At 37.6% G+C, this 57671-nt stretch carries 52 protein-coding genes (2 of these 52 cut by a window edge); 24 read left to right on the top strand and 28 right to left on the bottom strand.

Annotation, left to right across the window (positions count from 1 at the left end):
• The 4 genes from L4F93_RS00495 to L4F93_RS00480 form a co-directional block, all read left to right on the top strand.
• Positions 1–333 carry the end of a hypothetical protein gene (locus L4F93_RS00495; protein ID WP_250350610.1) on the top strand. Its footprint begins 492 nt before the window's first position, so only the last 333 of its 825 coding nucleotides appear in the window; its start codon lies beyond the left edge, outside the window; the stop codon is at positions 331–333.
• A 33-nt stretch (positions 334–366) separates the two neighbouring features.
• Positions 367–615 carry a hypothetical protein gene (locus tag L4F93_RS00490; RefSeq protein ID WP_250350609.1) on the top strand — a complete coding sequence of 83 codons (249 nt, stop codon included), beginning with the start codon at positions 367–369 and terminating at the stop codon, positions 613–615.
• The gene (locus L4F93_RS00485) at positions 557–2059 is read left to right on the top strand and encodes a VENN motif pre-toxin domain-containing protein (RefSeq protein WP_250350608.1); all 1503 of its coding nucleotides are present in this window, start codon (positions 557–559) and stop codon (positions 2057–2059) included. The genes L4F93_RS00490 and L4F93_RS00485 overlap by 59 nt, the downstream gene beginning before the upstream one ends.
• A gap of 313 nt (positions 2060–2372) precedes the next feature.
• Positions 2373–3245 (top strand): hemagglutinin repeat-containing protein, encoded by an 873-nt coding sequence (locus L4F93_RS00480; RefSeq protein ID WP_250350607.1) that lies wholly within the window; start codon positions 2373–2375, stop codon positions 3243–3245.
• A gap of 183 nt (positions 3246–3428) precedes the next feature.
• On the opposite strand, the gene L4F93_RS00475 is transcribed toward L4F93_RS00480, so the two are convergent.
• Positions 3429–3758 (bottom strand): zinc ribbon domain-containing protein YjdM, encoded by a 330-nt coding sequence (locus L4F93_RS00475; RefSeq protein ID WP_250350606.1) that lies wholly within the window; start codon positions 3756–3758, stop codon positions 3429–3431.
• A gap of 168 nt (positions 3759–3926) precedes the next feature.
• Between L4F93_RS00475 and L4F93_RS00470 the strand changes: the two genes are divergently transcribed.
• Positions 3927–4481 (top strand): YtfJ family protein, encoded by a 555-nt coding sequence (locus tag L4F93_RS00470; RefSeq protein WP_250350605.1) that lies wholly within the window; start codon positions 3927–3929, stop codon positions 4479–4481.
• Positions 4482–4557: 76 nt separating this feature from the next.
• Here the strand turns inward: L4F93_RS00470 and L4F93_RS00465 are convergent, their stop codons facing one another.
• The 6 genes from L4F93_RS00465 to L4F93_RS00440 all read right to left on the bottom strand — a co-directional run bounded on the left by L4F93_RS00465 (position 4558) and on the right by L4F93_RS00440 (position 12500).
• Positions 4558–5811, bottom strand: coding sequence for a DUF2254 domain-containing protein (locus L4F93_RS00465; RefSeq protein ID WP_250350604.1), 1254 nt, complete (start codon positions 5809–5811; stop codon positions 4558–4560).
• A gap of 94 nt (positions 5812–5905) precedes the next feature.
• On the bottom strand, positions 5906–7921 hold the full coding sequence (locus L4F93_RS00460; protein ID WP_250350603.1) for a TonB-dependent siderophore receptor: 2016 nt from the start codon (positions 7919–7921) through the stop codon (positions 5906–5908).
• Positions 7922–7969: 48 nt separating this feature from the next.
• The gene (locus L4F93_RS00455) at positions 7970–8764 is read right to left on the bottom strand and encodes a DUF4198 domain-containing protein (protein WP_250350602.1); all 795 of its coding nucleotides are present in this window, start codon (positions 8762–8764) and stop codon (positions 7970–7972) included.
• Positions 8765–8949: 185 nt separating this feature from the next.
• Positions 8950–10863 (bottom strand): Fe(3+)-hydroxamate ABC transporter permease FhuB, encoded by a 1914-nt coding sequence (gene fhuB, locus L4F93_RS00450; RefSeq protein WP_250350601.1) that lies wholly within the window; start codon positions 10861–10863, stop codon positions 8950–8952.
• The gene (locus tag L4F93_RS00445; protein WP_326938199.1) at positions 10857–11726 is read right to left on the bottom strand and encodes an ABC transporter substrate-binding protein; all 870 of its coding nucleotides are present in this window, start codon (positions 11724–11726) and stop codon (positions 10857–10859) included. The genes fhuB and L4F93_RS00445 overlap by 7 nt, the downstream gene beginning before the upstream one ends.
• A gap of 9 nt (positions 11727–11735) precedes the next feature.
• Complete coding sequence (locus L4F93_RS00440) at positions 11736–12500, bottom strand: ABC transporter ATP-binding protein (RefSeq protein WP_250350600.1); 765 nt, start codon at positions 12498–12500, stop codon at positions 11736–11738.
• Positions 12501–12693: 193 nt separating this feature from the next.
• Here L4F93_RS00440 and L4F93_RS00435 point away from each other — a divergent pair, with 193 nt between their 5' ends.
• On the top strand, positions 12694–13638 hold the full coding sequence (locus tag L4F93_RS00435; protein WP_250350599.1) for a sigma 54-interacting transcriptional regulator: 945 nt from the start codon (positions 12694–12696) through the stop codon (positions 13636–13638).
• 25 nt (positions 13639–13663) lie between these two features.
• On the opposite strand, the gene hflX is transcribed toward L4F93_RS00435, so the two are convergent.
• From hflX to L4F93_RS00385, 10 genes are all read right to left on the bottom strand, one after another.
• Positions 13664–15025, bottom strand: a complete 1362-nt coding sequence (gene hflX, locus L4F93_RS00430; protein WP_250350598.1) for a ribosome rescue GTPase HflX — start codon at positions 15023–15025, stop codon at positions 13664–13666.
• Between the two features lie 2 nt (positions 15026–15027).
• Positions 15028–15321, bottom strand: coding sequence for an RNA chaperone Hfq (gene hfq, locus L4F93_RS00425; protein WP_250350597.1), 294 nt, complete (start codon positions 15319–15321; stop codon positions 15028–15030).
• Positions 15322–15429: 108 nt separating this feature from the next.
• Positions 15430–16356: a tRNA (adenosine(37)-N6)-dimethylallyltransferase MiaA gene (miaA, locus tag L4F93_RS00420; RefSeq protein ID WP_250350596.1), complete on the bottom strand. Its 927-nt coding sequence runs from the start codon at positions 16354–16356 to the stop codon at positions 15430–15432.
• Positions 16356–18263, bottom strand: coding sequence for a DNA mismatch repair endonuclease MutL (mutL, locus tag L4F93_RS00415; protein WP_250350595.1), 1908 nt, complete (start codon positions 18261–18263; stop codon positions 16356–16358). Before mutL ends, miaA begins: the two co-directional genes overlap by 1 nt.
• Positions 18264–18271: 8 nt before the next feature.
• On the bottom strand, positions 18272–19534 hold the full coding sequence (locus tag L4F93_RS00410) for an N-acetylmuramoyl-L-alanine amidase (protein WP_250351711.1): 1263 nt from the start codon (positions 19532–19534) through the stop codon (positions 18272–18274).
• A gap of 9 nt (positions 19535–19543) precedes the next feature.
• The gene (gene tsaE / locus L4F93_RS00405) at positions 19544–20038 is read right to left on the bottom strand and encodes a tRNA (adenosine(37)-N6)-threonylcarbamoyltransferase complex ATPase subunit type 1 TsaE (protein ID WP_250350594.1); all 495 of its coding nucleotides are present in this window, start codon (positions 20036–20038) and stop codon (positions 19544–19546) included.
• 108 nt (positions 20039–20146) lie between these two features.
• Entirely contained in the window at positions 20147–21598 is a 1452-nt protein-coding gene (locus L4F93_RS00400) for a glycoside hydrolase family 32 protein (RefSeq protein WP_250350593.1), read from the bottom strand.
• A gap of 11 nt (positions 21599–21609) precedes the next feature.
• Entirely contained in the window at positions 21610–22539 is a 930-nt protein-coding gene (locus L4F93_RS00395; RefSeq protein ID WP_250350592.1) for an aminoimidazole riboside kinase, read from the bottom strand.
• Between the two features lie 223 nt (positions 22540–22762).
• Entirely contained in the window at positions 22763–23950 is a 1188-nt protein-coding gene (tyrS, locus tag L4F93_RS00390) for a tyrosine--tRNA ligase (protein ID WP_250350591.1), read from the bottom strand.
• 180 nt (positions 23951–24130) lie between these two features.
• Positions 24131–24496: an MmcQ/YjbR family DNA-binding protein gene (locus tag L4F93_RS00385; RefSeq protein WP_250350590.1), complete on the bottom strand. Its 366-nt coding sequence runs from the start codon at positions 24494–24496 to the stop codon at positions 24131–24133.
• 95 nt (positions 24497–24591) lie between these two features.
• On the opposite strand from L4F93_RS00385, the gene L4F93_RS00380 reads away from it, so the two are divergent.
• Both L4F93_RS00380 and L4F93_RS00375 read left to right on the top strand, forming a co-directional pair.
• Positions 24592–25287 (top strand): GNAT family N-acetyltransferase, encoded by a 696-nt coding sequence (locus tag L4F93_RS00380; RefSeq protein WP_250350589.1) that lies wholly within the window; start codon positions 24592–24594, stop codon positions 25285–25287.
• 154 nt (positions 25288–25441) lie between these two features.
• A complete protein-coding gene (locus L4F93_RS00375; protein WP_250350588.1) occupies positions 25442–26128 on the top strand; it encodes an alpha/beta hydrolase in 687 nt (228 codons plus the stop codon).
• A 169-nt stretch (positions 26129–26297) separates the two neighbouring features.
• On the opposite strand, the gene sfsA is transcribed toward L4F93_RS00375, so the two are convergent.
• Positions 26298–27014 carry a DNA/RNA nuclease SfsA gene (sfsA, locus tag L4F93_RS00370; RefSeq protein ID WP_250350587.1) on the bottom strand — a complete coding sequence of 239 codons (717 nt, stop codon included), beginning with the start codon at positions 27012–27014 and terminating at the stop codon, positions 26298–26300.
• 285 nt (positions 27015–27299) lie between these two features.
• Between sfsA and pntA the strand changes: the two genes are divergently transcribed.
• Both pntA and pntB read left to right on the top strand, forming a co-directional pair.
• Complete coding sequence (gene pntA / locus L4F93_RS00365; RefSeq protein WP_250350586.1) at positions 27300–28829, top strand: Re/Si-specific NAD(P)(+) transhydrogenase subunit alpha; 1530 nt, start codon at positions 27300–27302, stop codon at positions 28827–28829.
• A 12-nt stretch (positions 28830–28841) separates the two neighbouring features.
• Positions 28842–30293 carry a Re/Si-specific NAD(P)(+) transhydrogenase subunit beta gene (pntB, locus tag L4F93_RS00360; protein ID WP_250350585.1) on the top strand — a complete coding sequence of 484 codons (1452 nt, stop codon included), beginning with the start codon at positions 28842–28844 and terminating at the stop codon, positions 30291–30293.
• Positions 30294–31413: 1120 nt separating this feature from the next.
• Here the strand turns inward: pntB and L4F93_RS00355 are convergent.
• From L4F93_RS00355 to L4F93_RS00315, 9 genes are all read right to left on the bottom strand, one after another.
• The gene (locus L4F93_RS00355) at positions 31414–31647 is read right to left on the bottom strand and encodes a hypothetical protein (protein WP_250350584.1); all 234 of its coding nucleotides are present in this window, start codon (positions 31645–31647) and stop codon (positions 31414–31416) included.
• Positions 31648–31702: 55 nt separating this feature from the next.
• Positions 31703–32683, bottom strand: coding sequence for an IS30 family transposase (locus L4F93_RS00350; RefSeq protein WP_250350143.1), 981 nt, complete (start codon positions 32681–32683; stop codon positions 31703–31705).
• A gap of 92 nt (positions 32684–32775) precedes the next feature.
• Positions 32776–33564: a Stealth CR1 domain-containing protein gene (locus L4F93_RS00345; protein WP_250350583.1), complete on the bottom strand. Its 789-nt coding sequence runs from the start codon at positions 33562–33564 to the stop codon at positions 32776–32778.
• On the bottom strand, positions 33554–34954 hold the full coding sequence (wzy, locus tag L4F93_RS00340) for an O-antigen polysaccharide polymerase Wzy (protein WP_250350582.1): 1401 nt from the start codon (positions 34952–34954) through the stop codon (positions 33554–33556). The genes L4F93_RS00345 and wzy overlap by 11 nt, the downstream gene beginning before the upstream one ends.
• The gene (locus L4F93_RS00335) at positions 34938–36191 is read right to left on the bottom strand and encodes an oligosaccharide flippase family protein (RefSeq protein WP_250350581.1); all 1254 of its coding nucleotides are present in this window, start codon (positions 36189–36191) and stop codon (positions 34938–34940) included. The genes wzy and L4F93_RS00335 overlap by 17 nt, the downstream gene beginning before the upstream one ends.
• 148 nt (positions 36192–36339) lie before the next feature.
• Entirely contained in the window at positions 36340–37167 is an 828-nt protein-coding gene (locus L4F93_RS00330) for a glycosyltransferase (protein ID WP_250350580.1), read from the bottom strand.
• Positions 37168–37297: 130 nt separating this feature from the next.
• Complete coding sequence (locus L4F93_RS00325) at positions 37298–37984, bottom strand: sugar transferase (protein WP_250351710.1); 687 nt, start codon at positions 37982–37984, stop codon at positions 37298–37300.
• A 1-nt stretch (position 37985) separates the two neighbouring features.
• On the bottom strand, positions 37986–39182 hold the full coding sequence (locus tag L4F93_RS00320) for a DegT/DnrJ/EryC1/StrS family aminotransferase (RefSeq protein WP_250350579.1): 1197 nt from the start codon (positions 39180–39182) through the stop codon (positions 37986–37988).
• Positions 39183–39212: 30 nt separating this feature from the next.
• Positions 39213–41090, bottom strand: a complete 1878-nt coding sequence (locus L4F93_RS00315; RefSeq protein WP_250350578.1) for a polysaccharide biosynthesis protein — start codon at positions 41088–41090, stop codon at positions 39213–39215.
• Positions 41091–41329: 239 nt separating this feature from the next.
• On the opposite strand from L4F93_RS00315, the gene L4F93_RS00310 reads away from it, so the two are divergent.
• Both L4F93_RS00310 and L4F93_RS00305 read left to right on the top strand, forming a co-directional pair.
• Positions 41330–42568, top strand: a complete 1239-nt coding sequence (locus L4F93_RS00310; protein ID WP_250351709.1) for an O-antigen ligase family protein — start codon at positions 41330–41332, stop codon at positions 42566–42568.
• Positions 42565–43308, top strand: a complete 744-nt coding sequence (locus tag L4F93_RS00305) for a glycosyltransferase family 25 protein (protein ID WP_250350577.1) — start codon at positions 42565–42567, stop codon at positions 43306–43308. Before L4F93_RS00310 ends, L4F93_RS00305 begins: the two co-directional genes overlap by 4 nt.
• 200 nt (positions 43309–43508) lie before the next feature.
• Here the strand turns inward: L4F93_RS00305 and uriH are convergent, their stop codons facing one another.
• Entirely contained in the window at positions 43509–44447 is a 939-nt protein-coding gene (gene uriH, locus L4F93_RS00300; protein ID WP_250350576.1) for a uridine-preferring nucleoside hydrolase UriH, read from the bottom strand.
• A gap of 164 nt (positions 44448–44611) precedes the next feature.
• On the opposite strand from uriH, the gene rbsD reads away from it, so the two are divergent.
• The 12 genes from rbsD to L4F93_RS00240 all read left to right on the top strand — a co-directional run.
• The gene (gene rbsD / locus L4F93_RS00295; protein ID WP_250350575.1) at positions 44612–45031 is read left to right on the top strand and encodes a D-ribose pyranase; all 420 of its coding nucleotides are present in this window, start codon (positions 44612–44614) and stop codon (positions 45029–45031) included.
• Positions 45032–45040: 9 nt separating this feature from the next.
• On the top strand, positions 45041–46528 hold the full coding sequence (gene rbsA / locus L4F93_RS00290) for a ribose ABC transporter ATP-binding protein RbsA (RefSeq protein WP_250350574.1): 1488 nt from the start codon (positions 45041–45043) through the stop codon (positions 46526–46528).
• 11 nt (positions 46529–46539) lie between these two features.
• Positions 46540–47496, top strand: coding sequence for a ribose ABC transporter permease (gene rbsC, locus L4F93_RS00285; protein WP_250350573.1), 957 nt, complete (start codon positions 46540–46542; stop codon positions 47494–47496).
• Positions 47497–47526: 30 nt separating this feature from the next.
• Positions 47527–48405, top strand: coding sequence for a ribose ABC transporter substrate-binding protein RbsB (rbsB, locus tag L4F93_RS00280; protein WP_250350572.1), 879 nt, complete (start codon positions 47527–47529; stop codon positions 48403–48405).
• Positions 48406–48616: 211 nt separating this feature from the next.
• Positions 48617–49543: a ribokinase gene (gene rbsK / locus L4F93_RS00275; RefSeq protein ID WP_250350571.1), complete on the top strand. Its 927-nt coding sequence runs from the start codon at positions 48617–48619 to the stop codon at positions 49541–49543.
• A gap of 37 nt (positions 49544–49580) precedes the next feature.
• Positions 49581–50576 carry a substrate-binding domain-containing protein gene (locus L4F93_RS00270; RefSeq protein ID WP_250350570.1) on the top strand — a complete coding sequence of 332 codons (996 nt, stop codon included), beginning with the start codon at positions 49581–49583 and terminating at the stop codon, positions 50574–50576.
• 173 nt (positions 50577–50749) lie between these two features.
• On the top strand, positions 50750–52402 hold the full coding sequence (locus L4F93_RS00265) for an LTA synthase family protein (protein ID WP_250350569.1): 1653 nt from the start codon (positions 50750–50752) through the stop codon (positions 52400–52402).
• A gap of 9 nt (positions 52403–52411) precedes the next feature.
• Complete coding sequence (locus L4F93_RS00260; RefSeq protein ID WP_250350568.1) at positions 52412–52999, top strand: DNA glycosylase; 588 nt, start codon at positions 52412–52414, stop codon at positions 52997–52999.
• A 159-nt stretch (positions 53000–53158) separates the two neighbouring features.
• Positions 53159–53566 carry a DoxX family protein gene (locus L4F93_RS00255; protein WP_250350567.1) on the top strand — a complete coding sequence of 136 codons (408 nt, stop codon included), beginning with the start codon at positions 53159–53161 and terminating at the stop codon, positions 53564–53566.
• Positions 53567–53784: 218 nt separating this feature from the next.
• Positions 53785–55389, top strand: a complete 1605-nt coding sequence (gene purH, locus L4F93_RS00250; protein ID WP_250350566.1) for a bifunctional phosphoribosylaminoimidazolecarboxamide formyltransferase/IMP cyclohydrolase — start codon at positions 53785–53787, stop codon at positions 55387–55389.
• Positions 55390–55410: 21 nt separating this feature from the next.
• Entirely contained in the window at positions 55411–56712 is a 1302-nt protein-coding gene (purD, locus tag L4F93_RS00245; protein WP_250350565.1) for a phosphoribosylamine--glycine ligase, read from the top strand.
• Positions 56713–56740: 28 nt separating this feature from the next.
• Positions 56741–57671, top strand: the 5' portion of a protein-coding gene (locus tag L4F93_RS00240) for a DUF711 family protein (protein ID WP_250350564.1). Its footprint extends 287 nt past the window's final position; the window shows 931 of its 1218 coding nt (coding positions 1–931); the start codon lies at positions 56741–56743; its stop codon lies beyond the right edge, outside the window.

Raw genomic sequence — 57671 nt, 5'->3', positions numbered from 1 at the left:
CTTAAATTAAATAATAATATGAGTGGTTATCGGATTGCCTATGCCTATTGCCTGCATTTTCACGAGAATAAATTTACAGTAGCGCAATTGGAAAACGCAGCGAAATCATTTTTAGAAAAACATTTACCGCTACTTTATACTAAAGGTCGTCCAACAGAAATGCTTTATTGGTTAAAAATGGTTTGTGATGCAAGAGAGAAAGAATATACGCCAGAGGAAGTGATTTATACTTTTTATGAGTATATCCCAGAGGAAGAATACCCTGAGTTTGTTAAGGCGTTATTGAAAGGTAAAGCAAAGGAGAAAAAGTCATTTTTTTCTAGTTTTTTTTAATGGTAGCAATAAAGATGTTACAAAGCATCGGTGGTGGAAGTTGGTTGCTTAGAACAAGAGCTAGCGCAAGCGCAAAGCAAACCACAGGCAACGCAAGATAAACAAAAAATTGCAGAAAAAACCACCGCACTTGCTAATACGTTAGAAAGACAAGAAAAGTGGAGCGAGAAAGGCGAATACAAACGCAACCTTGATAACCTCACCACTATCGCAGGGGGGGATATTGGCAGGGCAAAGCGGCACACAGATTGCCACGACCCTTGCCTCACCGACTTTAAATGAAAAAATCAAGGCACTCACCACCGACAGCAATGGCGAGGTGAACGTGCTGACCAACACCCTTGCCCACGCCATGCTTGGTGCGGTAGAAGCGGCGGCTGCTAAGGGCAATATCACCGCAGGCGCAGTTGCCGCTTCCGCCAGTGAACTTGCCGCGCCAGCCATCACTAAGCTACTGGGTAAAGACAACCCGAACCAACTTAGTGCAGAAGAACGCCAAACCGTTACCGCCTTAAGCACCCTTGCAGGCAGCCTTGTGTCAGGCTTAACCGCCCAACAAAACGGCTCAGCGACTAATACCGTTAGCACGCTTAATGCCGCGGCATTAGGTGGTGAGATTGGGAAACGGGCGGTGGAGAATAATTATCTCAGTGTACTTTCTCAAAAAAGACGTGATGACATTAGAGAGAAAATTAAAAATGGCAATGCGACTAAAAAAGAGATCGTAGAGTATCTTCAATATGAAAAAGATGATCAAACGAGTGATTATTTAGTGGATAAAGCGCGTTATCGCCCAGAGGAGATGACACCGCAAGAATGGGCTGAATATGAAAATTACGCAAAACGTTACGTTTCAGAAAGCATACAAAACCGAGACATTCCTAAAAATATTGAGCGTAGCCTCAAAGAAATGCTTACGGGAAACTATTATAAAGGCTACGGTTATGCTTATGCGTTAGATGAAAAATATCGTTCATCTTTGCCAAGTCGTTGGTTCATTTCCGATTCAGATAAATCGGAAGAAGAAAGAATATATGAGCGCTTTAATGCAAAATATATCCAAAATCCAAGAACATTAAGAGAATCATTTAATGGGAGAGTAGCAGAATCAACGAAAGAGGGATTGGAGTTGGCTTCTTTAGGATATATTTCTAACATACCAAAAGTTGTAAATACAGTTGAATTGGTAACCAAGGTAGGAGGGAATAAAATAGTTTCAACTGCAATTCGTCTTGAAAAACCTACTGTTGGTTTTATAGATAAAATGCTCTCAGAAGGTATTTATCATTCTTACAATCCTTATGCTAATGCGGTTACTAGAAATATTGGTAATAGTATTGATAGTATTTCAAAAATCACACCAAAACAGTATGTAACTGGAACGACGATAGGTATGAGTGCGAATATGGGGGCTCAGTATATCAATACAGGTACAATTAATTATAAAGAAGCTATTAAATCAGGTCTAACCACACCTTATTTAATTTATACCCCAATGGGGACTTCATTTGTATTAGGCTCAATGTCAACAGCAGTTGATTCAAGATTATCTAATAGTAATTCATATTTAAATGACCAATCTAATTATTTAAAAAATCAAGCTGTAGGGGAGTTAATTCAAAGGTCATTGCCATCAAATATACAAAACTCCCCTATCGGCATTGGATTAAATATTTTTTCTGGAGAAGTACTCAGTCATCATAAAGATAAGGATAATAAAAAGTGAGAACCGCAAAAAAATTATTAAAAATTTCACTGTATGCATTTAATCTAATATGTTCTTTTCAAGGAATGATATGGATGAGATTATATTCAAATACAAATAAAATTGATCAAACTGAATTTTTTTCAGCCTAAATATTTAGTGTTTAGTATTTTTTTTTACTGTTTTATATGGTTAATGCTTTTTCTCTGGTCTTACTTTCCTAGCTCAAAGAAATATTTAAAACTTTAGTTTTGCTCATTATATTTGCTATTGTGTATATTTAATATTGCATTTAATTTTATGAGCTTCTCTATTGTTCAAGATAAACACAGAAATGATAAAGATTGCGAAAACGGTTACCCAGCAAGATGGTTTGGCGTATTTAATTCGCGTGGAGTCAGGCACGGGCGTGGCACATAGCCGTCAATCACAAGAACGCCAAGCGCAAATTAGCCAAGGTAATGTGTTTAACGCCAAACAGATTGACTTGACGGCTACAGGCACAGGGGAAACGCTTGCCAATGGGGAGCAAAAGCGCGGTAATATTCATCTTGAGCACAGTGATTTAACTAGCCACGATGAACAAGGCAAACGCCTTGCAGATAGCCATATTACGTTGACGGCGTATGACACGCAATTACAAGCAGGTAAAAGCCACAGCAAAGAAAAAATGCGCGGTCAAAATGTGGGTGTTGAAGTGGGGATGTTTGCCCAAGCAGGACCACAAACGGGCGTTGGGGTATATGCCACCGTGGGTGGAGGCAGCCAAAAAATGGATGCGGAACGCACAATGTATCACAACAGCCATTTAGACAGTGCGCAGATAACCTTTAATAACCAAAATGACCTGACACTCAAAGGGGCAACGGCGAAAGCCAACAGTATTGATGCCAATGTGGGTGGTAAGTTACAGATTGAAAGTATGCAAGATGAACAACATCTTAAAAGTAAAAGCAATCAAGCAGGTTTAAGTGTGAGTATCAGCTTTGGCAATGCGTGGGGTGGCAATATCGGCTTTAATGCGGACAGTGGCAGCGAACATTATCGTCAAGTAACGGAACAATCGGGATTATTTGCGGAAGAGGGAGGCTATCACGTTGAGGCAAATCAAGTTCACCTCAAAGGCGGTGCGATTGCAAGCCAAAATGCCAATAACAGTGAGCTTGCCACCAATCAACTGACCGTCGAGCATCTTCAAAAACCGTAAAATGAACTAACATCAACGTGATGAACTTTTAGCTAATTCTGCCATTTTATGGTGGGATTATATATAGAGGAAAATGTCATTCTGGGAAGTTGGTGGGGATATGATTTTTTCAGAAATTGATAAAAGGGAGAAATAAAATACTCTCCCTAATAGCTAAATATTATAATGCTTAAGCTCTATTTATTAAGCTTTTTTCAAAAAAGCTGATTTTAATGAGAAACTTTGGCCGTCAATTTTGCAATCTACATCGTGATCGCCATCAACTAAGCGAATGTTTTTCGCTTTTGTGCCTTTTTTCAATACAATAGATGAGCCTTTCACTTTCAAATCTTTAATTAAAATGACACTATCGCCATCTTGTAGTAGATTACCGTTGCTGTCTTTCACCACTTTTTGTTCAGTCTCATTTTCTTCATCGCCAGACCATTCATAAGCGCAGTCAGGGCAAACAAAATTTAAACCGTCGTGATAAACATATCCGCCTTGGCATTTTGGACAAGTTGTTTGTTCCATTTTTTCCTCTTATCTAAATTTCAATATAAACAATCAGTTACATTTTTTTGATTGAATAGTAGTAATGCGAGCGAAGTATAGCAAACAAATCTCTTTCACTGTAATGATTTTTAAAGATGCCATAAAAGAGAATTTCCGCTAAACTAGCGACTTTTAGAGGGGAACAAAATGAAAAAAACAGTTTTATTACTTGGGGTTAGTGCATTACTAAGCAGTGCTTACAGTCAAGCCCATAACCTGCAACTTAATGCAACCTTACCTGCGGTAACCGTCGCAGATAAAGGTGAGCTTATCGTTAAAAATCAAGAGATTAGTGCAAAGCCTTGGCAATCTACCCAGCTTAAAGGTAAGGTTCGTGTGTTGCAACATATTGCAGGGCGTAGCTCGGTAAAGGAGAAAAATTATCCTTTAATGGAAGCTATCAAAGCACAGCATTTTAATGGTGCACAATATCAAACCACAAATATTATTAATGCAGATGATGCGATTTTTGGCACGGGGGCTTTTGTGCGCAGTAGTGCTGAAAAGGCCAAAAAAGAAAATGCCCACAGCCAAATTGTGCTGGATAATCAAAGTGCGGTGAAAAATGCGTGGAAATTAAAAGAGAAAGAAAGTTTGATTGTGGTGTTGGATAAAGAGGCAAAAGTGAAGTTTGTTCACGAAGGGAAACTCTCTTCGGCACAAATCAATGAAATTTTAGCCTTAGTTAAGGATTTGCTATAAAACGTATCGTCTGAATAACAGAATGCGGAATATTCAAACCGAGTAATAAAGGAAGTGCCGAATAATCGGCACTTTTTTAATGGAAAAGCGCTTGATGTAAGGCGTCGATTTGTGCCTTTTCGCTTTCCAGTGAAAGTCCGTTTAGGGCATAATCTAAATCTATTTTTGCTTGTTTGAATGCGGCGTTACAAATGGCTTGATTATCTGATTGCCTCCACAGTATGGCGAGTGCTTTTTGTACTTTGATGTGAATTTCTAACATTGCACTTCCATCACGACAAATAGGGGTGAAGGATTGTAAAACAAGTTCTTGTTCGTTGAGATTTAACATTGCCAGACGATCATATTTCACAGCTTGCTTTTCTACTTTGCTATCAAGTAGTAAGCGTAATAAAACGCTAATCACTTTAATTGCCGTGCCGGGATCGTTCACCGCTTGCGATAAGGCACGTTGCGCCACTTCGCTTAATACAATCAAACCAAATTTAGGATCTTGCGCATAAGAGCGGTTGTTTTCGATGATAAAATTTTCTTGCAGTTGAGCGATGTGTTCAATGGGCTTATTGACATAGGCAATGGGCATATTCGTATAAACCAATTTTCCGGGTTGAATGGCAATTTCAATTTCGCAATCATTATTATCAGCAAAATCTTGCAAATTTTGCATATTTATATGGCTCAAATAGCCTGTTTTATGCGCGTGAATTGCGTAGGAAAATTGAATTTTCTCAAGGGATTTTGCCCCCATATTTGGCTGTTGCCAATAATTGTTTAAGGCTTGCTGTGAGGCAGTTTCAATCTTTTCTAAGGTATTATTTAATAACCCAAGCTGTGATAACGCACTCACCCACGTAATCAAGGTGGTAATTAAATAAATGAGTACACAAATCGTCCCAATAAACAGCACGAATCGCCCCGCCTCGTTGTAATAACCCATTCCTAAGGTTATTTTGGCAATTACTGCATAAACAAAGGCTGAAATAAAACTGGAAATCGCAAGACGCGTGGTGTTATCTCCCATCACTAATTCGGTCGCTCTTGGCGTTGCCCCGTTAGAAGCAGAAGAAAAAGCCGAAACCATAATAGAAAGGGAAAAGGTACTCACCGCTAACATACTCGATGCCATAATGCTGAGAATGTCATTGAGTAATTCTTCGCTAACATCTGGCATAATCTCTATCGGCAATGCTTTGTTTTCGATCAATGCAGAGAAAAGTGCCAGAAAGACAGCAAATAATGCCCCTAAAATAGGGGTGAGCCATAAGGCGTTACTTGGTTTTTTTAACCATAGAATTAGGATAAAAAAATGCTCTTTAAGATAGCTTAACATCGGTTTTCCTATATTGAGAGAGAAGAGCTTACCATAGCAGATTTTTTGTAGAAAGAAAAAGGGCTGAGTTGCTCAGCCCTGAGATTATTTTAAATTAGAATTTATAAGAAATATTCCCTGTGATTCTGCGACCTTCCCCCATATAACACCAATATGAATCACAAGCACTCACATATTTTTTATTCAGTAAGTTAGAAATATTTAATTGAGCACCCCAATGTGGTGAAAAATCATATTTTGCCGTAATATCAACGAGAGTATAGGCTGGGATTTTTTCATCACTCATCCCATTTGTGCTAGTTCCTGTATAGCGAATGCCCGTACCAAGTTGTAAACCTGATAAGGCATTGCCTGTAAAACGGTAATTTAAATAAGCAGAATAGCTATGTTTTGGAATGAGTGCAGTACGAGTGATTTTATCTGCGTGAGTTTTGGATTTAGTATATGTATAAGAAACAAGTGTAGCTAAATTTTCCGTTAAATTTATATCAGCTTGTAACTCTATACCTTTACTTGTTTGTTTTCCAGCTTGAGTGCTAATGGAGTGTCCGTTAACAGTATTGGTAATAAGTGCATTTTTTTCTTTTAGATTAAAGTAGGCAAGAGATAACTTCCCTTCAATAAATTGAGGTAAGTATTTTAATCCAAACTCGTGTTGTTCTCCTTCATAGGGCTTATATCTCACAAACGTACCATTCACATTGGTACTTGGGAGAGGTTTGAATGATTCAGAATAATTATAGTACGGAGCTAACCCATTTTCGGTAATATACATTATCCCAGCAGCATAAGTATTTTGTGCAACATCATAGGGTTTATTCTGTGATGCACTGCGATAATCACCTTTTGCAAAATCACGTCTTACACCTAAATTGATGAGTAATTTATTTTGGAAACTAAAATGGTTTTGAAGATAAAGACCTAATTGACGATCTTTATTTATATAAGGCGTTAAAGCAGAAAAAGGGGCTGCTGCGGTTGGGTAATTACCATAAAGGTTATTTAATGCTACCTTACCGTAACCATTAGATGCAGTATTTTTTGAATGAGAATAATCAAAACCACCCAGTAAAGTATTTTCTATCTCATTAAATTTCCAAGTTTGGCTAAGGTGGTTATCAATTGTATGAGTAAATGTTTTACCCCGTATGAGCATTGTACTAAGGCTTGTTCCGTCCCAGCCTAAAGAGGCACTAAATTGATCCTTGTTGCTATAAGCATACCGATAGTTTGAGCTAAATATTAATCCATCTGAAACTTGATGCCTCAATTCGTAACCGATACTATATTGATTGCGTCTGAAGTATTCATCAACATTTTGTGCGAAATTTGTTCGACTTGAAAAGCCGCCACGTTTTAGTATGTCATATTTAGGGAAAAAGCCCGAAGACGGTATACCATCATCGTGTTGAATGCTTGCTAATAAAGTGAAATTTGTATTTTGAGAAATGTTCCAAGATAGACTAGGAGCAAGATAGTACGCATCACTATAACTCCCTTTGGGTTCACCATTATGGCGTAGATAGTCCGCTACAATACGGTAATGTACCGTTTCACTGATTGTTCCCGTATAGTCTGTAGCAATGCCTCTTTCATGGCGATTACCTAAGGTGAGTTTAACTTCTCCTTGCCCAACTTTTTCTTTATTTGGACGTTTACTGATTAAGTTAATTAAACCACCTGCGTTGGCACTTCCATAAGTTAAAGAATCAGCACCTTTTACTATTTCTATTGTTTCTAAGCCATACAAGTTTGGTTGCCAATGATAGAAACCAAAATCGTATAATGTTGTTCCATCTAAGCGAATTGTTGGATTAAATCCTCGAATTTTAATCCAATCATGGGTGTCTATATCTCCGCCAAAAGGCTGGCTTAATATGCCTGCCTCATAACGACCGATTTGATCGACTTGTTGGTATCCTTTCTCACTCATTTTTGCTTGATCTAAGGTTTCCGTTGAACCAGGTGAAAGATATTCTACTTTCCCCGTTTTCGATACGGATCCAATTACATCAATAGGGGCTAATTGTATTTCTTCTGCAATAACAACTTGGCTTGTGATAAAAAGTGCGGTGGAAATTAGTGATAATTTAAAAAATTTTTTTGTCATAAAAGCTCCGAGTAAAAGGCTAGCAAGATGAGCTAGCCTAATCGTTTATTATTTAATACTAAATGTATAAGTGCTATACAATTTACGTTTTTGGCAGATTTTTTGATCTGGGTAATCCATTTCATAAATTGCCTTGATTTTCCAAGTGCCTTTTAGGGCTGGAATAAAATTCACTTTTCCTTGTGAATCCGTTTTACCTGAAAATGCTTGTGGTTCACGGTGATCATAAACCGCTTTTTCATCAAGTTTGGTAAATTCGTTTGTCGTTCCAATCACCGTAATGCCTTTGGCTGGTTGCCCTTTATATAGCACCTGTACAGGGAAAACCTCCATCGGACTTAAGGTGGTTGGATCAACTAAGGGAACAATTTCTAAATCTAACCCAACAGGTTTGATAGCAAAGTCGCTAACCTCAACCCCTGTATTCACATAGGTAGATGAAAACATACTGGATTCTTCACAGTAATTGGCATCTTTCATTTGACTGAGGTTTTCACGTTTCCAACCATTGTCATTTTTTGACCAGAAGGTTGGTTTGTAGCTACCTGAAATTTTGTATTCTGCTTTCGCCAATGGGCTGGTGGTAACATAATGGTAATTTTCGCCCTTTTGGGTTAGGGTAGTGCTTGTGCCGTCCGCACGATGCAACACCAACGGATTTAAGATATTTAAACGTCCCTCGGCAATTTTTTCTCCTTCAGGAAAGTGATCGCCATAGCCAAGCACTGCAAGCAAATCTTTGCCCGCTTCGGCTTGTTGGGCATAAGCCCATAGATCGTGTGCTTGGCTGGCAAAAGGCAAAGCAAGTCCGCAAATTAAGGTAAGTTGTGTGAGTTTTTTCATTGGATTTCTCCTATCTTTATCATCAAAAAATTGGAATTTTTTGACCGCACTTTATAATGGCACTATTTTTAGTGCGGTATAAAATTCCTCCAAATTCGCACTTGGCGAGGGATTACTTAAGTAATGTGCTTACTTAAGGGAGGAAAACTCTGTAACAACATCTTATGAATTTTCCGTAAAATTCGTTATATTTTTCTCATTAGCCATAAAAAATAGCTGCCACCGAGTAAGGTAGCAATCAAGCCTGCTGGAATTTCATAGGGAAATAGCAGCTGGCGTCCTAGCCAATCGGCAATAACCATAATGGTTCCGCCTAATAATCCTGCGGCGAGGAGTTGGTTTTTACTATGGCGAAAGCCTAGGTGGTAGGCTAAATGGGGCGCAAGCAAGCCGATAAAACTTAATGCACCAATGAGCAAGGTCGCAAATAGCGTGAGTAAAATGGCAAAAGCAAATAGGATACCGCGTGCCTTGAGTATATTTACCCCAAGAGATTGGGCAATGACGCTATTTAGTGCAAATAAATCTAGCCAACGGACGAAAATAAAGCTGAATAAAAAGAGGATAATCGCGATAAACAGCATTGGGATTGCCACATCATTTGTTGCGTAATAGGTTGAACCTGATCCCCAATTTAATAATTGCCAAGCTCGCGGATCGCCGCTTGCAACCAGTATTCGTTGTACCGCTTCAAATAAGGCTGAAATGCTTATTCCTGTGAGTAATACTTGATCGGGCTGTAAACCATTACGGCGATTGATTATCCAAATCAGCCAGACAATGAAGCACGCTCCCAATCCTCCCCATAGGGCATATTGGCTGAGTAAGGTGGTGCCGGTGATAAAAATGGCAAGCAATACACCAAAGCTTACCCCAGAGGTAATGCCAAGCAATTCAGGGCTTGCCATTGGGTTGTGGCTTAGTCGTTGTAATAGGGTTCCAGCTACGGCAAGCATTATTCCCGTACAAAATGCATAGGCAATGCGAGGAAAACGCAAGGTAAACAGGTTATTGTCCAAATAGATTTGCCAGCCATCTATTCCTTGCGCTAGCCATAAGGAACAGGATAGCGCAGCCAGTAAAAGTAAAGGTAAATAAAGTGCGGTGCTTTTTTGCGGCGTATTTTTCCACGTTATGGCATTTTCTTGTACGCGTCCATATTGTTGGCGATGTTTAAAGACGAGCCATAATAATAACGGTGTGCCGAGCAGGGCGGTAATTGAGCCTGTTGGTAAGGTCATCGTTTGCCATTTTTCGAGTAATTGCAGGCTGAGATCGGCGATAAGTAATAAACTGCTGGCAAAATAGGCACTTCGCCATAATAAGGTTTTAATGCGGTAATCTGGGAATTGGCGAGCAAGCGTAGTTGCGGCTAAGCCAATAAAGGCAAGCATACCAACACGGCTGACCACGATGGCGACCAAATAAGCCGCGAGTAAAATGCCAATAATGCGAATTTTTTTTACATTCACGCCTAAACTTTGTGCATTGCTTTCTTCGAGTTGTAATGCTTGTAAAGCGGGGCTAAGTAAGATGACAGCCAAAATGGCTGGCGCCAGTAATGGCAATAGAGTGAGGCTATCATACCAGCTTTCTTGAACTAATGAGCCACTTCCCCACAGGAGTAAACCACGACTTTCCTCAGGATAAAAAAGAATGAGTAAAGAGGAAAATGCGCCGAGATAAAAGTTCACGACAAGTCCTGCAAGGACAATCAACAAAGGGGAAATCATTTTTCGCCAAGCGAGGAGTAAGACTAAGCTGAGTGCAAATAATGCGCCGATAAAGGCGATGGGCGTTGCCCCCCATTGTAATAGACTAGGGAAAAATAGTGTTACCACAAAAAGGCTAAATTGCGCCCCTGCACTGACGGCAAGTGTGCTGTCTGAAGCAAGTGAATTATTCATTATTTGTTGTAAGAGCAACGAAGCAATCCCTAAACTCACTCCAGATAAAATCGCCATTAACACTCTTGGCAAGGTAAAATTAAAGACGAGTAGCTGACTCGTGTCGCTTTGCCCGAGTTGTTGAAAAAGCACGAGAACAAATAAAATCACTACGATGACAGCAAGGCTTGGCATTAAACGGCGTGTTACCATTTTGCTTGTTCCCCTTGTGGTTGGCGTAACCCTTGGCTTAATGCAATGGCTAAACGCTGTGCAGATGGTAATGCTCCGAATGTCCAAATGGCAGGAAGAATGAGAGGATCTTTCGCTAAAGGAAGCGTTTGCCATAGGCTATTATTCGCTAACTCTTTCGGAACATTTTGGGGATAAGGCTTGATGATCACCAGTTTAGCTTGCGCAAATTGAGCCAGTTGATTGAGGCTAATTAGGCTAAATCCCCATAAGTTTACCTGCCCTTGCCACGCATTTTGGAGACCGAGTTGTGTTAGAACGACACCCGGTAGGCTTTGTTTGCCATACACTCGCAGATGACGACCATCAATAAATTGTACGATTAATAAAGGACGATCTCGCACCTCTTGAAGTGCGGCTTTCTGGCTTGCAAACGTAGTTAATGTTTGCGTAATCAGGGCGGTGGGATCAACATTGATTACTTGTGCAAGTTGGCGTGTTGCTTGTAGTTGGTTTTGCCAAAAATCCCCTGTTTTATAGAAATTGACTAAGGGGATGTTATTGATATTGCGTAAATAAGGTAAATTAGCCTGTGCAGTCGCAAGATACATATCGCTATTAGGAAAGGCATCAATATCAAGTTGTGCAAGCAATTCTTTATTCGGTTGCAATCTTGTTCCTAAATCAATCGTTGTAGCAGGCAAGCTGGGTTCATTCACCCAATTTTGGTAACTTTGCTTATCACCAACCGCAGTCGGGGAAACACCTAGCCCTAATAGGGTTTCAGCAATGGTCCAGTCTAAGGTTGCTACTTTCGCACTAGCAAGCACAGGTGTTGTAAAAATAAGTAGAAAAATGTGTAAGAAATAAGCCAGTATTTTCACTATTTCCCCTTAAAAAAATGCAACAGGAATGTGATCAATGGGATGAGCTTGCACCTGTAAATGAATATGATAAATCTGTGCTAAGGCTTGTGGTGTCATTATGTTTTGTGGGGAGCCTTGCATTAATAATTTGCCCGACTGCAAGGCGATTAGCTCATCACAAAAACGTGCGGCAAGATTGATGTCGTGGATCACAATAATCACCCCTAGATTTAAGTTTTTCACCAGTTTTTGAATGAGTTGCATCACTTCCACTTGATGTGCAATATCCAATGCTGCTAACGGTTCATCTAATAATAAAAAACGGCTTTGTTGAGCCAGTAACATTGCAAGCCATACACGAGAACGTTCACCCCCTGAAAGGGTATCGACGAATTGATCGGCGTAGCTTTGCATATTTGTCCATTCAAGCGCATTTTGAATGGCTTGTTCGTCTTGTTTGAGGTTACGCCCTAATAGTCCATTCCACGCATAACGCCCCATTTGTAGCAGCCCTCTGGTGGTTAGGTTATTTGCCTGTGGCAAATATTGTGGCAGATAGGCAACTTCGCGCGCAAAGGCTCTATGTTTCCATTGCTGAATGACACGTTGATTAAATTTGAGTTGCCCACTGGTTGGCATTTGTTGGCGAGCGAGAAGTTTGATTAAGGTTGATTTTCCCGATCCGTTTGGTCCAATAATGCCATAGATTTTTCCCGTGTTAAATTGCAGTGATATAGGGTGCAACAACACTTTTTCAGGCAAGGCGAACGACACTGCGTTTAATTCAAACACGATATTTCCTATGAGCGAATAAATAAAGGGGAAAGATTTTAATTGATAACCGTTATCATTTCAATAGGTCTATTCTTAAAAATAAACGGCTACCTTAAAAGACGATTAAGATTGTAAATTTTTCTTTCCATTTTTACGGAAAAGTTTACAATGTTTGCCAGTTTTATCAGAAAAATGGGATGGAAAGCCAGTAATGTCAGCAGAAAAAAATCTTTTTTCACAAGTGGTTACACAAAGTCGCAAAATGCAAGAGGTGGTGGAAAAAGCCAAAAAATTTGCTCTGCTTGATGCGCCTTTGCTTATTCAAGGTGAAACCGGTACGGGGAAAGATCTTATCGCCAAAGCTTGCCATTTTTCTAGTCAAAGAAGAGAAAATAAGTTTATTGCGGTCAATTGTGCCGGTTTACCGAGTGAAGATGCAGAAAGTGAAATGTTCGGGCGAGCTTATGGGGAAACGGTAAATCAAGGCTTTTTTGAATATGCGAATGGGGGTAGCGTATTATTAGATAGCGTGGCAGAGTTGCCACTTAGTTTACAGGCAAAATTATTACGTTTTTTAAATGATGGTACTTTTCGCCGTGTGGGCGAGGAAAAAGAGCATTATGCCAATGTTCGTGTGATTTGTACCTCACAAGTTCCCCTCAGTCATTATGTAGAAAAAGGCAAAATGCGTGAAGATTTATTTCATCGTCTTAATGTATTAAGTCTTAATATTCCAGCGCTACGTGAACGCAAAGAAGATATTCCACAACTTACCACATTATTTGTCCAACAAATTAGCCAACAGCTAGGGATTTCCGTCCCCCATTTTGATAGCGCATTTTTAAATTATCTTGCCCATTATACTTGGGCGGGGAATGTACGAGAATTGCACAATGCGTTATATCGAGCTTGTTCTTTGGCTGAGAATAATCAGCTTGCTATTGCGGATTTGCACTTAGTGGAGCAGGAAATTGCATTACCAAGTATTGAGCAATTTGCTAATCAAACCCTTGATGAAATTATGAATAATTTTGAGGCAATGGTGTTACAGAAATTTTATGAGGAATATCCTAGCACCAGAAAGCTGGCTTCAAGATTAGGCGTTTCGCATACTGCTATCGCCAATAAATTAAAACAATATGGCATAGGAAAATAAGGGGGAAATACCGCAAAAGCAACTTTTATTCATCTTGGTAGTTTGCTAAGTGCGGTTGTTTTTTTAATAATTTTTGCCATTCGCTTTGCTCAATATTTACCTTGAGTAAAAATTCCCCTTGTTCACTGATTTTTTCTTCACGAATACAATCCATTTCATATAGCCAATGACGGATTTTGCCAGCTTGCGGTGGCAAACAAAGTTGTAATTGCACAATCCTTTTGCTTAATTTTTGTCGAATGGCTTCAAATAATAAGGGAATACCTTGTTGTAAATGGGCAGAAATATACACGCCCACTGGGCGATTTTGATCATCATATTCAATATGTGGAACAAGGTTTTCCACTTGATCAATTTTGTTATAAACCAGTAATGTAGGGACTTGATTGGCTTGGATTTGTTGCAAAACCTCATTTACCGCATTGATATTTTCTCGTTTTCGTACATCAGCGCAATCCACAACGTGTAATAACAGGCTTGCCTCGCTGGTTTCTTGTAAGGTGGATTTGAACGCGGAAACCAGATCGTGTGGTAGATCTCGAATAAAGCCTACCGTGTCTGCTAAAATTGTGCTACCAATATCTGGAATGTTCAAACGGCGGAGGGTAGGATCAAGGGTAGCAAAAAGTTGATCTGCCGCATAAACTTCTGCCTTGGTGAGCAAATTAAACAAGGTGGATTTACCCGCATTGGTATAACCGACCAATGAAATCGTGGCAATATCTGCTTTCTTTCTTGTCTGACGATTTTGATGACGTTGTTTTTCTACTTTATTTAAGCGATGTTGCAATTGTGCAATACGAACTTTAATCAATCGTCGATCGCTTTCTAATTGGGTTTCTCCCGGCCCTCGTAAGCCTACCGCACCTTTTTGTTGATCCAAGCCTGTTTTGCGCCGAATTAAACGAGTGGCAAGATGTTTTAATTGGGCTAATTCGACTTGTAATTTCCCTTCGTGAGAGCGTGCGCGCTGGGCGAAAATATCTAAAATTAACCCTGTGCGATCTACGACACGACATTCACATAGGCTTTCTAAATTACGCGTTTGTGCGGGTGTCAAACAATGATTGATTAAAATCACATTGGCGTTGTGATCTTTTACTGCTTGGGCAATTTCTTCTGCTTTGCCTTGTCCAACGAAATACTTCGCTTGTGGCGTGGCACGGCTTGTGGTGATAATGGTGGCAATGTCTACTTGCGCAGATTCAGCAAGCAACTGGAATTCAGTTAAGTCATCAAGATTTTTATCAGCAGAAAAAAAGGCTTGTACAATAATGCCTCGATCTTGCGAAATAGCCTGTTGCGAGTGGTTTTGTGATGATGAAAAAAGTGCGGTAGAAATTTCATCTGAATTTTTCACCGCACTTGGAAAAGCTAAATGATCCAAAATTATTCAGTCTGTGATTCTGCTGAGGTTTCTGTCGCCATTTCTTGCGTTGCATTATGTTGTTGCTGGTGAGCTTGATTATTATGATGAGAAACTGCACGAGCAGGCACAACAGTTGAAATTGCGTGTTTGTAAACCATTTGATTTACAGTGTTTTTTAATAAAATGACGAATTGATCGAAAGACTCAATTTGTCCTTGTAATTTAATGCCATTGACTAAATAAATGGATACAGGAATACGTTCGCGACGTAATGCGTTTAAGTAAGGATCTTGTAATGATTGTCCTTTTGCCATTGTTATTTTCCTTCTTATATTAGTTATAGGGTTTTTTATGGGGAACAAAAATCGTCTCCGTGAGCCAATATAGCAATAATCTTGACAGATGTCATCACTATGCCTCAATTATTTTAACGTTTGCGCGATTTGCATAAAGGATTTATCAGGGCTGAGACTATCTAACCAAGTTATCGGTGATTTCCAGCCACGTAACCAAGTAAGCTGGCGCTTAGCCAGCTGGCGAGTTGCACAGATTCCACGAAATATCATTTCTTGATGATCATAATCCCCCTGCAAATAATCCCACATTTGGCGGTAACCAACACAGCGAATAGAAGGTAAATCAGCGTGTAAATCACCACGTTGATAAAGTTTTTCGACTTCTTGTTGAAAACCTTGTTCAATCATTTTATGAAAACGCAGTTCAATACGTTGGTGTAATACTTGGCGTTCTTGTGGGGCGATGGTAAATTGTGTGATGTCATAAGGCAGCGCCTCACCTTTTTGCTCAGTCAGTTCAGTGAGCGATTTTCCCGTGAGATAAAACACTTCTAACGCACGGTTGATCCGTTGGCTGTCATTCGGGTTAATACGTTGCGCAGAAATAGGATCGATTTTTGCTAACTCTTGATGTAAGCCATTCCAACCGATTTGCACTGCTTTTTGCTCAATTTCTTGGCGTAAACGTTCATCTGCCGAAGGTAATGGTGAAAGCCCTTCCAGCAAGGCTTTGTAATAGAGCATTGTGCCACCGACTAACAAGGGGATTTTACCCTGTTTACTGATGTTTTCCATTTCCAGTAAGGCATCGTGGCGAAAATTTGCCGCCGAATAGCTTTCACTGGGATCTTTTATATCAATTAAACGATGCGGAGCAAGAGCAAGTTCAGCGGCATTTGGTTTTGCAGTGCCAATATCCATTCCCCGATAAATTAAGGCAGAATCGACGCTGATGACTTCAACTGGGAAATGTTGGCGTAATTTGATCGCTAAGTCTGTTTTTCCTGAAGCAGTTGGTCCCATTAAGAAAATGGCTCGTGGCTTTGTGTGCATTAGCTATTTTCCTTCCCTAAATAGATTTGCCAATCAATAGGAATAAATAGCTGAGAAAGCGATTGATTTGGCTGTCGATGTAATAATTGTTCGGTTTCATTGAGTAAATTTACCGCATCTCCAAATACGTCTATCGTTGTATAATCAAGCTGTTGACAAAGTGCGGTCAAAAATTGGTGCATATTTTCGTTTTGTTGATTGAGTAAGTTCCCTACACATTGCTGTAAATTATGCTGGCGTAAGCTGGCAGGCACCTTAATCAGGCTAATTCGATGTTGAGTAAGATTTTCATTAAAGTGAAAACCGATTTGAGCGAAAAATGTGTGTTGTTTTTCCCAAGCCGATTGCTGTTTTTCATCTAAGCGGAAGAGTATAGGAATTAATAATGCTTGCTGGGCAATATCTTTTTCCTGCAAAGACAACATCGTTTGCATTTGTTGTAATTTTTTGATCGGTAATAAATAAAATTCCTGCTCTTGCTGTAAAAGTAGCGCTTGATTTTGCACTAAGGCTAATGCGCGTAACATTCGGCTAGTTGGCAGTGAACTTTCTTGCGTCGCTTGAACGGTTAAAACTGGGTTTTCTCCCTGTGTCGGTGAGGCTGGGCGAAGTAATTCGCCATAAGCCTGACTTTCTGTTTTAGTGATTTCGCTCTTTGGCTTGATATAACCTGCTGGTGGAATAGAGGGATGATTTGTCGCTTTTTCTTTATTTAGCGAAGGGGAAACAGAATAGTCCGTTGGTTGAAAAATATTTCTTCCTGCTGCACTACGATTAAGTTTTCCAACATTAGGTTGCCATACCCCGTCAGGTTCTTGCACTTGTGATGTGGCTTGTTCGCTGGGTTCAGACGAGAGCGGTTGTTGCATTAGTTTATGTTCAGCATTAAGCATTTTTCCGCCGAGTTCTAAGCTTGTAAGCAGGGCATTTTGTATGCCTTGATAGATAAAATCGTGAACAAGGCGAGCTTGCTGGAAGCGAACTTCGTGCTTTGTTGGGTGAACATTAACATCTACATCATTGGGATTAATATCAATAAAAAGAATATAAGCAGGATATTCATTGCTCTCTAAATGTTCTGCATAGGCTTGGCGTATGGCGTGAGTGATCACTTTATCGCGTACCATTCTGCCATTTACATAGCAATAGTTTAAATCATTTTGGGTATGCTTAAAGAAAGGATCGGCAACCCAGCCTGAAAGATGGAGATCATCGTGTTTCCAATCAATATGTAAGGCGTGTTGAACAAATTCTTCCCCACAAATCGCTGCAATTCGTTTTAATTTTTGCGAAAAATCCCCCGCACTTTTGTATTGACGCACTGTTTTCCCATTATGGGTAAGCGTAAAGGCAATATGTGGTTTTGCTAAGGCGATACGACGGATCACTTCATCAATATGAGCAAATTCAGTTTTATCAGTGCGTAAAAATTTGCGTCTTGCTGGCGTATTAAAAAATAAATTAGCCACTTCAACCGTTGTTCCCACTGGGTGTGAAGCTGGTTTGATGGTGGTTTCCATATCTCGCCCTTGCGCATAAACCTGCCATGCTTCTTTTTGTTGTTCGGTACGAGAAGTCAGGGTCAGGCGAGAAACGGAACTAATACTTGCTAACGCCTCACCGCGGAAGCCTAAACTTAAAATGGCCTCTAAATCCTCAAGACTGGCGATTTTGCTCGTAGCGTGACGAGCAAGGGCTAAGGCGAGTTCATCTTTTGCGATACCGATACCATCGTCTCGAATACGAATTAAATTTGCACCGCCATTTTCAATATCTACCTGAATTTTCGTTGCACCAGCATCAAGGCTGTTTTCTACCAGTTCTTTGACGACTGACGCGGGACGTTCAACAACTTCACCAGCGGCGATTTGATTAGCAAGCTGAGGTGGCAGAATTTTTATTGGCATTGTTTTTCCTAATTCCTTAGCTGAATTTTTTGTCCTGTTTTTACTTTCCCATCTTTGAGTTTTGGATTTAATTTCAATAAGGTAGGCACAGGAATATTATACTCACGAGAAATCGCATACAGGGTTTGGTCTTTTTTCACTGTATGGAATTTCGGTGTTGTTTTATCTTTTCCTTTATTCTCGGTTTTTGTATTTTTATTCGCCGTTTTATCTGTTTTTCTGCTATCTGTATTTGTGCTGTTCGACTTGCTGTTTTCTGTTTTGCTATTTTTACCATTATCAGGGATTTTAATGGTTTCACCAATCCAAAGCTCACGGCGTTTAAGCTGATTTAATGCAATAATGTCATTCATCTTGACATTATATTTGTTTGCTAATCCCCCAAGACTTTCACCATTTTTCACTTTATGGCGAATACCGCTATCTTTTGGTAAGTTGCTAGTGGTTTCACGCGTATTTTTGACCGCACTTTCTGTACTAGGTGTTTTAGCCACATTGATTTCCGTTTTGACATTACGGCGACGAAATTCAACCAGACTATCATAAATAACACGGGCTAATTTTTTGCGATATGCAAGAGAATTAAGTTTTTTTTCTTCATCAGGGTTAGACAAAAAACCCGTTTCCACTAAGATCGAAGGAATATCTGGCGAACGCAATACCCCAAGACTCGCGTGTTGTGGCGTGCTACGGCTTAACGTCGTGATTTGAGCAAAACGGCGTAACACAATCGATCCCAGTTCATAGCCGACACGTTGGCTATGACCAAATTGTAAATCAAGCACCGTTTGATCTAAATATTTCTCTTTATGTGAAGCAAGCACTGAGCCTGCGCCACCTAATAGCTCGGAACGCTTTTCGTGATCTTCCAACCATTGCCCCATTTCACTGTTTGCACGACGATTAGACAGCACCCACACGGAAGCACCGCGTAAATCTGGTGAAACGGAGGAATCTGCGTGAATAGAAACCAAATAGTTTGCTTTGTATTTACGTGCAATTTCAGAACGTTCAGGAACAGAAATATAATAGTCGCCTTTACGAGTGAGAACCGCACGGAAATTGGGATCTTTATCCAATAAGGCTTTTAGCTCTCTGGCAATAGAAAGCGTAACATTTTTTTCATAGATTTTCTGCGTACGGCTGATTGCTCCTGGATCTTTTCCACCGTGGCCGGGATCGATAGCAATAGTCCACGCAGCAGCAAATGCCGGTGTAGTGAGCAATACACAGGAACAAAGTGCGGTAAGAAATAAATAATATTTTTTCATCATTTTTATTTAACTGGGTGACGAAATAGTTTGTTTCATTAATTGTAAAATTTGTTTACCTTCTCTGGAGTTGGGAAGGAGTGCAACATTACGTGCATCATCAACATAGTCAATATTGATAATGAGATCGGCTGGCGGTAATAGACCTCGCCCTTTTTCCGACCATTCGATCAAGCAAATACTTTGCGCATTAAAATAATCACGAATGCCCATAAACTCCAATTCTTCGGGATCGCTTAAACGATATAAATCAAAATGATAAATTGATTTTTCCGTTAAATGATATTCTTCAACTAACGTATAAGTGGGGCTTTTTACCTTGCCTGAATAACCTAGCCCTTGAATCATCCCACGGCTTAACGTGGTTTTGCCTGCCCCAAGATCGCCGTTTAAATAAATAATAATGCCGTTATCTGTCGGGATATTGCTTGCAATTTGCATTAATTTTGCCCCAAAACGACACATCGTGATTTCATCAGGAATATATTGATTAAATGCTTCCATTATTTTCTCGGCGATTGGTTAATTTTAGATAAAAATAAGTGCGGAATTGTACCGCACTTTTTCTATTTTTTGTAGCATATAAAGAAAAAAGCCTTGCTTTAAATTTCTCTAACTTTTAGTGTGGTAAGTGATGGCAGTTGGATAGCCCACTTGTAATGCAAGCGGTCTATTTGTACGGATTAGATTTTCTCTAGCACAAATAAAGAAGCGTGAAGTCATTGTTTTTTCACCTTGATTAAGAAAAATTTCAATCACCGAGCGATCAAAGAATATTTCCACTTGATGCAAGCCTTCAATACGGCAATAACGCCTGTCACCAAAGGATTTCATCGAATCGGTTTGTTCAGTTTGGCGACGATCTAGGCATAGCACTTTGCCATCATAACTTAGGGTTAAATGCTGATTTTGTGCATTAGTAAAAAAGTTTAATGTGAATGGCTGAGCCTCAGCATCAAATTTGATATAAGCACGATCTAAATTTGCAATAACAGTCTCTTTTTGAACGTGAGTAGATTGAAGTGCGGTAATATTTTTATAAATATTTTCAATGGGTTGTTGATAGATTTTACCGTTTTGTAAACGTAATTGGCGTGGCAATGAAAGAATTGAATGCCATTTGTAGCAATCCGTAGGGTAGCTTAAATCAGGTAATCCAACCCAGCCGAACAGCATCGTTTGCGTACCAGAAAAGGTTTGTGGAGCATAGAAATCAAAGCCTTGATCCAATTCAGCAATGTGTTCGGCGTGGAATTGGCGATCGTTAATATTGCCCAGTGCATAGACGGCGTGATAATTATTTTGATATTGCTCGCTTTCACGGGCTTTGCCTTGGGGCGACCAGATAAACAGGGATTGATCGCCAATTTGCGATAAGTCAGGGCATTCCCACATAAATACGCCTTGATTATCAAAGTCAGGCAGGGCAAGTTCACCTAATAAACGTGGGGTATCAGCTAAATTATCCATTTCAAATACCAGTGCAGTACCCGTCAAATTTTCCCGTTGCGCGCCACAAATAAAGCGGATTTTGCCCTCTTTGGTTAGGAATGGTTTTGGATCGCGTACGTGTTCGGTATAACCTTTTGGTGCTTGGTCAATTAGGGGGCGTTTACTCAACAATTTTCCTGCTTTGCTGAAAATTGCAAGATTTTGGTAAGGTACACGTTGATTATCACTTGGGCGTCTGGTATTGCCCGTGTAGAACACGACAATGTTGCCGTCAATTAATAGCGCCCCACCAGAATAACAGCCGTGGCTTTCATACAATTCACAAGGTATAAGGAGATCGGCTTGGGTGAATTGTTGAAAATCTTGTGTCGTAAAATGTTGCCAATGCTTCATTCCGTGAAGGGCATCAAAAGGATACCATTGATAAAAAAGATGATATTTTTCTCCGTCAAAAATTAAGCCATTTGGATCATTAAGTAATCCTGTTGGCGGAGCAAGATGATAAACTGGGCGAAAATCCTTATCTTGTGCGACCGTTTGAGCAATTTTTGCTAACTCACCTTGTTCGGCAGCATAGAGGCTTTTGTATTTTCCTTCGTTGAAAATTATCATCAGCGTTCTCCTTATTGATTTAAAAAATGGATTAATTGCGCTTGATTTGGCAGGGCAGACATTGCGCCTTTTGCGGTGGTTGCTAAAGCACCACAAGCATTGGCTTGACGTAAAATTTCTACTAATGTTGCATTGTCTGTGTCCCAATTTGGTTTTTGCGAAAGCCCAGCCAGTAATCCGCCAACAAAGGCATCGCCTGCCCCCGTAGTATCAACAGGCTGTAAGGCTTTACCTACAATAATTTCTTTTGTGCCATTGAAATGATAAAGTGCGCCTTCTTTGCCTAGCGTAACAATAATCAGCTTTTGTGGATAAAGTGCGGTGATTTTTTCAAAGGCTTTTTCAAGGCTGTCTGTTTCTGTTAGAAAGGTGAGTTCTTCTTCCGAAAATTTCAGCACATCAGCTAAAGCGACTGCTTGCATTACCACTTCACGCATTTCATCAAGGCTTTGCCATAGGCTTTCACGCAAATTGGGATCGAAAGAGACATAGCCTTTCGCTTGATGAATATTTTTCATTGCAGTGAAAGTCGCCGTGCGGGAAGGATCGTTAATTAACGCAATAGAACAGCAGTGTAGCCATTGTCCTTGAGTGAAAGTGGGAAGTTCAGAAACGTGTAAAAATTGATCCGCACTTGGGTTTACCATAAAGGTAAAACTGCGTTCCCCTTGATCTAAACCAACCACAACTGTTGAAGTGCGTTGTGTGGGATCTAAGGTCATAAACGTGGTATCCACCTTTTCTTGTTGCAAGGTCTGTTGCATAAATTCACCAAGGGGATCTTTTCCTACCTTACCAATAAAACCACTTTCACCGCCTAAACGGGCGATACCAACAGCAACATTGGCTGGCGCACCACCAGCACAACGTAAATAATGTTGTTTGCCATCAGGGATTAAATCCACAACGGCATCACCTAATACCCAAACTTTTTCTGACATTTTTTCACCTTTCTTGTCTTATAAAATCTTGTTAATTTCATCAATAAATAACCTTGCCCAATATGTAGCACATATTGCTAGCATAATGTTTTGCTATGAGGCGAAATGTTATTTGTCGGTGTTCAATTTTAAAATGAAAGATCGCTATTTACTGATAGCAAAATCCATTTAGCGGATTGATAAAAAAGAAGGCGTATTTTCATACGCCTAACATCTTGCCCTATTATTTTACCGTAACGCGTGCAAATTTGCGTTTACCCACTTGATATACAGCGCTGGAGGCATAAATAATGGCTTTAGCATTTTCTACCTTTTCACCATCAATTTTTACCCCACCTTGTTGCACCATACGCATCGCTTCAGAGGTGGAACTTACAAGCCCTGCCTCTTTTAATAAATTGGCTAAACCAATTTCGCCCTCAAAGGTAAATTCAGGCATTTCATCAGGTATTGCCCCCTTTTGGAAACGGTTAATAAATGCTTGTTCTGCGGCGTTGGCGTCGGCTTCGGAATGGAAACGCGCGGTAATTTCTTTTGCCAGTAATACTTTAATATCACGTGGATTACGTCCGTCAGCCACATCTTGCTTAAATTGTGCAATTTCGCTTAATGGGCGGAAAGAAAGCAAATCATACCAATCCCACATTAATTCATCGGAAATAGACATCACTTTACCGAACATTTCATTTGGTGCTTCGTTTACCCCAATGTAGTTGCCGAGTGATTTTGACATTTTTTTCTCACCGTCTAAGCCCACGAGTAACGGAAGTGTGATTGCCACTTGTGGTTTTTGCCCATCTGATTTTTGCAATTCACGCCCAATTAGCAAGTTAAAGGTTTGGTCTGTCCCGCCTAATTCCACATCGGCTTTCAAATGGACCGAGTCATAACCTTGCAATAATGGGTAGATAAATTCGTGAATGGCAATAGGTTGGTTATTACTAAAACGTTTTTTGAAATCATCACGTTCTAACATTCGAGCTACCGTATAATTTGAGGCTAAACGGATCATTCCAACCGTACCTAATTCACCTAACCAATCAGAATTGAACACAATTTCAGTTTTTTCTGGATCTAAAATTTTGAAAATTTGTTCTTTATAGGTTTCCGCATTGCGTAGTACATCTTCACGAGAAAGCGGTGGACGCGTTGCGTTTTTACCTGATGGATCGCCCACTGTGGCGGTGAAATCGCCGATTAAAAACATCACGTGATGACCAAAGTTCTGGAATTGGCGTAATTTATTTAGCACCACGGTATGCCCCAAGTGAATATCTGGCGCAGTAGGATCAGCCCCCAATTTTACGCGTAAAGGACGATTTTCTTTAAGTTTTTCAATTAAATCTTGTTCTGAAAAAATTTGATCCGTGCCGCGTTTCAGCTCAGCCAGTTGAGTTGTGAGATCTGTCATTGATGTATCCTATAATAAATAATCCTGTAATGTGTGGGTTATTATAGATAATATTAGCCAAATGAAAAGGCAATATTGGTGAGAAATTTTGAAGAAAAAAGAATATGATGGCAAATTTTCGCGATATTTAAAGTGCGGTCATTTTTTATGATGTTTTTTTCAACGGAATAACGCGCTGGTTTATCGTTTTTTCTGTTGAGTTAAAGAAAAACTGTCTTGAATACATTCCCATAATAATGAAGGGGAAATTTCCGCTAAATGGAGACTCATCCAATGTTCTTTATTCATATGATAGGCGGGATAAACCCCTTTTATCATACGTAACGCACCAATCATTTCAGGCTGGGCTTTAACATTTATAATCCAAATGGTTTCTGTATGAGACAAGCCAATTTTATTGCCGGGGATATTCATTAAAATGGCAAACCATTTACCGCTATTTAGGTGGCGAAAAACCCCATACTCAGGAAATTTTGCCCACAAATAGGCGGGATTAACCTGATAATGTTTGGCAATGTATTGGATAATCTGGCTTGGCGTTATCATTAAATGTCCTTGTAAAAATGGTGAAAAATCTGACCGCACTTGTATTTTATGTTATTTTTTATACAAGATATATGCAATTTTATAGGGAGAAAATAATGCCGCTTAATCATCTCAATCAGCCTATTGGAGAGCCTATTGTCGATTTTACGCGAGGGGAATTGCCAAATATTCAGCTAATAGAAGGGCAATATTGTTGTTTGCAACACCTTTGTGTCGATCGTCATTTTAAGGATATTTATAAGTTTATTGGGCCAGATAGCCCAGAAAGCCAATGGACTTATCTGCCTATTTCCGCACAACCTAATGAGCAAGCCGCACAACAGCTTCTGCAAGAATGGGCGAACAGTGCTGATCCTTATTATTTAGCGATTATTGATAAGGCGAGCCAAAAGGTGGTGGGAATATTTTCTTTAATGCGCATTGACCCACAAAATCGCTCTATCGAAATGGGCTGGGTGATTTATTCTAACTTGCTAAAACATTCTCGCGTGGCAACGGAAGCACAATATCTCGCAATGCAATATGTGTTTGATAAACTCAAATATCGTCGTTATGAATGGAAATGTGATAGTTTAAATCAAGCCTCATTTAATGCGGCAAAACGCCTTGGTTTTCAGTTTGAAGGGATTTTTAGACGTGCTGCAGTTTATAAAGAGCGTAATCGTGATACCGCGTGGTTTTCAATGCTAAAAGAAGAATGGCAGAGAATGAAACCGAAATTTGAACGTTGGCTTGCAGCGGATAATTTTGATGATGAAGGAAAGCAACTACGTTCATTAAATGATTGCTAAGATGTCTATAAAAATGGCGTTTTTATTGTTTTTAATTGATAGAATCTATTAAATTTAGAGGGATGATCCTATTACCGCTGATTGTCTTTAGATATGCCAAGCGTATAATCGCGCAAGATTTATTACAACTTTTATACAAATTTAGGAGCCAAAAATGGAAAAACCAGCGATTGTTTTAGTGCATGGATTTTGGGGAGGGGCAAGTCATTGGAACCTTGTACTTAAGGAACTCAAAAAACAGGGATATACAGACGTTTATGCGGTAGAAAATCCGCTGACTTCTTTAGCTGATGATGCAGAACGTACTCGTAAAATGGTAAAGCAAATTCAGAAACCCGTAGTATTAGTAGGGCATTCTTATGGTGGGAAAGTAATTACTGAAATGGGGGATTTACCAAATGTAAAAGCCCTAGTTTATATTGCTGCATTCGCCCCTGATGTAGGTGAAAGTGCGGGAGGCATTAGCCAACAGCACCCACCAGAGGCTTTTTCTGCGATTGTCGGAGATAGTGATGGTTATCTATGGATAGAACGAAACCGCTACCATCAAAGTTTTTGCCAAGATGTGAGTGAAGATGAAGCTTACCCACTGTCAATTACACAAAAAGCACCACTAGCTTCCACCTTTGCTGATACGGTGAGCCAAGTAGCGTGGAAAATAAAGCCAAGTTTTTATCAAATTTCTACACAAGATAGAATGATTCACCCTGATAATCAAAAAATGATGGCAGAACGTATTTCACCACGTAAAATTATCAGTCTTGATGCAAGTCATGCGTCGTTAATGTCACAAGCTGAAGCAGTAACGCAATTAATTTTAGACGCGACGACAATAGCATAGCTATTAACGGCAGACACTTAAATTAAATATAAAAAAAGTGCCTCTTTCTGTGGGGGGAGAGGCACTAAAATGTTGGAGTGATTATCTATTATTGTTTGAATGAATTAAATGATAATTGTTCTCAAATATAAAGTCAATACATAAATGCAAATAATTCTCAATAAATTATTTATTCAATATAAGGCACTAAATGTGTAAGTGAAAGTGCGGTAGGAATGTGATGAGAAAATTCGAATTCTCCCGCATAGGCATACACCTCAACCCCTTCTTTTATGGCTTGGCGAAGTAGCTTCGCGTATTCAGGATCAATATATTCCGCGACTTTGAAACAATCAAAACCGTTGTGTAATCCAGCGAAAAAAATGACTGCTCTATGGCCAAGTTTTTTCATCGCCATTAGCTCTCGTAAATGTTTTTGTCCTCTGGTGGTTACCGCATCAGGAAACATTCCCAGATTGCCTTTTACTAAGGTAACGGATTTTACTTCCACATAGCAATCCGGTAAGCCTTTCTCTTTAAGCAGGAAATCAATTCGGCTATTTTCTTCACCATATTTCATTTCAGGCAGAATTTCGCTGTATGCCGCTAATTCTTTGATTTGCTTATTTTGCAGTGCTTCAAAGGTGAGTTGATTGGAATGGTGTGTGTTAATACATACCATTTGCCCATTTTGAAGTTGGGTAAGTTCCCAAGAATGAGGGTATTTTCGGGTTTTACTGTCAGAGGTTGAATACCAAATGGTATCCCCTTTTTCACCACAACCTGTCATCGCCCCCGTATTTGCGCAGTGAATCGTGAGTATTTCACCATTGGCAAGTTCGACATCAGCAAGAAAGCGTTTATAACGGCGGAGTAGGGTGGCAGATTGAAGAGCGGGTAACTGCATTATTTATTCCTATATAACTAAAAACGGCAGTGTATCATTTTGTGTTGTGGGTAAAAAGAAAAGTGCGGTGCTTTTTATTGATTTTTTTATCATTATTTCATCAGCTAAATTTTTAGATAATTTTTAATCTATTTATTCATAGGTAAATTTTTTCAATGAAATTTGTAAAATCTTTTTGTACCTCTTTTGTAATAAATGATACAGTTAGGACGATTCGACTTTTGTCATTTATGGGCTGGGAAGTGATTTCCAGATTGTATCATCAACCAATTTGAAGGAAACATTATGTTAATTGGTGTACCTAGAGAACGGCTTGATAATGAAACACGTGTAGCAGCAACGCCAAAAACAATACAGCAAATTTTAAAGCTGGGTTTTGAGGTGATTGTTGAACACGATGCAGGATTTAAAGCAAGTTTTGAAGATCAAGCATTTGTGCAAGCTGGCGCAAAAATTGGCACAACACAAGAAGTGTGGAATGCTGATGTAATTATGAAAGTAAACCCTCCTAGTGATGAGGAAATTGCCTTAATTAAAGAAGGGGCAACCTTAATTAGCTTTATTTGGCCTGCGCAAAATGAAGCATTAATGGAAAAATTATCTGCGAAAAAAATTAATGTCTTAGCGATGGATGCTGTGCCACGTATTTCACGTGCGCAGTCTTTAGACGCACTTTCATCAATGGCCAATATTTCTGGTTATCGTGCTGTGGTGGAAGCGGCAAATGCATTCGGTAGTTTTTTCACTGGGCAAATCACTGCGGCAGGTAAAGTACCGCCAGCGAAAGTGTTAGTGATTGGGGCAGGTGTGGCCGGTTTGGCTGCGATTGGTACAGCAAATAGCCTTGGTGCGATTGTGCGTGCTTTTGATTCTCGCCCTGAAGTAAAAGAGCAAGTGCAATCAATGGGTGCAGACTTCTTAGAAATTGATTTTGAAGAAGAAGGTGGCTCAGGTGATGGTTATGCAAAAGTGATGTCGGAAGAGTTTAATCGCCGAGCGATGGAACTTTATGCCGCACAAGCGAAAGAAGTGGATATTATCATCACGACCGCTGCTATTCCGGGTAAACCAGCACCACGTTTAATTACCAAAGAAATGGTGGATTCAATGAAACCGGGTTCTGTTATTGTGGATTTAGCCGCATTAACAGGAGGAAACTGTGAATACACTAAACCGGGTGAAATTTTCGTGACAGATAATCAAGTGAAAATCATTGGTTATACGGATTTCCCAGCACGTTTGCCAACGCAATCTTCTCAGCTTTATGGCACAAACTTAGTGAATTTGCTGAAGTTATTATGTAAAGAGAAAGACGGTACGATCAATATTGATTTTGATGATGTTGTGTTACGTGGTGTAACAGTCATTCGCGATGGTGAAATCACTTGGCCAGCACCGCCAATTCAAGTTTCTGCCCAACCACAACAAAAAGCTGAGGTTGTGGTTGAGAAGAAAGAACAAAAACCACAAGACCCGCGTATCAAATACGGTATTATGGGAGCAATTGGCGTGCTGTTCTTATGGCTAGGTTCAGTAATGCCTGCGGCGTTCTTATCACATTTCACCGTGTTTGTACTTGCTTGTGTGGTGGGATACTATGTGGTTTGGAATGTAAGCCACGCCTTACATACCCCATTAATGGCAGTAACTAACGCCATTTCAGGCATTATCATTGTGGGAGCGTTATTGCAAATTGCCCAAGGCAGTTTCTTTATCAGCCTACTCGCATTTATTGCAATTTTAGTCGCAAGTATCAATATCTTTGGTGGCTTTAAAGTGACCCAACGTATGCTTGCAATGTTTAGAAAAGGTTAAGGAGAAAAAGCAATGTCAGAAGGTTTAGTACAGGCTGCATATATTGTAGCGGCATTACTTTTCATTATGAGCTTAGCAGGGCTTTCTAAACACGAAACTGCTAAAGCAGGTTGTTGGTACGGTATCGTGGGGATGACTATTGCCCTTATCGCAACCATTTTTGGCCCACAAACGTCAGGACAAATTTGGATTTTAATTGCAATGGCGATTGGCGCGGTGATAGGTATCCAACGTGCATTGAAAGTGGAAATGACCGAAATGCCAGAGCTTGTAGCTATTTTACATAGCTTTGTTGGTCTTGCTGCTGTGTTGGTCGGCTTTAACAGCTTTGGCTTACACGTTACCCCTGAATTTGTTGCACTAGAAGGTACAGCATTTATCAGTGAAGCGGCATTAGAAAATGCGAAAGCAGCATTTGATGCGGAACAAGCGACTTTAGCAACTATCCATAATGTTGAAGTTTTCTTAGGCATCTTCATTGGGGCAGTGACTTTCACTGGGTCTGTGGTCGCATTCGGTAAACTACGTGGGATTATTAATTCTAAAGCCTTAATGTTACCGCATCGCCATAAACTAAATTTAGCGGCGTTAGTGGTTTCGGCGTTATTAATGATCGCATTTTTAAGCTCGCCAGAAAATATCTTCCCAGTGCTATTAATGACTATCATTGCTCTTGCCTTTGGTTGGCATTTAGTGGCATCAATTGGTGGTGCAGATATGCCAGTGGTGGTATCAATGCTGAACTCTTATTCAGGTTGGGCAGCGGCGGCAGCAGGCTTTATGCTTAATAATGATCTCTTGATCGTAACTGGGGCATTAGTAGGCTCTTCAGGGGCGATTCTTTCTTACATTATGTGTAAAGCAATGAACCGTTCATTTATCAGTGTTATCGCTGGCGGTTTTGGTAATGATGTGGTTGCAAGTGGTGATCAAGAACAAGGCGAACACCGTGAAACAAGCGCGGAAGAAGTGGCGGAAATGCTGAAAAATGCAAGCTCTGTGATCATCACACCGGGCTATGGAATGGCGGTGGCACAAGCGCAATATCCCGTGGCTGAAATTACACAAAAATTACGTGATCGTGGTGTGAATGTACGTTTTGGTATTCACCCAGTAGCAGGGCGTTTACCGGGTCATATGAACGTGTTACTCGCTGAAGCCAAAGTACCTTATGACGTGGTATTAGAAATGGACGAAATCAACGATGATTTTGCTGATACCGATGTCGTCTTAGTTATCGGCGCAAATGACACCGTAAACCCTGCGGCAATGGATGATCCAAACAGCCCAATCGCAGGAATGCCAGTGCTAGAAGTGTGGAAAGCCGCTAATGTGGTGGTATTCAAACGCTCAATGGCTGTAGGCTACGCCGGCGTACAAAACCCATTGTTCTTCAAAGAAAACACACAAATGCTCTTCGGTGATGCAAAAGAGCGTGTGGATGATATATTAAAAGCATTATAAGATAAATTTTGCTGAAAAAAAGTACCGCACTTTTGAAAGAAAGTGCGGTTTTTTTAAGATATTTATGTAAGTCTAAAACGATATCAAAATTATTTTTTCCATTTATGAAAAGTCGGTTGTTTTAGACATTGAAAAAACGGCCAATTATCAGGAAAGATTATTCAAAAAATTAAAACACAAATTTCTCGTGCTTAATGGCTTAGGGAAGGATAAGCTCATGTTTATAAAGGTTTTTTAGCAGGGTGATGAAAAAATGTAGGATTTAGTTATTTCAATATAATTTTCCCCACTCTTTCATTAAAAAATTCTTTATAAACATAATGTTGAAATTTTACTTAATCCGTTTTGGTTGTTTAAATTTTGTTTCAGTGTGCTAAATAAACTTTTCAATTGGTTTTTTGTGCTTTTAATATTTAATTCAGAATACCTTTCAAAGGTAAATAAATATTTCATACTAGTAAAAGTATCTCTAATATCCTTCCCTTTATAAGGATACGTAGCCTTTTTCATTAAATTTCTCAATGTATTCATTTAAAAATTTTGATACTTTAAATACCAATAATATAAACGATGGCAAAATTCATTTTTTCAGTTGCCTTTTAAGGCTTTTTCGATGATTTTCATTTTATAGTTTGATGAAAAATTATTTTTCACTCTGATTATCCATCATTACCAATATACCAAATTCAGGATCAAAGGAAGCCGTATTGAGAGAGTTTAAAATAGGGAGAGGCTCAAATTGTTTTAGGCATTTTATCACTTCTGAATGGTTTTAACCCAATATTTATATTTAATCGTAAGTTCTTTGTAGATTTTTTCCTTGAGAATAATCAAACCAAATATTTGTAGAATGTGATTTTATCTGGTAGGTAAAAGTTTCATTACAGTTTATGCATTTGTAATGTAGAATATTATTTTTCTCCCCATGTTTATGTACAGTAGCATATTGATAGTATGGAAAATTTTTTATTTATATTTTAGAAAAAGTGGTCCCTCCCCTTATAGTATAGAGGGGAACCACTTTTTCTACAGTTTTGTCCATTACACCAAAAGTTTTAGCTCTAAGCTTAACGAAAGGATAGAGTATTTAGGCTAGCATTAGATATTAGAAGAATATACACTATATTTCAAAACTTGCCTTTTCAGGAAAGATTTTTTCTAATTCATTTAATAAGCGCTCTTTTACTAGATAAAATTCTTGTTCAGTTAAATCAGGGCTATCATTAAAGCATACAAAATTAATATGTGGATCCTTTTCAAGTTTTTCAAAAATTTCATTTACATCTTTCACAGATGTAATATTTTTGTCTCCTATTCCATCATTCAGTTTTGATGGATAAAATTCCCCACTCAATAGATGCCAATATCGATATAGATATTGTGTTAGATCAGTTTTATCTCTTGGATTGTCAAACTAACTGCAACACTTTATCAAAATAAACTTCATAAGGCGTTTTCCAGTTTAAACATTTGCGTGGTCGGTGATTTAATTTATCGACCACGGTTTGTATTTGTGCTTCTGAAAAGGGCGTAATGTCTCGACCTTTCGGAAAATACTCCCTTAGTAAACCGTTCGTGTTTTCATTTGTTCCTCTTTGCCAAGGTTGGTGGGGCAATGGAAAGTAAAATTCAACCTGAAGTCTTTCCGTTACCTGCTGATGTTTTGCAAATTCTTTCCCTCTATCTGGAGTAATGCTCTCTAAAGGCTCATTGTGCAAGGCTTCACTCATTGCCTTAGCAACGCTTTCTGCTCGCTTTGCAGGCAGTTTTCTGACGAGGGAAAAACGGCTTTTTCTATCCGTCAAGGTCAATAAACAGGCTTTGCCTGCTGCGCCCAACACGGTATCTGCTTCCCAATCACCTAAACGGCTTCGAGTTTCGGCTTCGCTTGGTCGTTCGGTTAAATGATGACTAATTGGGATTTTTCCGCGTTTTTCCACATAGTCATTGGTATGCCGCTTTTTCCCGCGATGACGGAGTTTCCGAATCGCCCCTCTTGCCCCGTGCGATAACCCTTTCTCATCAAACCACCCGGCATAAATCCCTCGGTAAATACTGACAAAGCTAATAGAAAGCGCACTTTGTTCGTATTTCAAACGGGCGGCAATCTGCTCTGGCGACCAATTCTCTTGTAAGAACTTTTGCTTAACAAAATCAAACAATTTCGGGTTGGCTAACTTTCGCTTGGGTTTACATTCTACCCGTTGTTGTTGATAGTGTTCTTGAGCTGATAATGCCGCATATTCGCCCTGACAGCGCTTCAATTCTCGTGAAATGGTCGATTTATGTCGCTGTAATTGCTGGGCAATTTGTGTAATCGTTTTGCCTAATGCGTGAAAAACCATTATCTTTTCTCGTTCACAAAGTGTAAGATGTTTGTAGGTGTTCATAAGCTCTCATCAGTGATTTTGTTTTGTGCTAAACAAATTATCGTCGATTTCCTTATGAACACTTTTTTATTTGTTGCAGTTAGATTGTAAATTCAAGCTCTAAATTTATTTTTAGATGCTCTCTCTAGCTGAAGCTTAAAATGTTCTTTTACTTCCTCTAAAGTATTTATTAAGTAAGGTTGGGGATGATGCCAATGTTTTAGACTAATAGCTTTTCTATATAAAGTTTTCATTAAAAAGTTATTTAATTTTTCGGTTATAGAATAACTTGTATTATAGATAAGATTTTTAGAAATAGTTTGAATGTTTTTTTTACTATTTACTAAAGTTATACCATTCAGTAACGAATAGCCCCAGGAATCAGTTATTCTTCTCAATTTTAGTATGAGTTCAGTTCTTGGAACTAATGTATGACACAAAAAATCAACGGGAAGATTATTTATAAAAAATCTAGAAGTATCTACTTTTCTAAATATTAACATATCATCATTTAGATATATAAATTTTTCGGTAAGTCCTAAGCTTTTCAAAGAGGATAAATTACATTCTATAGAACTACTATTAAAAGTAGGTAGATCAGTTTTATCATGAAATAATTCTTCATGTCTAATTAGACGTATTTTATGATGTTTTATATTTAGCCACTTTGGATAATGACCTTCTGTTATTAAGAATATATTATTATACCAGCTACAATTTTTCTCAATTGAACGTAAAACATATTTTAATATTTCCATATCTCGATATCTAGAAGATGTATTAGAATCTGAGTCAAAGTTTCTCTTTTTACTAAAGTACTCTTTTTTTTCTCGCCATAATTTATCTGATGGATCAACCCAAGGCAAAACAAAATCAATCTTATCAGAATTATTATCGTCCATATCTACTCCTTAATTTATAACATACTATATTTGAAAAATACCATACTAATGAAAATAATATAAATTCATAAAAATATTCAAAAAATTCACCTCTAGGTAAAAATAATAACGTCATAACAAAAAGTAATGATAGATATTTAATGTATGGAGTATTTTTTTTTCTTTCAATAAAAATTACGAACATTCCTAAAAAAAACATACCTAGAAAAACTGAACTTTTTCCCCCTTCATATAATTCTGTAATATAGCTTGTTCCTACTCCTTCCCCATTTAAATAGGCTTCAGGTGAAATGGCATAGGTGAGCTCATAAGATAAGTAATTTGTATTATTTATTACCTTTATACTTGCTCCTCCTCTATGTATCCTATCGATAATTGGAGCCATTATATAAGGATAATATTCTCTATTAATTATATCTTTATATTCTATATAGTAAGGTAGAACAATTCCACTAACTCCTTGGGTGGCTAAAAAACTTACTATTGAGATATCGTTAGTATTTTCATTTTTTTCTGAATGCGCTCTAGAATAATTGATATATTGAAAAATAAAGGAGAAAGAAATTAATATAAATAATATTATAAGTGATGATTTTATATTTATTTTTTTTTCTTTATATAAATAAGAGAACCAATACCATATAAGAAATATAATTGAAATGCCAAATTCTGATCTTTTTCCTAGGAAAAGATATACTCCTGATATAACCATTATTAATATGGCTAGGACATAGAATTGTTTTTTGTTAAGACTACAAGATAATAATAAACTTATTCCTAGAAGATATAATTTATAACTAGTAAACTCAATAATTCTAATTAAACCTGATGGATTATCTATTTTGTATAGAGAAAGATAACCAAATTCATTAACCATACTAATTAACAAATACATTTTATAAATCAATCCTGGAGCTGATAAAATTAAACAGCATAGGCCTATTCTATATATGAAATTTTCTTGTATTAATTTTTTTTTAATAGTTTTTTTATTTTTTAAATCTATAACTAAAAATCCAGCCATTAGTCCCATTATCGAAAAAATATAAGTTATAATAGTTTCTTTTATAGTTTCATCAGAAAAATAGTCACCAATAAAACGAGTTTGTAACTTTATATTATAAGGTAATAAATGCCATAGATCCAAGAAAAATCTGGAATAGATAAACAGCCCAAATAAGGCTGTTATAATAAATGCAAGTGGATACTTATTTATAGTAAATATTGTCCAAGTAATACAAATTCCATAAAGTAAAAATAAAAATAACTCAAGTGAAAAAATAGAAATATCTGAATTGATATTTATATATACGAATAATATTAAGTATAGTAAAAAAATAAAAGAAAGTAATATAGGTTTTTGTGATTTCATATTAAATAATATATCCAATTAAGTTTTTCTTCTTACAAATATATACTCTATATATAAGTTCAATTAAAATACTAGCATTGTATGCTATAATTAAAGACTCAATAGAGAATATTTTCATAATATACAAAAATAAAATTAAACTAAAATAACTTATAGAAGTAATCAATAAACTTTTTAAATATAATTTTTCTAAATTATTTACAATTAAAATAAATTGCCCTATACAAGAGCTAAAAGTAGCTAGTAAAAGATAGACTCCCATTAAATGAATAAAAGAATTAATAAAGAGCATACTCTCGTCTCTAGATATAAAATAAATTATTGTATCTGAGAAAAAATATAAAATAGCATATAAAAAGCAACCACATGAAAATATAGCCCAAATGATTTTTTTTACTCTTTCTTTATTGTTATTCTTCACTATATATGGAAAAAAAACTATATTCATATTATATAATATAGATCTAAATGCCCATATTATCTTTTCAGCTAGATCGTAATATACAACATATGATATTCCTAGGAAGACACCTATTATACTAATATTTCCTTTGTCTTTTATAATGGACGAAAAGTCAGAAAATAAAAAAACATATCCTTCTTTAATTCTCTCTATAATATTTTTCTTTTCAACAAATATAAAACGTATATTTTCTTTTTTGATAGCAATATAGAGTGAAATTATAGAACCAAATAAATTTCCAGTAAAGTATAATAAAGGTATAAATATATAATCATTTTCATTTCTTACTATTAATAGTATAAATATTGCCCCCAATATTCTTGATAATACATTAACTATTGTTATATATTTTATTTTTTCAATTCCTTGAAAAAACCATATGGGTAATAAAGCATCAGAAAAGCAAATAAAGAGAGAGGCTATATAAAGAATTATATCATTTTTACTTATGCCAGATATAATACAGAATAATAGATTAATTAACAATGAAATAAAAAATAAGATTAATTTAGTATATATTGTTGAAGAAAAAATGATGTTGATTTTCTCTTGATTATCCTTATTTAGACTGATAGATTTTGTACTAGAAATATTAAACCCAAAATTGGTGAATACTAGAAAATAATTTGCTATTGTTTGTGTAAAAATAATTTTTCCATATAAGCTTTCTCCTAATTTATGTAATAGAAAAGGAAATAAAGCTAGAGGTAAAAAAATATTTATACCATAAACAATAGTTAGATATAAAAAATTATTAATCTGAGTTTTGTATTCTAAGTATACTTTAATCATTTTATTTACAATTTATATAATATATTTAATAATTAGGATTCATTATAGTCATTTGATAGCTGAGAATATTAAAAAATCAGAAGATATAAGAAGATTCTTGGGAACTCTTCAGTACAAAAATATCTAAATAATTTTTATCCTTAATATTTTATCTAAAAAATTGATAAGCTAATTTTTTTATAAAATTAGGGGATATGGAAATTAAAAAATATGTAATCGCATATATATCTGCATTTATGTTATATCCCAATCTTCTATTAATAGTTAAAAGCCTAAACTTCAATAAAGAGATTGATTTTTTCCAATTACTTCTTCTTTTGTAAAAACTATCCGTACGTCTAAATAATAATCCAACATGAGGTATATTAGCAAAATGACAATTATTTATAAATCCACGATACCAAAGTACAGTATCTTCTCCTAAATTTATTTCGTTAGTATAAGATCCTGCTTTCATAAAGAAACTTTTTCTAAAGAAGGCCGTAGGATGAGCCAGAGGATCTCTTTTAGAGAAAAATTCTCGTAACTCTCCATTTTCTAAAGGATATTTAACTAATTCTTTTATAATATCTCCATTTTCATTAATTTCAGTTAAATAACTTCCAACCACATCAATATCTTTGTTTTTATGTAGAAAAGTTAATTGTTTATCAAACCGTTCTGGTGTACTAATATCATCACTATCCATTCTTGCAATATAATCATATTTACAATGCTCTAATCCTTGCGATAGAGCATAGGCTAAACCACTATTTCTCTGTAGTGAAATTATATTTAAACTAGGACCACATATCTCAATATATTTTTTAATTACTTTTTCCAAATCTTCAGTAAGAAGCCCATCTTTAACTAAAATAATTTGCGATGGACGAATGGTCTGTTGAAGCCAAATACTACTCAATGCTTGATCAAAAAAAGAAGGGACATCTTTATAATATACTGACATTAAAACTGAAAATTTAGGATAATTCTCCATTATAAATTTACCTTTATTAACTATTTTTATAAAAACTTAATTTACAATTATTTACTATTCACCTTAGAGTTCAATACAAAAATCTTCCAGAATGTCTTTTATACAATGCTATTATAAAGCACTATATTCATTACTTAATTACCGCTAGCACTGTTTTTATCATTGTAAGTAAATCTCTAGAAAAAGAATACTTTCGAATACTCTCTAAATTCCATTTCATTTTTTCCGGAAGTACTTTTTCAATATATTCTTTATCTGGATCCTTAGCATTAGATAAAAGCTTATCTTCGTCTTTATATTCAATACTCGCTTCACTTGTAATCCCTGCAGGTAAGAGTAATGTTGCCATCATTTCAGCTGTATATGCCGCGATATATTTAGGCACTTCAGGCCTTGTGCCTACAAAGCTCATTTCTCCTTTGAGAACATTGATTAATTGAGGGAGTTCATCTAAACGAGTTTTTCTGAGTTTTTCTCCTATAGCTGTAATCCGTTTGTCATTATCTACTGTAACTTGTGAGCCTAAAGATTCTGCATTTGCTATCATTGTGCGAAATTTGTAAATTTTAAACTCTCTACCATATTGAGTTATTCTTAGTTGTCTGAAGAATATTCCTCCTGGACTATCCTTACTGATTTTGTAGGCTATATATAAAAATAAGGGAGCTAATAAAATCAATAAAATAGCAGCTAAACATCTATCAAAAGCAAATTTAAATAGTAGGCTAATTTGCTTTTTCTTCAAGTAGTCATAATATGCCTTCATTGGTTCATTTTTCATTTGTGAAGGTAAATTATTCCAATTTCTCAAAATCATATTAATCACTCAAAATTCGCTTGAAGTTTTCAATAACATAATCAATTTCCTCATCAGTTAGTTGGGTATGTAGAGGTAGTGTTACCTCATTACAATATTGCTGATAAGCATTAGGGAATTGCTCTATTGAAAAACCGAGTGATTTATATGCTGTATGCATAGGTAAAGGCTTGTAATGAACATTAGTTGCGATACCAGCTTTTGCCATTTTTTCGATAAATTGGTTACGGTATGTTTCATCTTTATTTAATAGGCGTGTTAAGAATAAATGCCCACTACTTGAATATTCATTCGTAAAATGAGGCAGAATATTAATATTAGAATTTTTCAATCCAGCAAGATATTTATTAATAATCTCTTTTCGTTTTTCTAATAGATGAGGGTAACGGTTGAATTGTGCTAGCCCAATAGCAGCACTAATGTCTGTCATGTTACATTTATAGTAGCAACCTTGGATATCATATTCCCAAGCACCTAATTTTGTTTTGGATAGCGCATCTTTACTTTGACCATGCAAAGAAAGCAATTGAAACTGACGGTAAAGATCTTCATTACTTATGCCGTCAATATTTTTCCAGGTAGCACACCCTCCTTCTGCTGTAGTAAAATTTTTCACTGCATGAAAAGAGAAACTGCTAAAATCAGCGATATTTCCCGCCATTTTATTCTTCCATATACTACCTAAAGAATGTGCGCAGTCAGCAACAACCGAAATACGACCTATTTTCTGCTGTAAATCATTAGAAGGTTTAAATAGGTTTTTTTTGCGTTCTACTATTTCGAAAATCTTATCGTAATCACAAGGTACCCCAGCTATATCAATAGGAATGATAGCTTTAGTTTTATCAGTAATAGCATTTTCTAATGCATCATAATCCATTTGATAGGAGTTTGGGCTTGTATCTACTAGCACAAGTTTCGCACCAATATGAATAACAGGACTCGCACTGGCTGTATAGGTATAGGCACAGGTGATAACTTCATCACCTTCTTTAATACCTAATATTCTAAGGATAAGTTCTAAGGCTGCCGTTGCTGAATTTAGACAAACTACTTTCTCTGTACCTATGTAGGAGGCAAGTTTATTTTCTAATTCTTTTGTTTTAGGGCCTGTAGTTATCCAGCCACTTTTTAATGCAGAAATTACCTCCTTAATTTCTAAATCTGTAATATCAGGAGGAGAGAAACTAATTTTCACTGTTTATTATTCCTTAATGTAAATATATTATTAAGATAAATTTTGATATACCATATCACAATTTTCTGTTGTTGGACTAAAGGCTGTAGATGAGGAAACTAATAAATCTCTAATCTCATCAATCTTGTATTCTGAACATAATATATCTAATCGCTGCAAGATGTTATTCAAGTCATTCCAATCAAGCATTGTTTCGATAGCTGTCATAATTCTTGGATGTTGTGTTCCCCGTACGTTATCACCGATAAGTAGTTCTTCATATAATTTCTCACCTGGTCTTAATCCTGTAATTGAAATCTCAATATCTCCGTTCGGATTTTTCTCATTTCTCAAGGTTAGTCCACTTAAGTGAACCATTCGTACAGCCAAATCATAAATTTTTACTGGTTCGCCCATATCTAAAACAAAAACATCTCCGCCTTTTCCCATTGCGCCAGCTTGGATAACTAGTGAGGCGGCTTCAGGGATTGTCATAAAAAATCGAGTAATTTTCTGATGTGTTAATGTTATAGGTCCGCCTTCTTGAATTTGTTTATTGAATAATGGGACTACAGAACCTGAAGATCCCAAAACATTTCCAAAACGAACCATACAAAAACGTGTTGTATTTTGTGTTTTGGCTAATGCTTGTAGAATTAATTCCGCCATACGCTTTGTTGTACCCATTATATTGGTTGGACGAACAGCTTTATCTGTGGAGATCAAGACAAAAGTAGAAACTCCAACTTCAATGGCTGCTTGGGCACAATATAAGGTTCCAAAAATGTTATTACGGATTCCTTCAACCACATTGTATTCAACTAAAGGTACATGTTTATATGCTGCTGCATGGTAAACCGTATCGACTTTGAATGAACGCATAATAATATCTAGCCTATGCTTTCTTTGTACTGAACCCAATAATGGGATCAATTCAACGTGTTGAAAATCAGGATGTTTTAATAATTCTTGGTGTATTTGATATAGCGAAAATTCATTTAACTCAAATAAAATTAATTTTTTAGGTGATTGCTTAATAATTTGACGGCATAATTCAGAACCGATAGAACCTCCAGCGCCAGTTACCATAACAACTTTATTTTCTATATCCTGCTCTAATAGGGATTCAATGGGTGTTACTGCATCACGCCCTAAGAGGTCAGAAATTGATACTTGATTTAAGCTAGTTAAATGTGCTTTTCCACTGACAATATCCTCCATTCCTGGTATTGTAAGAACTTCACATTTATATTTACTAATTCTATTAATAATCGCTTTACGCTGACTTTGTGTTGCGCTAGGCATTGCTAATAGAATTTTTTTTATGTTTCTATTTTCTATTAATTTACCTAATGATTTAGGACTGTAAACAGTAATGCCATGTAATATGGTTTTATATAGGGCTTTATTGTCATCAATAAAACCAATGACTGAATAATGAGAGCTTTGATTTAAGGCTGTTAGTAGTTGCCGACCTGAGCTACCAGCACCGTATATTAGGACTTTAGTTTTGGCTTCTCGATTATACCCGAGTAGCGTTCTCCATAGAAAACGTGTATATGTAATGAATATAGATATAAAGATAAAGTAAAGAAAAGGAACGGTTCTAGGTAAATCAAAGTTAAGTAGGAACGTAACGATGAATAATATTGCAGTCGAAATTAGAGAACCAATGATGGCAACTTGAGTGAATTTTATTGTAACGAAGCGAATAACAGCTCGATATAATCCTAGCTTGATGAAAAAAAGAACAGAAATACTTCCTACTAGTAAAGTGATGTACCAGTTTTCAGCTAGTTTAAGTTCTTGATTAAGTTCTAGTCGAACTCCTAGGGCAAGAAAATAAGAAAACGCAATCAAAACTATATCAATGATAATTGATATAAGTCTTTTTATACTGCGTGGCAAGGATAGGATGTAATTAAGCATAAACTTATGGCATCTGAAGATAGAAACTTGAATTTGTCATTATTAAAACATTCACTGATCAAGTGATTCTACCAATTCTATCTTATACTTGGCATCCTGTCAAAGTAAGATAAAGTCAAATGATAAGAATAAAGGAGTGTTTGCAAAATAGGCTGGAATTTGTTAAAAACTTCTAAAATAGTAGAAAGTCTATAAAAAAAGTGTAAGATAATAGAACTTTTTTATAGGTGGAGTTTGTGATGAGGAAAAGTTTTTTCTTATATAGTATTAATGTATTGATTCTGATTTTCTTTGTTGTGCTTTTATCAATAAAAAGCTCTTATTATGTTTCGCCAGTTATATTGGTAGCTCTTTCATTTTTTTATATTTTCTCAAATTATAAAAATATAGAGTATAGATATGATGTTAAAAAATATGTAATATTTTCTTTGCTATATTATATTGTCGGGTTATTTGTAGCTATCCTTAATGGAGATGCGATTCCAAGTTCCTTTAAAGCAGATCATTTTTTATTATTGTCAATTCCTATTCTTTTCCTTCTTATTAGATATAGGCTAAATTTTAAATTTTTGGCTATCGTTTTTGGCGTTAGTTGCCTCATCTATGGTATCCAATCTTTATATAATAAGTTTTATCTTGGATTGGACAGAGCTTTTGATTTGGATGTTATAAATCCTATACCAGCAGCAGCTATTATAATGACGGTTACACTATATTGTATAGCATTAGGACTTCATTATTTAGAGGAAAAGGATATAAAAATGGGAGCATTTTTACTTTTCTCTTCTTGTATAGGTCTTTTGGGAAATATTGTAACAGGAACTAGAGGAAGTTGGATTGCCTTTCCTTTTATACTTTTTTTTCTATTTTTTAAATATAGAATATCTCTCAAAAAAATAGTTTATTCGTTTTTTATATTCCTAATTTCAATTATTATAGTTGTAAGTATTATACCTCAGTTTGGGGTTAGCAAAAGATATCAAGCTGCACTGGATAACATCACTCAGTATGTAGATGATTCTAATGCTTATAGTTCTGTTGGTGTCAGATTTGATTTATATAAAGGTGCTTGGTACGCAATTCAAGAAAAGCCTATCTTAGGATGGGGACGAGATGGTATGTTGAATAAACGTCATGAACAGGCAGAATCTGGCGTAATTCCAAACTACACTAAAGATTATACCCATTCTCATAACCAATTTATTGAACAAACTTATCATAGGGGTATTGTTGGATTATTTGTATTATTATTGCTAATATATACTTTTTTAAAATACTTCATTAATATTTATAAAAGTTCTAGTGTTGAAGATAGAAAGATTATAGGGCTATTAGGAATAATAAATATTCTTGGATTAATATCCTTTAATCTAACTGATGCTTTATTAATAAATAAAGAATATGCAATGTTCTTTTATATGTGTAATGTTGTTTTTTATGCAATGACAATTAACAATAATAGGAGAGTGCCCGAATGATACCTATTTATGTGATTCATATTGAATCAGCAAAAGATAGAGAGAGACTTATTAAAGATCAATTTGAAAAATTAGGTATTGAGTTTCAATTTTTTCCTGCTATTAATGCAAAGGAAAATCCTGTGCATCATTTATTTTCTCATTATAATGCAGAAAAACATTTTCAAAGAAAGGGAAGAACTCTATCATTAGGTGAGTTAGGTTGTTTTGCTAGCCATTATTCTTTATGGAAAGAATGTATTAGTAAAAATACACCTATTGTTGTATTGGAGGATGATATAAGTATTCTTGATAATTTTAAATATATTTATAATAATTTAGATGAACTTTTAAAAAGTTATCCTTTTTTATGGCTGCATAAAAATTATCGTGATATTGAAAGAATTGAAGTCGAAATATTTGATGGTTTTTCAGTAACGAAGTTCTATAAGGATTATTTTTGTGCCCAAGGCTATGCTATAACGCCTGAAGCGGCTAAGAGACTACTTGTTTTTTGTCAAATCTGGATTTATCCTGTGGATGACCAAATGGCTCGCTTTTATGAAAATAAAATTGAAAATTTTGCAATTTATCCCCCTTGTATTGATAGGGCTGGCGGAGTCGTTTCTCTTATAGGAGAGGAGCAACGTGGGGAAAAAAATTTATCTCTGTTTTCAAAAGTTAGACGAGAATATTTTAACTTCAAAGATAGAATTAAACGTTGCTGGCATAATTATTTATTTCGATTAAGATTGTATTAAACTCATGATAGGATTTTTATTAAATAAATTTCGTTAGGGAACGCACTGCACTTTTGAAAGAAAGTGCGGTTTTTTTTACGGTTATAGAAGTGTTTAAGTTTGAAGAGAGAATGCATTCTACAAACAGGTTAGGAATAGGCTACCTGATCTCATTCCTTAATTTTAAAATAGAACAACCTACGTTATTCTATTTCACTTTATTAATCATCACCTAAATTTTTAATTGCCTCAATGACTAAATGCCAAAATTTTTCTCTGTTAAGGGTTGTTGCAACTTGGGTGTTGCAAGGTTTTGGAGGATAACGAAAATCTGCAACGGTCATTCCTAACGTATGGGTTCCCGTTAATTCAATATGAATAGGAACTTGTTGCGTTTTTATTAAAGATGGATCGATGACATAAGCAACAGCACAAGGATCGTGCACTGGTGGCGCATCAAAACCTTGAGATTTTTTATACATTTTGCCAAAGAATTCTAGCAATTCGACGACAAATTGAGCTGGTTTTGTTCCTATTTCTGCAATACGCTGTATCACGTCCGGCGTGGCTAAGGCTTGGTGAGTCAGATCTAAACCTACCATCGTTACTTTCCAACCGGCACTAAATACAATATGGGCAGCTTCAGGATCTATTTTTATATTAAATTCAGCCACCGCACTCCAGTTCCCCGTGTGATAACCGCCTCCCATTAATACGACTTCTTTTACTCGATTGATAATTTTAGGTTCTAATCTTGCGGCAAGGGCAATATTGGTTAGCCCACCTGTTGGTACTAAGGTGATCGTATTAGGTGGGTAAGACATAATTAAGTCAATGATTAACTGAACAGCATGTGAAGGATGAAAGGTTTGCGTTGGTGTTGGTAAAATGGGGCCATCTAACCCAGAATCACCGTGGATAGCGGGGGCCGTTTCAATTTCTCTAACCAACGGGCGTTCAGCCCCTTTGGCAATGGGAATATTTTTAATTTTTGCAATTTCAGCAACAGCTAATGCATTATGCGAGACTTTTTCAAGGGTTTGGTTGCCAACAACGGTCGTAATGGCGAGCAATTCGATATTGGGATTACCATGGGCGAGTAATATGGCAATGGCATCATCATGGCCGGGATCACAGTCTAAAATAATTTTTTTACGCATAATTATCTCCTTTTCTTCCTTACATTACCCTTTTTTATAGAGATTAAAACGAAAATTCTTTTATTTTTTGATCAACTTCACAAAGTTTAAAAATAGTCATTTTAAAACTTATAAGAATTGTTTAGTCTTATCGAAACGTTTCGATATTTTTTTGAGAGGGAAGTATGAAAAAAACAGGCATTCTTAATGCACCACTTTCATATCAAATTGCCCGTCTTGGGCATACAGATTTTTTGACAATTTGTGATGCAGGATTGCCTATTCCTTCATCGATGGATTGTGTCGATTTAGCTTTATCAGAGGGCGTGCCAAGTTTTTTATCTGTTTTTCAGGCTGTAACAACAGAGTGCTTTGTGGAGAGAGTGATTTTAGCAAAAGAGATTGAGCAGCATAATGCACAACTTCATCAAACCTTATTACAACGCATCGCGCAGTTAGCTCAGCAACAACATAATGACATCGTTGTAGATTACGTCTGTCACGAGGAATTTAAGGCATTGAGCCAAGAAAGTAAAGCCATTGTCCGTTCAGGAGAATGTTCGCCTTATGCCAATATTATCCTTGTATCAGGTGTACCGTTTTAGGGGGAAACAATGGAACCCATTTTAAAATTAAACAACATTTGTAAGTCTTTTCCGGGTGTGCGTGCGTTACATAATGCAAATTTATCTGTTTACGCCGGGCGAGTTATGGCATTAATGGGGGAAAATGGCGCAGGAAAATCGACATTGATGAAAATTCTTACCGGAATTTATCAGCAAGATAGTGGGGATATTTATTTTAATGGCGAAAAAGTGCGGTATAAAAATCCCAAATTTTCTCAGTTAGCTGGTATCAGCATTATTCATCAAGAACTCAATATTATCCCTAATTTAACGATTGCAGAAAATATTTTCTTAGGGCGAGAGTTTACCCATAAATTGGGTGGGATTGACTGGACGAAAATGATTGAAGAATCGAAAAAATTATTGCAACGTTTAAAAATTAAACATCATCCTTCGACCCTTGTTGAACAATTATCCCTTGGTGAATTGCAAATGATTGAGATCGCGAAAGCACTGAGTTTTAAAGCGAAAGTGATTATTATGGATGAGCCTACCGATGCCTTGACTGACGCCGAAACGAAAGCCTTGTTTGACGTAATTAGAGAGCTGAAAACAGAAGGTTGCGGGATCGTATTTATTTCTCATCGAATGCAAGATATTTTTACGATTTGTGATGATGTGACAATTTTGCGTGATGGTGAATTTATTGCGGAAAGTACAATTTCTGAGATAAATGAAGCACAGCTCATTGAATTAATGGTGGGAAGAAAATTAGAAGATCAATATCCACATATTGATGTTCCTATTGGAGAACCTGTATTAAAGGTTGAAAATTTAACCGGTCAGGGTGTAAATAAGGTTTCTTTTCATCTCAATCGTGGGGAAATTCTTGGTGTTTCAGGATTAATGGGCGCAGGACGAACCGAATTAATGAAACTCATTTATGGTGCATTAGTTAAACAGAGCGGTGAAATTTTCGTACGAAATCGACCTGTATCTATTGAAACACCGCAAGATGGGTTGAAAAACGGTATCGTTTATATTTCTGAAGATCGCAAAGGTGATGGGTTAGTCCTCAGTATGTCGATTAAGGAGAATATGACCTTAACTGCACTGGATCAACTTTCACCAAAGGGTGCGATTGATCACCAAGCAGAAAAAATGACGGTAAATGATTTTATCCTGATGTTTAATGTAAAAACCCCTTCAATGGATCAAACAATAGGCTTGCTTTCTGGAGGGAATCAACAAAAGGTTGCGATTGCAAAAGGTTTAATGACACGTCCTGATATTTTGATTCTTGATGAACCTACTAGAGGCATTGATGTGGGGGCGAAAAAAGAAATTTATCAGCTCATTAATAAGTTTAAAGAAGAAGGTATGAGCATTATTTTAGTCTCATCAGATATGCCAGAAATTATCGGAATGAGTGATCGTATATTGGTAATGAACAATGGTGAAATTCGCGGTGAGTTTTTACGCCGAGATGTTAGCCAAGAAAAATTATTAACTGCCGCAATTACTCAACAGCATTAGAAGGACAAATTATGACAGCAACAAAATTAAAAAATTTTCTTATTGAACAACGTTCGATTTTAGCTTTACTTGTCTTAATTGCCATTGTTTCTAGTATTAATCCTCATTTTTTTACAATGGATAATTTACTCAATATTTTACGCCAAACCTCAGTCAATGCGATTATTGCGGTAGGAATGACGTTTGTGATTTTAACCGCTGGGATCGATCTTTCTGTTGGCTCAGTACTCGCATTAACAGGTGCAATCGCGGCTTCTTTAGTTAATCTAGATTTATCTATGTTTATTGTTATTCCGCTGGTTTTATTATGCGGTACGGTACTTGGGGGAATCAGTGGCATGATTATTGCAAAAGGCAAAGTGCAAGCTTTTATTGCTACCCTTGTAACAATGACATTATTACGTGGCGTTACAATGGTTTATACCGATGGGCGGCCGATTAGTTTAGGTTTTTCTGATGTCGCCGATCATTTTTCTTTTCTTGGCACAGGCTATTTATTTGGTATCCCTTTCCCTATTTGGTTAATGGCAACTATTTTTCTTGTGGCGTGGTATATCTTAAAACATACCCCTATGGGGCGATATATTTATGCGCTTGGTGGTAATGAAGCTGCAACCCGCTTATCGGGTATAAACGTGGATAAAGTCAAAATTTTTGTTTATGCGGTAAGTGGTTTTCTTGCAACCGTGGCAGGATTAATTGTTACCTCAAGGCTTTCTTCGGCACAACCAACCGCGGGTGTTTCTTATGAACTTGATGCAATCGCTGCAGTCGTGGTGGGCGGAACAAGTTTAATGGGAGGAAAAGGGCGTATTTTAGGCACATTAATTGGTGCATTGATTATTGGTTTTTTAAATAATGCGTTGAATCTACTTGATATATCCTCGTATTACCAAATGATTGCGAAATCTATTGTTATTCTTGCAGCTGTACTCACCGATCATTTTTTCAGTCGAAAAAATGGGTAATCTTAATCCATCTAACTTAAGGAGATGTATATGAAAAAATTGACTTTACTCGCTTCCGCAATGCTTCTTGGCTCATTGGTGAGTCAAAGTGCTATGGCAAAAGAAACGATCGCATTAGCCATTTCTACGCTGGATAATCCGTTCTTTGTTACCTTAAAAGAGGGCGCGCAAAAAGAGGCGGATAAACTGGGCTATAATTTGGTTGTACTTGATTCACAAAATGATCCAGCTAAAGAATTAGCGAATGTTGAAGACGTTACAGTTCGTGGTGCAAAAGTATTACTGATTAACCCAACTGATTCCACTGCTGTTGCGAGTGCGGTACGTATGGCAAATCAAAAAAATATTCCTGTCATTACTTTAGACCGTGGAGCAGCACAAGGGAAAGTGGTAAGTCATATTGCCTCTGATAATATTGCAGGCGGAAAAATGGCAGGTGATTTTATTGCCCAAAAATTAGGTGATAATGCGAAAGTTATCCAATTAGAAGGTATTGCCGGTACTTCGGCAGCACGCGAACGTGGGGAAGGATTTAAGCAAGCCGTTGAGGCACATCACTTTGCTTTATTAGCAAGCCAACCAGCAGATTTTGATCGCACTAAAGGCTTGAATGTGATGGAAAATTTATTAACCGCTCAACCCAATGTCCAAGCTGTCTTTGCCCAAAATGATGAAATGGCGTTAGGGGCAATTCGTGCGACTCAAGCCGCGAATAAGCCTCTACTCATTGTTGGATTTGATGGCACAGATGATGGCATTAAAGCAGTAAAAAGTGGCAAATTAGCCGCAACTATCGCACAACAGCCTGACTTAATCGGGGCATTAGGTGTACAGACAGCGGATAAAGTGATTAAAGGAGAAACGGTTGAAACGCAGATTCCCGTTCCATTAAAAGTAATCAGTCAGTAATAAAGAAAATCCAAGGCAGAACATACTGCCTTGATAATTTCTTTTCGCTAGATTTAATCTTATTAATCGTCGTTTATGTTTAAAATAGGCAATGAGTAAACACCGTAATAAACCATACTGTCGGTGATACGACGTTGTATTCTGTTTAAACTAAACGACGATAAAAGCAAAGTGCGGTGGTTTTTTTATTGATTTTGATTGAGGAATGGTTATGCATAATAAAACATTAACAGTGCTTGGTAGTGTGAATGTGGATCATTTGATCCAAGTTGCGCATTTCCCACAACCGGGGGAAACCTTATTAGGGCATCATTATCAGCTGGTGTATGGCGGAAAGGGGGCAAATCAAGCGGTAGCCGCCACAAGGCTTGGAGCTAAGGTGAATTTTATTGCTTGTATCGGGAATGATGATGTTGGTCGGCAAATAAAGCAGGCTTTTATTCAGCAAGGAATGAATACCGAAGCCATTTCGAGCATTGATGGGGAATCAACAGGCATTGCAATGATCCAAGTCGCAGAAAGTGGTGAAAATAGCATTGTCATTTCTGCTGGTGCAAATGCGCACTTAACCGCACAACGTGTGCAATCCTTTACGCATATTATTCAACAAAGCGATGCATTGCTTATGCAATTAGAAACGCCCTTAGAGGGGATATGTTATGCAGCCAAATTAGCCAAAACACAAGGAAAACAAGTTATTCTTAATCCCGCGCCAGCACAACCTCTTTCTGATGAGTTACTCTCTCAGCTCACGATGATTACCCCAAATGAGACAGAAGCGGAAATTTTGACGGGGATTAAAGTGGTGGATTATCAAAGTGCGGTCAAAGCGGCGCAAATTTTTCATCAAAAAGGGGTTGAAATTGTATTGATTACCTTAGGGGCAAGGGGCGTTTTTGTCAGTCATCAACAGCAACAGGAAATAATTCAAGGTTTTAGCGTTCAAGCAAAAGATACGACGGCAGCAGGCGACACGTTCAATGGAGCATTAATCACTGCGTTATTAGAGGGGAAAACACTCAATGAGGCTATTCATTTTGCCCAAGCAGCGGCGGCGATTAGTGTAACCCGTTTAGGCGCGCAAACCTCAATTCCTACGCGACAAGAGACAGATGATTTTTTAGCTGACAGGAAATAGAATAGCGGGTAGTGATTTGCTGAAGTGAGAATAATTTATGGCAACGATGAAAGATATTGCACGGATTGCGCAGGTATCAACCTCAACGGTTTCCCACGTGATTAATAATACGGGATATGTGAGTGAGGCGATGCGAGCAAGAGTGATGAATGTCGTGGAATCACTCAATTATCGTCCTTCAGCCCTAGCAAGAAGTTTGAAGGTTAAACAAACGAATACCTTAGGTATGTTAGTCAGTGCGACGAATAACCCCTTTTTTGCTGAAGTTGTGAGTGGGGTTGAGCAGTATTGTAATCAACATCAGTACAATCTCATTATTTCTAGCATTGATGGCGCCGAAAATCGTTTAGAACAAAATATTCAAACGCTCATTCAGAAACAAGTAGATGGATTGTTATTAATGTATTCGGATAGCCAATATGCGGATCTGAAACAGTTGAATATTTCATTACCCGTGGTTGTAATGGACTGGTGGCCAACTGCACTTAATGCCGATAAAATTTATGAAAATTCAGAACTTGGTGCTTATCTTGCCACGCAATATCTCATTCAACAGGGGCATCGAGAGATTGCCATTATTACCGGAAATTTGCAAAAATCATTAGCCCAAAATCGTTTGCAAGGGTATAAAAAAGCATTACAAGAAGCACAATTGCCCCTTAATCCTGAATGGATTATTGAAAGCCATTTTGATTTTGAGGGGGGCGTAATTGGAATGAAAAAGTTGCTACAAGCAAAAAAACGTCCGAGTGCCGTGTTTGCTTGTAGTGATACCATTGCTGTCGGTGTTTATCAAGTTGCGTGGCAGCAAGGGTTAAATATACCACAAGATCTTTCGGTAATTGGCTATGATGATATTATGTTGGCGCAATATCTCTCACCGCCATTAAGCACGATTCATCAACCTAAGGCTGAATTAGGTAAGCTTGCGGTAGAAACCTTATTAAAACGGATAAAAACCCCAGAAAAACCTTATCAATCGTTGTTACTTGAGCCTAAATTAGTCGTACGAGAATCAATTGATAAGCGTTAAGTCATATGAGGAAAAGAAAGACAATATCCTGATCGCTGATACCACCTCTAAGCAAGTAGCCTAACAATCAATATTATTGAATATAGAAGATCTTTGTTATAATCTTCTTTCTTTATAAAATAGATAAAAAATCAACCGCACTTTAACTTTTGAATGCATTTTTTGGCGTACTTATGATGGAATACCTCTTACTCTCTCTTTTCACCCTTGCTTCGGTAATTTTTATTATCAATTCTCATTACCGTTGGACCTATTTCTTTGCCATTGCACAGTTTGTGTTATTTTTTAGCTTGATGTTTAGTATTACAGGGCAATGGCAGCGAGGGCTGAATTTTGCTGCCGTGTTGTTCGTGGTGCTAATGCTTTTTCATCGCTTAAAGATTCATTTTTATAAACAGCCTTTGTTAGTGTCTGATTTCTTTTTAGTTTTCGATTGGCGAAATTGGGAAACCTTGTTGCATTATCGCTCAGCAATCTTTGCGATTGCTGGCTTGATCGGGTTAATGGTTTATGCCGTAATGGGCTGGTCTTCAGCCACAGTGGCAAGTGTTGAATGGCGAATTTTTGCAAGTGCGGTGCTTTTTTTCACCATTTTTGCTATCTGTCATTACAGTAAAAATAAATCAGCTATCAAACAGTGGCTTGATTCCTTACCTGATGACGGACGAGATGTGTTTTTAAATTTACCGATGTCTTGCCGAGGTGTCTTTTTCAAACCACCTATTTTTGATGGCGATGCAGATTATTTTCTTAAACAAAAACAACAGGTTGAAGATTATCCGCTAACGGTCGAAGCAGAAAAGCCAGATATTGTTGTATGGCTTCAGGAATCTACCCTAAATCCTCACAGTTTTGTGTTTGAGAAAGCGAATATTCCGCCAATAACAATGTATGAAAATCAAGCGGATACCAAATTTAACAGTCATTTACGTGTGCATACTTTAGGCGGAGCAACGTGGAAATCGGAGTTTGCTTTCCTATCTGGTTTGCCCTCAACGGATTTTGGCGCGATGGCGAATGCCGTGTTTTATTCTGTTGTACCCCATTTACAATACAGTTTTGTGCAGAATTTAAAAGCGCAGGGATATTATTGCGTTGCATTATCGCCTTTCACCAAAGGGAATTACAATGCCAAACCCGCTTATGATCACTTTGGTTTTGATCTGATGTTACAACCGCAAGAACTTGGTTATCCTGCACCGTTAAGTAAGAATTTATGGACGATTGGTAGTGATGAAATGAGCCAGTATGTGCAGAAAATTTTGCAAAAACAAGGTATTCCTGCGCTTGAAAAAGTCAGCCAACCTTTATTTGTTTATGTGCTTACAATGCGTGAACACGGTCCTTATCACGATGTGGGGAATCTGTTTGAATTGCAAAATCAAGGGTTCACTCCGAAAGGCACGGGCGAATTGAATGATTATATTCAGAGAATTGTAAAGCTCAATGATGTCATCGAAGATTTCAACCGCTATATGCAAAATCGTCAGAAGCCTTATGTATTAGCCTATTTTGGCGATCATCAAATTTCCATTAGTGGGGCGCAACCTGCTTATCACTTTGATTACCCACACCCCAACTATATTACTCAGCTTGTTGTGCGAAGTAATATGCAAAATACGTTTAAACAACAACAGAATTTCCTTGATTTGGCACAGGCGGGCGGTTTGATTTTAGAAATAGCAGGATTGCCAGCTGATGAATTTATGCAAGCGAATATTGCAATGCGTAAATTAAGTCAGGGTAAATTGCAAGATTGCCAAGATCAGGCACTGCTTCGTGGTTATCAAAATTACTTATATCAACAATTAAAGGTTGCGAAATAAGGACGAACAATGAGCCAACAGATTGAAACACACCCGTTTGCTGCGATATTGCCACCACACGCCACCGTTATGATGATGGGAAGTTTTCCACCCAAAGCGGAAAAGCGTTGTATGGAATTTCATTATCCCAATTTCCAAAATGATATGTGGCGAGTGTATGGCGCAGTATTTTTTGGCCGAGCCGATTATTTCCAAGTACCGAATGAAAAACGCTTTGATGCTGAACGAATTAAACATTTTTTATGGGATAAAGGCATTGCATTATGCCCAACTGTGCGTAAAGCAATTCGTGAACAAGATAACGCATCGGACAAATTTCTGAGGGTGGTAGAAACGGTCAATCTGGCTGAAGTATTGCCTCAAGTCCCCCAATGCCACTGGATTTTTACAACTGGAGGCAAAGCCACAGAGATTCTGCTTTCCTTATTGCCAGAAAAAGTCAACGTCCCGAAAACTAACAGCTTTATTCCTTATCCCTATCCTGATTTTGCACTCAATTTATATCGCCTGCCTTCAACTTCAAGGGCTTATCCACTTGCCTTTGAGAAAAAGGTTGCCGCATATCGTCAGTTTTTTGAAATGGTGGGGCTGGTTTAAAGAATGCGTTGATTGGATTATCAGCAAATCATTGTGTTATTTTTAACGAATAAGAAAAAGTGATTTTCATTATTATGAATTGTGTAGGCAATGCAATTCCATTATGATACGCGCTCTTTCACTCCTGTTGGAGTAAGATTATTTTTTAAAGGAAACATTATGAATTCATTAAATAAAATTAGCCCTTATGCACTCGGATTATTACGCATTATTGCAGGCTATATGTTTTTATTACACGGCACGTCAAAATTCTTTGAATACCCCGTTTCAATGACGGGGGGAAATGGTGCAGTGGAACTTTTTTCAATGATGGGCATTGGCGGTGTATTAGAAATCGTGGGTGGCGCATTATTAATTTTAGGGCTGTTTACCCGTCCCGTAGCATTCATTATTTCTGGTATGATGGCAGTCGCGTATTTTCAAATTCACGCTTCTTTAGATAACGTGTTATTGCCGATCGTCAATAAAGGTGAGCTTGCAGCATTATATTCTTTAGTTTTCTTAAACTTTGTTTTCTTAGGTGCTGGTGCATTTTCATTAGACAACAGAGTCGGTAAGAAAAGTTAATTTGTCTTTTTTCTTTCAGCGTTATTGAATTAAACCCGCATTAAGCGGGTTTTTTTGTTGTTTCAGAAAAATAATCAAAAAACACACCGCACTTTGGGATCTAGGTATTATGCATTGTTGGTTTTTTGTTAAGAAATTTGATTTCGTGCTATATAAAAGCAAACGATTGCGTTATAATGCGGAGGTTTTTTCATTTCATTAAATTAAAGGAAATCTCAATGCAACCAAATCGCCCTATTCGTCAGGCTTTACTTAGTGTTTCAGACAAAACAGGTATTGTGGAATTTGCTCAAGGCTTAGTGCAACGCGGAGTGAAATTGCTTTCCACAGGTGGTACTGCGAAATTGTTAATGGAAAAGGGATTACCCGTTATTGAAGTCTCTGATTACACCGGCTTTCCAGAAATGATGGACGGACGAGTGAAAACCTTACACCCAAAAGTTCACGGTGGTATTTTAGGACGTCGTGGCGTGGATGATGAAGTGATGGTTAAGCACCACATTGAGCCGATTGATATGGTGGTGGTGAACCTTTATCCTTTTGCGCAAACTGTGGCAAAAGCGGATTGTACCCTTGAAGATGCCGTAGAAAATATTGATATTGGTGGGCCAACAATGGTGCGCTCTGCAGCGAAAAATCATAAAGATGTTGCAATTGTGGTAAATAATCAAGATTTTTCTGCTGTTTTGGCTGAAATGGATCAAAATCAAAATAGTTTAACTTTAGCAACACGTTTTGATTTAGCGATTAAAGCTTTTGAACATACCGCACAATATGATGCGATGATTGCCAATTATTTTGGTAAATTGGTGAAACCTTACTTTGCCGCTGAGGAAGAAGAACAAAATGCCTTGTGCGGACAATTCCCACGCACCTTGAATTTGAATTTTATCCGCAAACAAACGATGCGTTATGGTGAAAATGGTCATCAAAATGCCGCATTTTATGTGGAAAAAGAACAAAAAGACGCAAGTGTGTCTACGGCAAAACAATTACAAGGTAAAGCTCTCTCTTATAACAATATTGCGGATACCGATGCTGCCTTGGAATGCGTGAAAAGTTTTAATGAACCCGCTTGCGTGATTGTGAAACACGCAAATCCTTGTGGCGTAGCGTTAGGCGCTGATATTTTAGACGCCTATAACCGAGCCTATCAAACAGATCCAACCTCGGCTTTCGGTGGCATTATTGCTTTTAACCGTCCATTAGATGCCGCAACCGCACAGGCGATTATTGATCGTCAATTTGTCGAAGTAATTATCGCGCCAGTGATTCAAGAAGAAGCGAAAGCGGTGCTAAAAGTCAAGAAAAATGTACGTGTGTTAGAATGTGGCGAATGGCATAGCGAAGCACAGCAACGCTTAGATTTCAAACGTGTTAATGGCGGTTTATTAGTACAAGACAGCGATTTAGGTATGGTAGATCTTGCCGATTTGCAAGTCGTGAGCAAACGTAAGCCAACGGAAAAAGAACTACAAGATTTGCTATTTTGCTGGAAAGTGGCGAAATTTGTTAAATCTAACGCCATTGTCTATGCGAAAGATAATCAAACTATCGGCATTGGTGCAGGACAAATGAGCCGTGTTTATTCTGCTAAGATTGCCGGTATTAAAGCACAGGACGAGGGGTTAGAAGTAAAAGGTTGTGTAATGGCATCCGATGCTTTCTTTCCATTCCGTGATGGCATTGATGCCGCCGCTAAAGTTGGCATTGAGTGCGTGATTCACCCCGGTGGTTCTATGCGTGATCAAGAAGTGATTGATGCCGCAGATGAACATAATATGGTGATGGTGCTAACAGGAATGCGTCATTTCCGTCATTAATTCAAAGTGGGGTAGAAAAAAATGAATATTTTAATTATCGGAAACGGTGGGCGTGAACACGCCCTTGCGTGGAAAGCTGCACAATCCCCTTTAGCCAGTAAAGTGTTTGTTGCACCGGGAAATGCTGGCACAGCACGGGAAAGTGGCGTGGGCAGAAGAGCGGTGGAAAATGTGGCAATTTCTGCGACGGATATTCCAGCATTAGTCAAATTCGCACAAGAAAATCAAGTTGGCTTAACCATTGTTGGTCCGGAAGCCCCTTTGGTGGCAGGTGTAGTCGATGCTTTTGAACAAGCAGGTTTAACGATTTTCGGCCCAAGCCAAGCGGCAGCACAGTTGGAGGGATCAAAAGCATTCACTAAAGATTTCTTAGCTCGTCATCAAATTCCAACGGCAGAATATCAAAACTTTACCGATATTGAGCAAGCCCTTGCTTATGTTCGACAAAAAGGCGCGCCGATAGTGATTAAAGCAGATGGCTTGGCGGCTGGAAAAGGCGTGATTGTGGCAATGACATTAGCGGAGGCGGAAGAAGCCATTAAGGATATGCTTTCAGGTAATGCCTTTGGTGATGCAGGTTCTCGCGTCGTGATTGAAGAGTTTTTAGAAGGTGAAGAAGCCAGTTTCATCGTGATGGTGGACGGCAAAAATGTCGAACCAATGGCAACTAGCCAAGATCACAAGCGTGTGGGGGAAGGGGATAAAGGCTTAAATACGGGCGGAATGGGCGCTTATTCGCCTGCGCCAGTTGTTACCCCTGAAATTCACCAACGTGTGATGCAGCAAATTATTTATCCAACCGTACAGGGAATGGCGGCTGAAGGGAATGTTTATAAAGGTTTTTTATATGCTGGCCTGATGATCGATAAAAATGGTCAGCCAAAAGTCATTGAATTTAACTGCCGTTTTGGCGATCCTGAAACACAACCGATTATGATGCGGATGGATTCTGATCTGGTAGCGCTTTGCCTAAAAGCCTGTGAAGGGAAATTGGATCAAGTTCAATCGCAATGGAAAAAACAAGCCGCGCTAGGCATTGTGCTTGCCGCAGAAGGCTATCCTGCGGATTATCGTAAAGGTGATGAAATCCAAGGCTTACCAACATCTGAGCAACGTGATGAAAAAGTTTTTCTTGCTGGTGTGAGTGAAGAAAATGGCAAGTTAGTCACCAATGGTGGCCGCGTTCTCTGCGCCACCGCATTGGGCGACAGCGTGCTTGATGCTCAACAGAAAGCATTAAAACTCGCAGAACAAATTCAGTGGAACGGTCGTTTCTTCCGCCGTGATATTGGTTGGAGAGCTATTGCACGCGAGAAATCATAATAGAGAATTAATCATAAAAAGGAGCAATATGTATCAAGATAAATCACGTTGTCGCGTGAGAGCCATAAGTCTATTTTTATCTTTAACTAAAGATAAAACACAATGGCAACAGCAGCTACAAATGGCGAAAGCGGAATTTGATTTACTTATTCCCGCTATTCAGCAAAAAGGGTATGAAATTCAGTCTATCCGTATTATCACTAATCCTTTTTGTGAATATTTGGATTTGAGTAGCATTGACACGGCAAAACGTGATTTAGCCTTGCTTAAAACCTTGCTGAGTCAATTGAATGAGAGCGGGTTGCGTATTCGTTTTGCAATTGGGGAAGCAAAAACGGCACAAGAGATCGCGTTATTGCCAGAATTAATCGCAGACTATGGGGATTTATGTAATGCTTGCGTAAATGTGGAACGTGATGAAAATGGTTTTCTAGATTATGCGTTGTTGTTAAATTGTGCAAGTGCGGTGCAAAAAATTGCAGAATTAACCCCTCGTGGTGAAGGTAATTTTAATTTCACCGTGAATTTTAACTGTAAACCGTTTATTCCTTATTTCCCAGCAGGTTATCACCGCAGTGAGCTAGATAATGCGGTGGTAATCGGTTTAGAAACGCCAGATTTATTGGTTGATGTGCTAGAAAATTTGCCTATCAATGAAAATCGCCAGCGGTTCTTTCATCAAGCCAGTGTGGCAATGTCCCAAGCATTGCAATATCACATTGATGAAATACAAAACGTGATAAAATCTGCATTATCAGGTAATTTTAGATTAGCTGGTTTTGATAGCTCAGCAGCCCCATCTAAAAACTGCCATTCAATGACAAAGGTTTATGAATTGCTCGGCGTACCTTATTTCGGTGCAGCGGGTACAGTAGAAGTTTCCGAATTACTCACTCGTGTGTTCAAATCAGTGAAAAATGTCGATTTGGTCGGCTTTTCTGGTTTGATGTTAGCAGTAA

It is taken from the genome of Avibacterium sp. 20-132 (assembly GCF_023611925.1).
Taxonomy (GTDB): domain Bacteria; phylum Pseudomonadota; class Gammaproteobacteria; order Enterobacterales; family Pasteurellaceae; genus Avibacterium.
Note: the sequence above shows the minus strand (reverse complement) of the source record. Positions and strands in the feature narration are given on the sequence as shown.

Bases quoted from the DNA above. Each gene is read 5' to 3' on its own strand.
- mutL (WP_250350595.1), bottom strand. From the start codon at position 18,263: ATGCCAATAAAAATTCTGCCACCTCAGCTTGCTAATCAAATCGCCGCT.
- L4F93_RS00325 (WP_250351710.1), bottom strand. From the start codon at position 37,984: ATGATTTTGAGAAATTGGAATAATTTACCTTCACAAATGAAAAATGAA.
- L4F93_RS00475 (WP_250350606.1), bottom strand. From the start codon at position 3,758: ATGGAACAAACAACTTGTCCAAAATGCCAAGGCGGATATGTTTATCAC.
- tyrS (WP_250350591.1), bottom strand. From the start codon at position 23,950: ATGACAGATCTCACAACTCAACTGGCTGAGCTGAAACGCGGCACGGAT.
- rbsK (WP_250350571.1), top strand. From the start codon at position 48,617: ATGCATAATAAAACATTAACAGTGCTTGGTAGTGTGAATGTGGATCAT.
- L4F93_RS00330 (WP_250350580.1), bottom strand. From the start codon at position 37,167: ATGGAGAATTATCCTAAATTTTCAGTTTTAATGTCAGTATATTATAAA.
- pntB (WP_250350585.1), top strand. From the start codon at position 28,842: ATGTCAGAAGGTTTAGTACAGGCTGCATATATTGTAGCGGCATTACTT.
- purH (WP_250350566.1), top strand. From the start codon at position 53,785: ATGCAACCAAATCGCCCTATTCGTCAGGCTTTACTTAGTGTTTCAGAC.
- L4F93_RS00455 (WP_250350602.1), bottom strand. From the start codon at position 8,764: ATGAAAAAACTCACACAACTTACCTTAATTTGCGGACTTGCTTTGCCT.
- purD (WP_250350565.1), top strand. From the start codon at position 55,411: ATGAATATTTTAATTATCGGAAACGGTGGGCGTGAACACGCCCTTGCG.
- tsaE (WP_250350594.1), bottom strand. From the start codon at position 20,038: ATGGAAGCATTTAATCAATATATTCCTGATGAAATCACGATGTGTCGT.
- pntA (WP_250350586.1), top strand. From the start codon at position 27,300: ATGTTAATTGGTGTACCTAGAGAACGGCTTGATAATGAAACACGTGTA.
- uriH (WP_250350576.1), bottom strand. From the start codon at position 44,447: ATGCGTAAAAAAATTATTTTAGACTGTGATCCCGGCCATGATGATGCC.
- L4F93_RS00480 (WP_250350607.1), top strand. From the start codon at position 2,373: ATGATAAAGATTGCGAAAACGGTTACCCAGCAAGATGGTTTGGCGTAT.
- L4F93_RS00310 (WP_250351709.1), top strand. From the start codon at position 41,330: ATGAGGAAAAGTTTTTTCTTATATAGTATTAATGTATTGATTCTGATT.
- L4F93_RS00465 (WP_250350604.1), bottom strand. From the start codon at position 5,811: ATGTTAAGCTATCTTAAAGAGCATTTTTTTATCCTAATTCTATGGTTA.
- hfq (WP_250350597.1), bottom strand. From the start codon at position 15,321: ATGGCAAAAGGACAATCATTACAAGATCCTTACTTAAACGCATTACGT.
- rbsC (WP_250350573.1), top strand. From the start codon at position 46,540: ATGACAGCAACAAAATTAAAAAATTTTCTTATTGAACAACGTTCGATT.
- L4F93_RS00265 (WP_250350569.1), top strand. From the start codon at position 50,750: ATGATGGAATACCTCTTACTCTCTCTTTTCACCCTTGCTTCGGTAATT.
- L4F93_RS00335 (WP_250350581.1), bottom strand. From the start codon at position 36,191: ATGATTAAAGTATACTTAGAATACAAAACTCAGATTAATAATTTTTTA.
- sfsA (WP_250350587.1), bottom strand. From the start codon at position 27,014: ATGCAGTTACCCGCTCTTCAATCTGCCACCCTACTCCGCCGTTATAAA.
- L4F93_RS00345 (WP_250350583.1), bottom strand. From the start codon at position 33,564: ATGGACGATAATAATTCTGATAAGATTGATTTTGTTTTGCCTTGGGTT.
- L4F93_RS00315 (WP_250350578.1), bottom strand. From the start codon at position 41,090: ATGCTTAATTACATCCTATCCTTGCCACGCAGTATAAAAAGACTTATA.
- rbsD (WP_250350575.1), top strand. From the start codon at position 44,612: ATGAAAAAAACAGGCATTCTTAATGCACCACTTTCATATCAAATTGCC.
- L4F93_RS00435 (WP_250350599.1), top strand. From the start codon at position 12,694: ATGTCAGCAGAAAAAAATCTTTTTTCACAAGTGGTTACACAAAGTCGC.
- L4F93_RS00470 (WP_250350605.1), top strand. From the start codon at position 3,927: ATGAAAAAAACAGTTTTATTACTTGGGGTTAGTGCATTACTAAGCAGT.
- L4F93_RS00400 (WP_250350593.1), bottom strand. From the start codon at position 21,598: ATGATAATTTTCAACGAAGGAAAATACAAAAGCCTCTATGCTGCCGAA.
- L4F93_RS00260 (WP_250350568.1), top strand. From the start codon at position 52,412: ATGAGCCAACAGATTGAAACACACCCGTTTGCTGCGATATTGCCACCA.
- fhuB (WP_250350601.1), bottom strand. From the start codon at position 10,863: ATGGTAACACGCCGTTTAATGCCAAGCCTTGCTGTCATCGTAGTGATT.
- L4F93_RS00385 (WP_250350590.1), bottom strand. From the start codon at position 24,496: ATGATAACGCCAAGCCAGATTATCCAATACATTGCCAAACATTATCAG.
- L4F93_RS00350 (WP_250350143.1), bottom strand. From the start codon at position 32,683: ATGAACACCTACAAACATCTTACACTTTGTGAACGAGAAAAGATAATG.
- rbsA (WP_250350574.1), top strand. From the start codon at position 45,041: ATGGAACCCATTTTAAAATTAAACAACATTTGTAAGTCTTTTCCGGGT.
- rbsB (WP_250350572.1), top strand. From the start codon at position 47,527: ATGAAAAAATTGACTTTACTCGCTTCCGCAATGCTTCTTGGCTCATTG.
- L4F93_RS00375 (WP_250350588.1), top strand. From the start codon at position 25,442: ATGGAAAAACCAGCGATTGTTTTAGTGCATGGATTTTGGGGAGGGGCA.
- L4F93_RS00255 (WP_250350567.1), top strand. From the start codon at position 53,159: ATGAATTCATTAAATAAAATTAGCCCTTATGCACTCGGATTATTACGC.
- L4F93_RS00380 (WP_250350589.1), top strand. From the start codon at position 24,592: ATGCCGCTTAATCATCTCAATCAGCCTATTGGAGAGCCTATTGTCGAT.
- L4F93_RS00395 (WP_250350592.1), bottom strand. From the start codon at position 22,539: ATGTCAGAAAAAGTTTGGGTATTAGGTGATGCCGTTGTGGATTTAATC.
- L4F93_RS00410 (WP_250351711.1), bottom strand. From the start codon at position 19,534: ATGAAAAAATATTATTTATTTCTTACCGCACTTTGTTCCTGTGTATTG.
- L4F93_RS00270 (WP_250350570.1), top strand. From the start codon at position 49,581: ATGGCAACGATGAAAGATATTGCACGGATTGCGCAGGTATCAACCTCA.
- miaA (WP_250350596.1), bottom strand. From the start codon at position 16,356: ATGCACACAAAGCCACGAGCCATTTTCTTAATGGGACCAACTGCTTCA.
- L4F93_RS00460 (WP_250350603.1), bottom strand. From the start codon at position 7,921: ATGACAAAAAAATTTTTTAAATTATCACTAATTTCCACCGCACTTTTT.
- L4F93_RS00305 (WP_250350577.1), top strand. From the start codon at position 42,565: ATGATACCTATTTATGTGATTCATATTGAATCAGCAAAAGATAGAGAG.